This is a genomic window from Mycobacterium sp. (assembly GCF_032159765.1).
In the GTDB taxonomy this organism is placed as follows: domain Bacteria; phylum Actinomycetota; class Actinomycetes; order Mycobacteriales; family Mycobacteriaceae; genus Mycobacterium.
Window position 1 is genome coordinate 1 of the sequence record NZ_JAVHWM010000023.1, and the last position, 56731, is coordinate 56731.

Here is a 56731-nt window from a genome sequence, read left to right on the forward strand (position 1 = left end):
TGGGCCCAGTCCGTTCGGACTGGGCCCACTGGCGTGCGAAAGATCTACTCGTGCGCCTCTTGGCGCTTCTCGGCCGTCTTGGCGGCGGCACGCGCGGCGTCTGCTTGCGCTTCCTTCTTCGCGGCGTCGCGCTGCGCCTCAGCTTTGTCCTGCTGGGCCTCGCCCTCGTTGATGAGGTCGCCACGACCGGTCACGGTGCCGATTGCTTCCTTCGCCTTGCCCTTGACGTCTTCGACGACGCCACGGACGGCTTCTGCTGGTCCGCTGTTCTCCGCCATGATTTCCTTCCTATGGCCCTGTCTTACCTGACGGATGTTGTCCGCCTTCGCACTGAATGCCCTTGATTGCGAGGCAGTAAACCTCCAAGTGACGCAGCTCTCGCTACAGTGCTGCTAACGATGACGGCTGCCCATAAAGTGGAAAGCGCTTGGCTGGACACGGTTTCGGCCTCGTTGCGCAACGAGCTGTGGTCAGCGATCGACCTCGAGATCCCAGTCGCCGGACGCCGTGGTTTGCTGTTCCTGCCAATCCGCCGGATCGACATCGACGGGTGCTCCCGTCGACGCGAATTCGTTGGCCTCAGTGGGTTCGAATGTCTCCGGAAGGTCGGCAGTATCGCCGACTTCGAGGCGCTGTTCCATGGCGTCGGCGACAGGAACCTCATCGCCGATGGGCTCGTCGGGGTTCGATTCAAACACCACGTGATCCAACATACGCCTGCTTCGCGGCGGCAACAAATTCAGTGAAAGTGCTAGCGCCGCTTGGCAATGCGGTTGATCAGCCGCGCGGTCGCCTGTTCGATCACGCCCTGCCGCATGGCGAGCGAGCGGTGTCGCTGAGCCCGTCGGATCGCGGGCGCGATCGTGACACCCTCTTCATAGGCCTGCACCACGCGCGGGTCGACGTAGGACCCCCGTGTCACCGCCGGCGTGTTTCCCAGCTCGGCGGCAACGGCCTTCATCACCGTCGACTGAGCGCGCTTGAGCGCCGTCTTCGACGTCGGCTCGGGTATCTTCGCGAACGCCTCGGCGGCGAGCACAGTGCCGTGCCAGGTGCGCAGATCCTTGATGGAAAAACCGTCACCGACCAGCTCCCGGAACCGGGCATTCACGTCATCGGAATGCACCTCGACCCAGTCGCCCTCGGCTGTTCTGTACACCAGCAGCCGCTTGAGCCTGGTCTCTGCGCGCATCAACGCGCGCACCGCGCGGACCACGGCCGCGTCCTCGAGTTCGATCGTCCTGCGGACCCCACTCTTGGCGGGATAGTCGAACTCGACGCTGTCGCGGTGCAGTCGGACGTGTTCGCGCAGCAGGGTCGCAAGGCCGAAGCTGCCGTTCTCTTGCGCGTACTCCTCACCGCCCGCGCGGAAGTAGCCGCGGTCGAGCATCTGGTGCGCGACCGCGAGCACCCGGTTTCGGCGCAGCCCGCGTTCTTTGAGATCTACGGTCACCTGCGTTCGCCAGTCCGGCAGCACCTTGGCCAGAGACAGCGTGCGGTCGAACTTCTCTTCGGCCCGCTCTTCCTGCCACCGCTGGTGATAGAGGTATTGCTTGCGGCCTGCCGCGTCCGTGCCGACCGCCTGGATGTGGCCGTTGGGATAGGGGCAGATCCAGACGTTCTTCCACGCCGGAGGAATCACGAGTTCGTCGATGCGGTCAAGTGTCTTGGCGTCGTCAACAGCCCTGCCGTCGGCGTCGACATAGGAAAATCCGCGGCCCCGTCGCACACGGCGTACTCCCGGGCCGCCGACGTTGCTTCGCCGCAGTCTCACGCGCCTGTCGATTCCACCAAGACGCGCACTTCAAACATCCCGTTAGCCCCGTGTGGATTTCGGGTATCACGCCAACCAATGAACATCACGAAAGAATCGCTGACGGCAAGGTCATCGCATCTGAGGCATCAGGTCCATGGAGACCACCGCGTAGACGCCAAGTGCCAGCAGCGCCAGTACGATCACCACGACGCCGATCACCGAGGCCGCGGTTCGCAGCGCCTGCGCTGCCGTCGGGGCCCCGTCGATGAGTGGCTGACGATGCATGGCCTGTCAATACCCGTTTTCGTGGGGTTTCATTCCTCGCGAGTGGCGCGTCGAGCAGCACGGTTATGACAGGGGGGCCAGAAGTGAAGGGTATTCTCATGCCGATGCCAGGAGGCCAGATGTCCGAGGTCGACGACCACGCCATGCCGGCTCGGTATGGACAACCGGTGGAGATCCGCGTCGCCGCGCAACTCGAGAGCCTGGCCGTCGTTCGTGCGCTTGTGACGGCGCTCGGCACGCTGGAGGATCTCGATCTCGATGCGATCGCCGATCTGCGGCTCGCGCTCGACGAGGCGTGTACGGCCCTGATCCGGTGTGCTGTGCCCCAGTCTCAGCTGACCATCAACGTGCGCCCGCGCGAGCACGATCTGTGGATCTCGGTGTCCACGATGTGCGTCGATGACAATGTGCTGCGGCCGGGGACGTTCAGCTGGCATGTGATCAGTTCGCTTGCCGACGATGTCGAGACGTTCAACGACGGCGCCGACCTCGCTGAGCGCGGCCGCGTGTTCGGGATCACCATGACTGCCAGACGGTTGGACACCACCAGGTGACCGAGAGTTCGTCACCGCGAACCCGTTCTGAATACGCCGACGTGCCGGACATGTTCCGGAAACTGAACACCCTCACGGCGAAATCGGCGGAATGGGACCGGGCCCGGGCGGAAATCGTCGCGCGGTGCATGCCGCTCGCCGAACACATCGCGCGCCGGTTCGACGGTCGCGGCGAGTCGCGCGATGACATCGCGCAGGTGGCGCGTCTCGGGTTGGTGAACGCGATCAATCGGTTTGACGTCGAGTGCGGCAGCGACTTCGTCTCGTTTGCGGTACCCACGATCATGGGCGAGGTCCGCAGGCATTTCCGCGACAACAGCTGGTCGGTCAAGGTGCCGCGCCGGCTCAAGGAATTGCATCTGCAGCTGGGCAGCGCCACAGCCGACATGTCACAGCGTCTGGGGCGCGCGCCGACCCCGTCCGAGCTGGCCGAGGAACTCGATCTCGAACGCGAGGAGGTAGTCGAGGCGTTGATCGCCGGCAGCGGTTACAACACGCTGTCGATCGACAGCGGCGGGGGCGGTGACGATGACACGCCTGCGCTGGCCGAGACGCTCGGCAGCGACGACGCCAACCTGGATCGCATCGAGAACCACGAATCGCTGCGGCCACTGCTGGACGCACTGCCCGAACGCGAACGCACGGTGATCGTTCTGCGGTTCTTCGAGTCGCTGACCCAGAGTCAGATCGCCGAGCGCATCGGGATCTCCCAGATGCATGTGTCGCGCCTGCTGGCGCGCACGCTAGCTCGACTTCGAGACGAGCTGCAGTGACACCGGTGAAAAGCGTTGCAGAGCTTGGCTAATCGACGGGCTCGATGGCAGGTAACTGTCCCTGTCACAGACCTGCAGCAACCGCGCCGTTGAGTGCCCCGCCACCACAGCCCAATCGAGGCCGTGTCGATGGCATTCGGAATCGAAATCCAGAAGCATTCGAAAGCCTTGCGCGGCAAGGAAATCGAGCTTGCTGAGGTCGAGTACGATCGGATGGCCGCCGTCGAGAGCACGGCGCGCGTAGTCCGTGAACTGGTCAAGGTTGGCGGCATCGAGCTCACCGGCGACTCTGATTACGGCCACGCCTGCTTGCACTTCCGAATTCCAAAACGCGCCATGCGACGTGCGGAGTCTATGACGTCCCGGCGAACCATTCATGTTGTGAGCAACAGTCATTGACGACCCACCAATTCTGAGAGTGTCGCTATAAGGCGGACGCGATTGCGTGGCAAAGCCCATAACTTCGGGAGTTCTCTGTCCTGCTACCCGGGCGTCCGCATGCCAGGCTGTGAACTCAACCTAGTTGCGACACTACCGCCGTGCGTGCGCACACACAACTCTCATTGACGACGAGCTGCGGCCTTGATTCCGACCGGCTGGCTACTTGATCTCGGCGATCACGGTGCCCTGGGTGATCGCCGCGCCGGCATCGACCGCAAGCCCGCTGATCGTCCCGTCTTTGTGCGCGGTGACCGGGTTTTCCATCTTCATCGCTTCGAGGACCACGACGAGGTCGCCCGCGCTGACCTCCTGGCCCTCCTCGACGGCGACCTTGACGACGGTGCCCTGCATCGGGGCCGTTACGGAGTCACCCGAGGCCGCCGACGCACCGGAGTGCGCTCCGCGCTTGCGCGGCTTGGGCTTCTTGCGAATGGCGCCCGTGGACGTCGTACCGGCGCCGCCACCGAGCGCGAGGTCGCCCGGCAAGGACACCTCGAGCCGGCGGCCACCGACCTCGACGACCACCTTCTGGCGGGGCAGTGCGTCGTCCTCGTCGATCGGGTCGCCGCCGGTGAACGGCTCAACCGTGTTGTCCCACTCGGTTTCGATCCAGCGGGTGTGCACCGTGAAGCTGTCACCGTCGCCGATGAACGCGGGATCCGACACCACGGCGCGGTGGAACGGAATCACCGTGGCGAGGCCTTCGACCGTGAACTCGTCAAGGGCGCGACGGGACCGCTCTAGCGCCTCCTGGCGGGTGGCGCCGGTGACGATCAGCTTGGCCAGCATCGAGTCGAACTGACCGCCGATCACCGAGCCGCTCTGCACGCCCGAGTCGAGCCGCACACCGGGGCCGCTCGGCGGGTCGAACTTGGTCACCGGGCCCGGCGCGGGCAAGAAGCCGCGGCCGGCGTCTTCGCCGTTGATCCGGAACTCGATCGAGTGACCGCGCGGTGTCGGGTCCTCCGTGATATCGAGGGCATCGCCGTTGGCGATGCGGAACTGCTGGCGGACCAGGTCGAGGCCAGAGGTCTCCTCGGTGACCGGGTGCTCAACCTGCAGACGCGTGTTGACCTCGAGGAACGAGATCAGGCCGTCCTGGCCGACCAGGTACTCGACGGTGCCGGCGCCGTAGTAGTGGGCCTCTTTGCAGATCCGCTTGGCGGACTCGTGGATCTCCTTGCGCTGCGCGTCGGTGAGGAACGGCGCGGGCGCCTCTTCCACCAGCTTCTGGAAGCGGCGCTGCAGCGAGCAGTCGCGGGTACCCGCGACCACGACGTTGCCGTGCTGGTCTGCGATCACCTGCGCCTCAACGTGCCGCGGCTTGTCCAGGTAGCGCTCGACGAAGCACTCGCCGCGTCCGAACGCCGCGACGGCTTCGCGGGTGGCCGAGTCGAACAGCTCGGGGATCTCCTCGATCGTGCGGGCCACCTTCATGCCGCGGCCGCCACCGCCGAACGCGGCCTTGATCGCCACCGGGACGCCGTATTCCTTGGCGAACGCGACCACTTCGTCGGCGTTCTTGACCGGATCCGGGGTGCCGGGCACCAGGGGAGCCTGCGCGCGCGCAGCGATGTGACGGGCGGTGACCTTGTCGCCGAGGTCGCGGATCGACTGCGGGCTGGGTCCGATCCAGATCAAGTCGGCGTCGATCACCGCTTGTGCGAAATCGGCGTTCTCCGAAAGGAATCCGTAGCCCGGGTGGATCGCGTTGGCCCCAGACTTGGCGGCGGCGTCGAGAAGCTTGGCAAAATCGAGATAGGACTCGGCCGACGTCTGCCCGCCCAGCGCGAACGCCTCGTCCGCCAACCGCACGTGCGGCGCGTCAGCGTCGGGCTCGGCGTAGACCGCCACGCTAGCCAACCCGGCGTCGCGGGCCGCCCGGATCACGCGGACCGCGATCTCGCCACGGTTGGCCACAAGAACCTTGGAGATCCGTGAACTCGCGTGATTCGGCACTGCGCCTCCCTGCGGCAACATCTCTAAGAATCGTCTTTAAGAATAGGTCCGCAGGCAGTTTAAGGGGCGTCGCTGGCGACGCACGACGCGGTGCCCGCGCAGCGGCTTGACCACACCCCGCCTTGACCATGAAATAACCCGGCGCCTACTTTTCGTTGCGTGACCACCGGCCTGCTCGACGGACGGGTCGCGATCGTCACCGGGGGAGCAGGCAACCTCGGGGCGCACATCTCCCGTCTGTTCGTCGCGCAGGGCGCGAGTGTCGTCGTCAACGACGTCAACGCGGCAAAGGGAAAGGCGTTGGCCGACGAGCTAGCGGCGGGTTGATGCGTGCCCTGACGATCGAACTCGACGGGTTCGGCATCTGTGCGAACACGGTCTGCCCTGCCGGCGTCGAGGGTGTGCACGGTCCGATCGCCGACCGGCTGGTGGGCGAGTCTGTGAATGTGGCGCCGCTGGTCGCCTACCTCGCGAGCGAGCACGCGGGCTGGATCAACGGCCATGTCTTCGACATCTCGGGCTCGGGCAGGCTGGGCCTCTATGGCCGGCGATCCCGGAGCGGCTGATCGAGCAACCGGGCGGCTTCGGCATCGACGAGATCGGCGACGCGGTGGCCCGGCTGTTCGAACCGATGTACACGAGCGAACCCCGCCAGCGGCCGCGACTGCTGCCGCCTGCCGGTGAGCAACTGGACCGGCTGCCCGAGGGCATCTCGCCGGTCTTGTACGAAATGCTTTCCACCGCAGGGCTTTTCCCGCGGCCAGAGTCACCGCCGCGCACTCCCTGGCGCTGACTGCGCGCTAGCGCAGGTGCCGCTTGATGCGGGCCAGCATCGCCGACATCCCGCGCAGCCGCAGCGGGCTGATCAGCGCCGCAAGGCCGAGGTCGGTATAGAAGTCGTCAGGCACGCCGAGGATGTCGTCGGCGTGCTGATGATCCAGCCCGGCAGCCAGAATGGACGCGAAGCCGCGCGTCGTGGGCGCCTCGGCCGGCGCGCTGAAAAATAACCGGACGTCGTCCCGGTTTGCGGCGTCGACATGTAGAAACAATGGCGACTGGCACTCGGGCACCGGCTCCATCGCGGCTTCCGTCAGATCGGCCGGAAGGGCTGGCAGTTCATTGGCGAACTCCAGCAGCAGCGTGAGCTTGTCCTGGCCATCGACGTCCTGGAAGTCGGAGACGACCTCGGCCAGGGGGGCCGGCATTGTCACGGCGAGCCGGGCGCGGGCCCCGGATCGCTGCCCGCGACGATCGGGACGCGCACGGTGTTGCCCCATTCCGTCCAGGACCCGTCGTAGTTGCGCACGCCTGGCAAGCCGAGCAGATGGGTCAGCACGAACCAGGTGTGGCTGGAGCGCTCGCCGATACGGCAGTAGACGATCGTTTTGTCGTCCGCCCCCAGGAAGCCGTACAGCTCGTCGAGCTCCTCACGCCCGCGGAAGCGCCCGGCATCGTCAGCAGCCTTGGCCCAGGGGATGGACACCGCGGTGGGGATGTGGCCGCCCCGCAACGCGCCTTCCTCCGGGTAGTCGGGCATGTGGGTGCGCTCGCCGGTGTATTCCTGCGGGGAGCGGACGTCGATCAGTGGTTGTGCGCCAAGCGTTGAAAGAACGTCGTCCTTGAACGCCCGGATCGCGCTATCGTCGCGCGTGACCACCGGATATCCGCTCGTCGGCCGCTCGGGGACCTCGAGTGTGGTCTCGCGCCCGCTGGACACCCAGAGGTCGCGCCCGCCATTGAGCAGACGCACGTCGGGGTGGCCGAACAACGTGAAAACCCACAGCGCGTACGCAGCCCACCAGTTGCTCTTGTCGCCGTAGATCACGACGGTGTCGTCGCGGCCTATCCCTTTGCTATCCATCAGCGCGGCGAACTGCGCGCCGTCGATGTAGTCGCGCACGGTGGGATCGTTGAGGTCGGTATGCCAGTCGATCTTCACTGCACCGGGAATGTGGCCGATGTCGTAGAGCAGCACGTCTTCGTCCGACTCGACGACCGCCAGACCCTCTGCGCCGAGGTGAGATGCCAGCCAGTCGGCCGTGACCAACCGCTCGGGATGGGCGTAGGACTGGAGTTCAGGGCTGGGATCGGCAGGCAGGGGCACACCGCCAGACTAGTTGCTCTGGTCTTAGCGCAAGCCCGTTGGGCGTCGTTGTGACCCCTGTAGCATAACGTCCACCGGATGCGTAAGAGTTAGCTGGAAGGCTCGATATGCTTGGAATTCTCCACATTCTCGTATGGCTTCTTCCCCCGGTGGCGCTGAAGAACAAATTGCTGCGGCGTTTCGGTCACAACGTCTCGCCGACAGCCAGCATCGGGCCGGTGCTCGTTTCCGGCGCCGGCCGATTCGAGATCGGTGACGGCGCCCGCATCAATCCGTTTAACGTCTTCAAATCCATGGGCCTGGTGCGGCTCGACGAACAAGCGTTGATCGCGTCGTGGAATTGGATTTCGGCTGCAGCCGAATTTCAGGAGCTAGACCCGCAGGCCGGCACCCTTCACATGCAGCGCGCAAGCAAAATCGGCAGCCGCAACTATCTGGACTGCTCCGGAACAATCATTATCCGGCAGTACGCCTGGGTGGGCGGGAACCGCACATTTCTGCAAACCCACGAGCCCGATCTGGTTAACGAACGGCAGACTGCAGGCAGGATCATCGTCGGTCATCACTCGCTGGTACACAGTTGCTGCGTGCTAATGAAAGGGGCCTATCTGCCCGACCAATCCGTGCTCGAGACGAATTCCACGTTGCTCGCGGGCGAGGACCGGCGGCGAGGGGTCTACGCGGGCACACCCGCAAAGTGGAAAGCCGATACCGAGGGTAAGTGGTTCGACCGCACGACCGTCGTGATCGGCGATACCATTATCGACGGTCCGATGGGTCCGCAAACCGAAACGTCGTCGCTCACCGGCTGACGTCGAGCGCGCGGCGACCATACGATGGCTGGCACGTCGACGAGGGAGGATTCATGTCGCGTCGGATATCACTGCCCATGAAGCTGGTGTCGATCGTCGACATTTTCAATCAGAAGCTGTACATGAAGATCTACCGCCGAGTGCTGATCCGCAATGGCGTGATCGTGCGCGGGATGCCCATCTACGTCCATCACTCGGTGTTCTTCGACAACAGGCCGGCGGGCGCAATCACACTCGGTGACGGATGCGCGATCAGCGGCGACGTCAAGTTTCTTACCCACGATTTCAGCATGAACGTGATCCATCAGATGAAGGCGGGACCCGACAGCAACGACGACATCGTGCTTCAGGCGCCGATCGTCGTTGGCGACAACGTCGGCATCGGGATCGGCGCGATCATCATGCCGGGTGTGACCATCGGACGCGGCGCGATCGTCGGCGGCGGAGCAGTGGTGACCAAGGACGTACCCGAGGGCGTTGTGGTCGGCGGCAATCCCGCCAAGGTCATCTGCACTGTCGACGACTGGTGGAACAAGAGTCGCGACAAGTTCCATTCAATCCCGCGTCGGCGTTAAGAGAACTGGCGTGGCAAAGCGAATTCCGACCGTGACGGCAGTTGGCGGCTAGGGCCGCAACGGAAGGTGGTCTTCGGGTCCATCTTGCCGGCGGGCCGCCATACAACCCACGCCGCCCGTCGAGTGACGACGCGGCCCCGAATGTCGAGTTGGCGCCAGCCGTGACTGCTGAGGGAAATGGCGCCCTTCACAATCACCGAGCACCTGGAGATGACCGCGCGGCTGCCGATCTCTATTCGTCACGCTGTTTGACTTCCTTTCGAGATCGAGCTCTGAGTCTGCAAATGCACTCGATGGCCTCCCGCGTTGGCTAACTGCCCGACAGTATGGTCCCCGAACAATCAATGAAACCGCGGGCTCCGATTGTGGCATACCGTTCGACGAACAAAGTGCCTGCCTGCGAATGGATCGCCTGAAATTGCGGTGCGGCAAAGGTCGAACACCAGGACCTAAAGGCCACACCGTCACGTAGACAAACCAGGCGAAGTCCACGGAACGCACTGAATGGGAATATCCGGACCCTTTCGCCGATCTCGAACCGGTGGACCCGTGAAACCAATATCGGGCCGATCTGAGCGGACGCCGCGACAGAGTGTCCGAATTTGTTGAGGAGCGCATTTTTCGTGCGTGAAGGCTGGAGCAGCCAACACACTATTTGTAGTAATTGGCTCTTTTTTCGCCCTTTCTGTGACGTCGCGAGTCATGGTACCGAGTTGGAAATACGGTTTGCCCTCCAGAGTTGGGTGAGCGACAGGCCTGCGGCGGCCAGCAGCCGTCCGACGGTGGGCAGTCCGATGCCGATGACGGCCGACGGGTCGCCCTGGACACTGTCGATGAACCAGCCCCCCAGTCCGTCGAGAGTGAAGGCACCCGCGACCCGCATCGGCTCGCCGCTCTCGATGTATGCCTTCAGGTCCGACTCAGACGGTCTTCCGAATTGCACCGAAGTCACAGTGGCGTCGGCGCCCCGATGGGTGATCGCGTTGTCTTGCAAACGGATTAGGCAGTGACCCGTGAAGAGCTGGCCGGAACTGCCGGACATCTGCTGCCAATCTCGCAGCGCGGCGTCCGCCGTTCCGGGCTTGCCCCGCAGCCGACCGTGGGCATAAAGCATCGAATCACAGCCGATCACAACGCAATCCGCGGCCAGCGAGGGCGCCAGATGGTACGTAACGGCTTCGGCCTTAGCCGACGCCAGGGCCAACGTGATCTCTGCCGGAGAGACATCGGGCGGCAGGTTGGCGGCGATGGCGTCTTCGTCGACACCAGAGACTATGACAAGTGGATCGATTCCCGCCTGCTGCAACACTTTACGTCGTCCGGGCGACGCGGACCCGAGCACTACCCGGGTCATCGGCGCACGTGGGTCCGTTCGAAGAGGGTGACGTGCTGCCAGGAGAAAGCCGGATAGCGCAGCTTGTCTACGGGATGACCCCAAAGGTTGCGTTCGGTGATCGTCGGCTCGCCTGCGCCGCCTCCCGCGCTGGAAAGCACCGCGACCAGCGCGGCTACCTCCTCGTCGGTGGGATTGCCGCGCTCGATGCGGACGTCGACGTGCACCGGCGATGGCACGTCCGAATCACCAGGCGTTCCAGGCTGATCCGTCATAGATTGCTCACAGTGCCCATTTTGGTCGCTGCCTCGCTGCGTTCGCTCCGCGAACTCCGCTCGTCGCTCACAGTGGTATGTTCCCGTGCTTCTTCGGCGGTATCTGAACGATCTTGCGCTCCAGCAGCCTCAGCGCGGTGGCCACGTATCCGCGGGTGTGCGATGGCGGGATCACGGCATCGACGTAACCGCGCTCGGCGGCAATGTACGGGTTCACGAGTGTGTCCTCGTAATCCTGCTGCAGCTTGACGCGTAGCGCGTCGACGTCCTCGCCGTTGCGTTCCGCCTCGGCCAGTTGCTGGCGGTAGACGAACCCGACGGCGCCGGAGGCGCCCATCACCGCGATCTGCGCAGTCGGCCATGCCACGTTCACGTCGGCACCCATGTGTTTGGAGCCCATGACGTCGTAGGCGCCGCCATACGCCTTGCGGGTGATCACGGTGATCTTGGCGACGGTTGCCTCGCCGTAGGCGTACAGCAGCTTGGCGCCCCTGCGGATGATGCCGTTGTACTCCTGGTCGGTGCCGGGCAGGAAGCCGGGAACGTCGACGAGGGTGATGATCGGGATGTTGAAGCAGTCGCAGGTGCGGACGAACCTGGCGGCTTTCTCCGACGCGTCGATGTCGAGGCAGCCGGCGAAGTGCGTGGGCTGATTGGCGACGATCCCGACGCTGCGGCCTTCGATCCGCCCGAAGCCGATGACAATGTTCTGCGCGTAGCCGGCTTGCACCTCGAGGAACTCATCGTCGTCGAGAATGCGACAGATCACCTCATGCATGTCATACGGCTGGTTGGGCGAGTCAGGAATCAGCGTGTCCAGCTCGATGTCCTCGTCGTTGAGGTTGTCCTCGATGGCGCCGGTCGGGACCGGTGCCGGATACCGCGGCGGGTCCGCGTAGTTGTTCGCCGGCAGGTAACTCAGCAGCTCGCGGACGTAATCGAAGGCGTCCTGCTCGCCGCTGGCGGCGTAGTGCGCGGTGCCGGACTTGGCCATGTGCGTGTGCGCACCGCCGAGCTCCTCCATCGTGACGTCCTCGCCGGTGACGGTCTTGATCACGTCGGGACCGGTGATGAACATCTGGCTGGTCTGATCGACCATGACGACGAAGTCGGTGAGCGCGGGGGAGTAGACATGGCCTCCGGCGGCGGCGCCCATGATCAGCGAGATCTGCGGGATGACGCCCGACGCCAAGATGTTGCGGTGGAAGATCTCGCCGTAAAGGCCCAGCGAAACCACGCCCTCCTGAATACGGGCGCCCGCGCCGTCGTTGATCCCGATCAGCGGGCGCCCGGTCTTGATTGCGAGTTCCTGGACCTTGACGATCTTCTCGCCGTAGACCTCGCCGAGGCTGCCGCCGAACACCGTGGCGTCCTGGCTGAAGATGCACACGTCACGGCCGTCGATCGTGCCGTAGCCGGTCACCACGCCGTCACCCAGCGGCCGCTTGGCCTCCAGCCCGAACGTGGTGCTGCGGTGGCGCGCCAACGCGTCCAGCTCGACGAACGAACCCTCGTCCAGCAGCGCGTAGATGCGCTCGCGAGCGGTCAGCTTGCCCTTGGCGTGCACTTTATCCACTGCGGCCTCGCCCACCGGGTGCAGCGTCTCCTCCGTGCGCTTGCGCAGCTCCGCCAGCTTGCCCGCCGTGGTGTGAATATCGATCTCGTGCTCCGCGGCGGGCTCTGCTCCGCCTGTATTGCTCCTCGCGTCCGCGGTGTCTTCGGCGGAGTTCTCCGTGGTGCTCGTCATGGCCACCGATGCTATCTACACCGCGCAACGGCGCCACGCCCGCCCGCGCCCGAACGTCACCCTAAGATCGGACGGTGCTTCGCCGCGTCGCCTCGCTGGCCGCGGCCGCCATCGTTGTGGTGCTGCTAGCGGTCGGCGTTAGCGGGTACTTCTTGTTCACCCGCGCGCAGGATGACGAGATCCGGCAGGCCGACGCGATCGTGGTGCTCGGCGGTGAACATGACGGCCGTGAGCGCTACGGCTTGGATCTGGCCCAACAAGTCGGCGCGCGGACAGTGCTGCTGTCGAATTCGTATGCGGCGAGCGACTCGGTGATGGCGTCGCTGTGCAACTCAACGGTGAAGGGAGTTCGAGTCCTGTGCCGCATCCCTGTTCCCCCGACCACGCGTGGTGAGGCGCTGATGGCGCGTCAGGCGGCCCGCGAATACGGGTGGCGGCAGATCGCGGTCGTCACCTGGCGTTTCCACCTTCCGCGAGCTCGCAAAATATTCGCGCAATGCTATTCGGGCGAACCCGGGCGAGTCTTGATGCGCGCCGTTCCGAGGAGTTACGAGCTGCCGATGGGTGTGTGGGAATTCCTTTACATCTACCAATACGCCGGATTGGTGAAAACGGTGATTCAGGGTCCCTGCGATTAGCGAGAGTTTGCTGCGAATTCCGCCTTTTGATCCCTAAACGGAAATCACCATGAATCCGCGGGCGGTGGAGCACCATCACCTAATGATCTTGCGCAGCGCCGCGTTGGTATAGTGACCACGAAAGCACGGCTGTGTGATGGCAATTTACTTTTGTGCACTTAAGGCGGACGGCTTGACGCGAACGCGCCCGCGACAGCGGCGAGAAGCATTCTGCGCGCTTGTCTTGGCGGTCGTCGTGCTGATGGTCGCTGCCTGTACCACCCCCCGTGTCGGCGACGACAACCTGAGGGGAAATCCCGTGCCGCCGGCCGGGTCCACGCCGTTCCTCCCGTTCGATATGCCGATCGGCCCGAGCGATCGGAAAGTATTCGCGCACTATGTGCCATGGATCCCGATTTCGGTGGACAATTTGCCCGCTGAAAAGGATTATTACACGACACAATTGATGAATCCTGACGGAGAAAACGGAATTCATCGAGCGTACGGGGGACTATTTCGTGACCGCCCGGCGCCGCGGCCGCCCGTAAAAAGCCCGAATTTCAAGGATGTCGACGTCGCGACGGATATCAGTCAGGCCAAAAGCGTCAGCGTCGACGGTTTCGCAGTCGACGTCCTGTCGCCCGCCACCCAGGACGCCGACATCAATCGGGTGTTGACGGCCGCGGACGCCGCCGGGGATTTCAACATCCAGATCACGGCCGACATGACGGGACGGCTCGCAGCGGCGACGCCGGCGGAGTTCGCCAGCCAAATCGCCCCGTATCTGAAGGCGGCCAGCATCCAGCGGCTGACGGACGGGCGTGTCGTGTTGGGCGCGTTCTTTGCCGAACGCCAGCCCGTCGCGTGGTGGTCAGACGTGTTGAACGAATTCCGCACCGGGCACGGGCTCGACGTCGCCTTCGTCCCCACCTTCCTCGACGCCGACGCCTACATCGACGCGTTCGCGCCTATCTCCTACGGGCTCAGCAATTGGGGGTTTCGGAATCCTAGCCTGGTAGATCCGCCGAACACACAGGTCGGCATGCCGACGGATCTGGTCCGGCGCGCCCACCACCTAGGCAAGATCTGGATGCAGCCCGTGGCGTTCCAAGACAACCGGCCGCAGGCAGGGACGTACGAAGAATCGCTCAACGGTGTGACAAATCGGAACGCGTGGCTGATCGCCACCAAAGAGGGTGCCGAGTGGGCGAATCTGATTACCTGGAACGACTACGCCGAAACGACCGCCATAGCGCCGTCGAGCAAGCACGGCTGGCGGATTCTCGACATGGACGCGTACCGAATCGCGATCTACAAGTACGGCGCCGCGCCGCCCGTGGTGCGTGAAGCCCTGTTCGTCAGCCACCGGACACAGCCGTTCGCGGCGATGCCGACGACTCCGGAAGGGTTGTTGATGCGAAACATCGGCGATACGCCGTCGCGCGACAGTGTCGAGGTGGAGTCATTCGCCACCGCGCGCTCCGTGGTCGTCGGCACCATCGGAGACAAGAGATCGCAATGCGAGGTTCCGGCCGGTTTCGGCCTGTGCACGTTCCCGTTGTCACCCGGCATCGTCACCGTCGGCTTGTACCGTGACGGCGCCGCGAAAGTCACCGTCACCTCGCCCTTCCCGGTGACCAACACGCCGAGCGTCCAGGACATGCAATACGTCGTGGTTGGCGGACTCAGATAGCGCTGAACCCGATCACCGCCGCGGTGGCGACGAGGAACCCGAGCGCGGCAAAGCAGACGCCGAACACGAGGTGCAGGGTTACCGTGCCCGTGACGCGCCACAGGTAGCGGGCGATGTCGGAGGCTGTTCTCACGTCGGTGGCCGGCCTCAGCGCAAGGCTGATCGGCGCGGACGCCGCGACTATTCCTGCCGCGATAAGCGCTAAGACGCCAGGCGCCCGCAGGCTTACCGCCGCGCCGATACCCGCGCAGGTGCAGGCGATGACGTTGAGCGCGGCGAGCGCGAACCCGGATGGTCTGGCTTGTCGGATCGCGAGGACGACAACCGCGCCGACTAACGCGCCTGCTCCGATTCCTAGGACGCCGCCGAGGTCAGGCGTTGTCAACAACCGCCTGAGCCTTTGGTCTCAATGTGACACCGGCGATCAGACCGGCGCCGATCCCGATCAGTGCGGTCACCGGAGTAAGAAGCAGGTAGCCAGCGCACACGGCCGGGCTCGCGGACACGGCCAGCAACGAGACGACGCTGATGCTGGCGGCCGATCCCGCGAACCCCGTGGCCAGCGGCGCCAGGCGGCCGGAATTCTTCGTCGCCGCGAAACCCAACACGGCGCAGCTCACGCTGACCGTGACCAGCGTGGTCCAGAACGTCTCCAGCTGGTCGGGCCAGATTCCGTACATCAGATAGCGGACGAGTACGCCCATCACGGCCCCGGCGGCCATGCCGGCCGATGCGGCCGGACGCGCATGCGGGCCGAGCACCGGCCTAGGCTAGCCGACGAATCATAAGTAGGATTACGGGGCCACCCGGCCCCGGGCCGGTTTTTGGACGGGCTCGGGTCGTTGGCGCGATGCTGAAGCAAAGCGTTCAGTCGACCTCACGTCGACCCTCGCAGGGTCCGCCGCGATTGCTCGCCTTGGTGAGGTTTTCCGTTTCGCGCTGGTGGACTTCGAGGCGGTCTTGCACAGATTTCATTCGTCTTAAGTTCTCTTACGATTTAATCCTCCCGCGAACCCGTATCTGATGATATTCACGCTGGGGAAAATTCCTGGTCGGCGAAGTGAGTGCAGCCGCAGCAAACTGACGCGCGAGGAGAGCGACCGCGTCGACACGGGCATGTCCTCGGCGCGTCGACGGGGCCACGGCCGAGGCGGTGGGCGGCTTCACGGCATGCCGGTTTGAGGTCAACTGGCGTGCCGAAAACCGGTCGTTCGCGTTGCGGTGACGGTTGCGGGCAGCATGGAGCGGTTTGCGCGAGCCCGTCTACCCCCGAGCGGCTGGGCTGCGAAGAATCAGTCCCAGCAAGATAAAGTTACCCGTTAATGGTGAAGTTCCGCGTTATCTGTCGTACGATAGCGAACGTGACTCGGACGGTTCCAGCAAAGATTTGCTGGACTGTGCGCCTGCCTCGTGAATTCCTAATATTGTCAACATATTTCGCTGGCTATGAGCCTACCGCCGCATCGCTGGAACTCTCCTCTCCCCGACCGGAGACGGGCGCAGTGGAGGTGCCGGACGAGCATGGGGTGCCACGCTGAAATGACGGCCGGTCGCGATCGTGTCACCCACTCTTCCCCTTCGGCCCGCTGCAGTTTGCAGAGGGCTCGCGGTCCCGTTCGCTGCCGTCCCGGCGCACCGAGTCTGAGGCGGTCGTCGGATGCGCGAACCCGAGTGCCGCCGCCGGCGGTGGATAGGTACTTCCACACATGCGCTCGCGCACCAGGAAGTAATTTCACGGGGAAGTTCCCCGTTAACTGCGGGGGCCACAGGCACCTGGCAGTGAACTCTGCGGATATCGCAATACGTGTATTAGTTATGTGCCGCTATCACCGAAATCGGGTTCGGTCCCGGGAGGGCATGCAGGTACCCCCCAGAGGATTTGTTTTGTCCCACGCGCAAGACTCTGGTTACATTGCGCCACGGGCTCGGGTCGCGAAGGGGACATCGTGTTTGCAGTGAGAGGCAGCACCTCTGCCCGGCAAACTCGCGTCAACGCCCCGACAGCGGCGGCCGGGCAGACGCTGCGGGCGCGCTGGGAGCGCACGTACGCGAGGTGGCTGTTGATCACCGACACTCTCGTCATCTGCGGTGCGGTCACAGTGGCCCAGTACGTCCGATTTGCGGGCAACCTGACGGAAGAGACGACCCCGGCAGTCACCGGTTTCTCGGTGCTTTTCGCTGTTCTGTGGCTGGCGATGATGGCCATTTTTCGCACCAGGTCGCCTCGTGCCATCGGGGTCGGTGTCGAGGAATACCGCCAAATCATCAGCGCTGCGTTCTGGACCTTTGGCGCGGTGGCCATCGCCACGCTGGTCTTCAAGCTCGTCGTCGCACGTGGCTATTTTGCTATCGCGTTCCCGGTCGGCCTGATTTTCCTGTTGTTGTCGCGGTACTTGTGGCGGCTCTACATCACTCGGCAGCGGGTGCGTGGGAAATTCCAGACCGCGGTGCTCGCAGTCGGCGACAAGCGAGCGGTGTCCACTCTTGCCGCTGAGTTGATGCGCAACGGCGACTACGGATACAACGTCGTCGCTGTCGGTATCCCGGGCTACGGCGATTGCCGCGGCGAAACCCTGACCGTGGCAGGCCATGAGATCCCAATTCTGGGCGACGAGGTGTGCGCACTGGAGGCGATCGAACAGTCTGGCGCCGACACCGTTGCCGTCACGGGTACCGAGTACTTCGGCGCTCAAGGCCTGCGTCAATTGACCTGGCAGCTGGAGGCTCTCAATGTCGACCTCGTAGTGACGCCGGGTGTGATGGATGTGGCGGGTGCGCGACTGACGTTGCGTCCCATCGCCGGGTTCCCGCTCGTTCATGTCGAGCGGCCGCAATACCACGGTGCCAAGCGGTTCCAGAAGCGTCTCTTTGATTTCTGCTTCGCGTTGGCCGCCCTCATCGGGACATCGCCGCTGATGCTTCTCGTCGCGATCGCGATCAAACTCAATAGCCGGGGCCCTGTGTTCTACACCGCGGAACGCATTGGGCTGGACGGCAAGCCGTTCACGATGTTGAAATTCAGAAGTATGGTGGCTGACGCCGACAAGCAATTACCCGATCTCAGAGAATTGAACGACGTCGCTGGCGGTGTGCTGTTCAAGATTCGCCATGATCCGAGAGTGACGTGGGTGGGTCGCATCATCAGGCGGTTCAGTATCGATGAATTGCCGCAGTTCTTCAATGTGCTCAAGCAGGACATGAGCGTGGTGGGGCCGCGTCCTCCGCTACGCCAGGAGGTGAAGAGCTACGACGTCGAGGTGATGCGCCGTCTGCTCGTCAAACCCGGTGTCACCGGCCTGTGGCAAATAAGCGGGCGATCGGATCTCTCGTGGGAAGACTCGGTACGGCTAGATCTGTCCTACATCGAGAACTGGTCGATGTTCGGGGATCTGCTGATTATCGTCAAGACCCTGAAGGCAGTTCTCGGAAGCGAGGGGGCATATTAAGGGCGACGCCCGGTGCTCAACCCCGCGAGTAGCATGTGCCGCCATGTGTGAAAGCGATTCTGTAACTGGCGATCCGGGCTGCTGGGAGGTAGGCCGGTCCCGTTCGAAGAATGCGGAGAGCTAACCGCGTGCGAGCCTTCCGGGTACTGCGTGTTACATGGCGCCTGATCGTCCTGACGGCTGTACTCGCCTGCGCGAGTGCCGTTTTGGTTGCCGGCTGTAGTTCAACGGGGCCGGACGTATCGAATGGGCCACAGATGGCCCCCGCATTGAATCCGATCCCTGTGCCCATGCCGACCATCGCTGCGCCGGTATGGGATGCGCGCGGAGAGCTTGTCACCAATGAGCCTTTGACCAACCTAGATTCATCGGTGCGCGATCTCGCAGGTGATGCTCGGCGCGCGACGTATCGATCCACCTCCGGTACCACCGGCGCGGGGACCGAGGTCTCGGGCATTTTCTTCATCCCCAAGGGAGATCCGCCGCAAGACGGCTGGCCAGTTATCTCCGTGGCGCACGGAGTCACGGGGTTGATGGAAGACTGCGGCCCGTCGACACACCCGGATCTGCTTGGGCTCTCGACAATCGTGGCCGGGGCTCTGTCGCTGAGAACAGCTGTAGCCGCCACAGATTACGAGGGGTTGGGCACCCCCGGTCGGCATCCGTTCCTGGAGCCCAGAACCGCAGGCTTCAACGTCATCGATGCTGTGAGGGCCCTCCGCAACGTTTTCCCCGGGATCTCGACGCGGTGGCTGGCGTACGGACAGTCGCAGGGCGGGCAGGCCTCCTGGGCGGCCAATGAACTCAGCGGGCCTTACGGTGGGGGTCTGGATCTGCTCGGTGCTGTCGCGCTGGCGCCGGCGGCGAACGTTAGCGGATTGGCCGAGAACGCGTTCAGCGGGCGCCTGTCGGCGTTGCAGGTGCAGCTGATGCCCATCGTCGTCACCGCAATCCAGCGGTCGTTCCCTGGGGTACCGGTCGACCATCTGTTGCACGGGATCGCGTTGCAGTCGGCCGATGAGATGATCGGTTGTGGGCCCGCCGCGGACGAGGCGCGTGCGAAGCTCTCGCCCGCCGACGTGAAACCGTCGACGCAGGCCGACGCCGACTCGCTGGCGGACTCCCTGCGGAAGATGGCGCTGCCGCAGGGGCCCGTTTCCGCACCGATGATCGTGGTCAGCGGTGCGCGCGATGACGTCATTCCACCGGCGTGGATCAGTTTCGCCGTTGGCCAAAGCTGCCGGTCGGGCGGAACGATTGAGTACTCGGAGCAAGAAGGTGCCGACCACGGGCAAGTCGGCCCAGATCCGCGCGTACTCACCTGGATCACCGACCGGTTGGCGAACAAGCCCGCGACGTCGAATTGCACGGCGCGATGAGGACGGGTCTGATCGCGCGGTGTGCGCTGGCCATTGTCGCCACCTGCTTGGTGGCGGCCGCTCTGTATTGGAGCGTCACTCGTCACCGCGATCCCGACAGCGGCGGCGGCGGCCGTGTCGAACTCAATGTCAGCCGGCTCGGGAACAGCCCGGCGCCCACGAATTTCGACACGGGCCAGCAGGCGACTGTCTCGTCGGATCCGGGTGACCCGGGAGCTACGCCCACTGTGCGCGACGGTACGTTGACTTTCGCGCCGACCAAAAGCACTGCGGCGGCGGCGTTTTACGCCTCACCCGACATGGACGGTTCGATCAACGGCATCGGCGCACAGTTCGTGTTCGAGAGCCGTGCCGGCACGCCCGGCGGAACGATCTCGCTCGTCGTCTGTCACGGCACTCAGGCCTTCCCGCCTGCGATCACACCGCCGGCCCCGGTGCAGCTCGTCGTCACGCCCGTTAGCTGGAGCCTCAGTCTCAAGAAGGACAACTCGAAGGAGCCCGAACCGATCGCCGTCGGCAATTTCAGCCCGCCGCTGACCACGGACGGCTCGACCACATATGACGTGAGCGTGCAGATCGACGGGAGTGTGGTGACCACCAAGCTGCCCGACGGAAGCCAGAAGGTGGTCAACGATGCGCGCATTGACCAGTGGAAAGGCAGTTACGCGCTGTTCGGACTATATTCATTGAATCCGCAAACGGATTCGCTCGGCGGGTTCAAGAAGCTGTGGGCGACCTCGCGCAAGGGCGACAGATGAGCACGCTGACCAATAACGCGAAATTCCGCGGGCTGTCCGGGGCGGCGGATCAAATCCTGTCGAGCCTTAGCAACGGCATGATTCTGTACGCCGTCGCGGTGGTCTCGACCGCCCAGTATTTCGGCCTCGTCGCCGTGCAGCTGACCATGCTGGCAGCGGGGCTGGGTGCACTGCGCGGCGCTTTAGGCACCAAGTTGCTGTTGAAGGCCGGAGAAGGGACTTCCTCGATCCGGCGGGAGGGCGCATACGCGGTGACCGCCGCGCTGCTCCTCAGCCCGGTACTGGCCGCCGCGATGTTCCTCGTTCGAGCGCCGGGGCTGCTGCAACCGACGATCGTTCTCGCCGTCGCCACCCCAATCGTCCTTGTCCAGGACGTGCTGCGGTATGTCGCGATCACCGAGGGCCGGCCCCACGTCGCCGCGATCTGGGACGGTGTGTGGTTGGTCGGGTCGCTCGGGCTCCTCGTCTGCACGTGGCTGAACTGGGAGTTCGTCACGGTCAGCTTCCTCATCGCCGGGTGGGGTGTGCTGGGTCTGGCTGCCCTTGTGGGGCTCGCGCTCAGCACCCGCCTGTTGCCGCGCGTGTCCGGCTTCGTGGGCTGGTTGCGGACCGATTGGCAGAACCGCCTCCGATACGGTGTCGACACCGCGCTCGAACAGTTGGGGATTCTTCTCATGCTGGTCTTGGTCGCGCTGCTGGTCAGTCCGGTGGTGGTGGCCGCTCTGCGCGGAGCGACCGCATTGCTGACACCGGTGTCCATCCTGATCGGTTCGCTGCCGCTGATCGTGATTCCCGAAACTGTGCGACGGTCGGCATCACCACAAGAGGTGTGGCGCAAGCTGCAGATCGTCTACGTGCCCGGGATCTGCGCCGTTCTGCTGGTCTCCCTGGTGGTGCGGGTGCTACCGGACAACATCGGCACGCTCATATTGGGCAACTCGTTCGGAATTACGCAGCAGATCATCGTCTGGATGGGGCTCCAGTACATTGCGGCGTGGTTCGCCCTGGCGATGATGCTGTGGCTGAAGACGTTCAACCGCAGCGCGGATCTGCTCAAGCTGAAAACTGTCTTCGTGCTCTTGATGATCGGGTTCGCCGTCGCGACCGCGCTGATCTTCAAGACGGCCACCGGTGTCGCCGTCGGACTGGTGTTGGCGTCGACGGTGATTTCGGCGTTCTCCATGGCCTGGTTCGCGCCATGGCGCGCAAGCAATCCGTCGCATGACCCGAAATCCACCACCGAAGGGATTTCCACAGGCGACAGTCGGTCGGCGGCACTTCCACCAGCTTGGCACCACAAAGTGATCCGACGCAGCCGATCCAAGCCGAAGCCGCTGCCGGATTTCGTGCGACTCGACGCGCACCGCGGGTCGGCGTCTGGCGTCACGTCGGTGCTCCTGTCGATGTGGGTGTTCGCGATCATGGGGGTGCTTGGGCCGATCCTTGTCATCGGTTTGACCGGCCCTGCGCCCAACCTGAGCTGGCTGGGCCCGCTCGCGGTCACGGTGCTCGCCGCCGCCAGGTTCGCGTGGATCATCGGCTCGGGTGAGCGGCGCCTGTTCGAAATCATGTTCTGGGCGTTCACCTACCCGTTCATGGGATTGGCGCCAATCACCGAGATTCGCCAACAGAAGTGGCCGATCATCGTGCCGCGCAGCGACTTCACGCTGGTATGGCCGGCGGTCGCCATTGTGCTGTGCGGCACCAGTGCATTCCTGTTGGGCGTGCTGACGAACAGGTTCGTGGAGTCGCGGTCGAGGCGACGAGGTGCTGCAGTGACAACGGCGCCGACTTCAGCGGTCGACAAGCAGCCCGCGGACCGCAACCAGCTGATCGACTTCTCGGTCCGGAACAAGAGGGTCGTGATCCTCGCCGCGTTCGCGATCGCGTTGAATCTGTACTACTCGTACAAAGTGGGATTCATTCAGTTCGCTCAGCGGCGCGAGGACCTCAAAGCAAAGATCACGATTGTCTGGCCAGCGACCGCGCTCGCGATCTTCGTCGTCGCGGGAACCTACATGACCCTGGTCACCGCGTGGGTGTCGCTGATGCGATTCCGCAGGGAGGCAAAGGTGGCCGCCCGGTGGGGCCGCCCCGAGTCGTCGGGAACGATGCGGCTGAACCTGGTGCTGCTGTGGATCCTCGGCATCATGATGGCCAACACCATGAACCCGATATCGAATGCTCGATATCTCTCCGGCACAGCGATGCTGGCGGTGGCGGCCGGTTTCGGCCTTTTCGCCACCGCCTGGCGGTTCCGGCTGAGCATTCTTGGCTTCACGGCGGCGCTGATCATGGTGTTCCCGGTCATGGACTACTTCCGGTATACGACCACGCAGAATCTGGACAAAGCCAACCCGCTCAACGCGTTCGTGTCACCGGACTACGACTCATTTTCCAACGTGGTCAACGGATATTTGATCGCCCAGCGCGAGGGTATCGAGGTCGGTCGCCAGTTCCTCGGCGTGATGCTGTTCTGGGTCCCGCGCGCACTGTGGACCGACAAGCCCGTCGACACCGGGATGTACCTTGCCCAAAGTCGCGGCTACCCGGTTGTCAACCTGTCGGCGCCGCTGTGGATCGAGCTCTACTTCAACGGCGGATTCATCTTCCTGGTCATCGCGATGTTCGCGCTCGGCTACGTTTTGCACGCGTGGGATACCCGCGTCGACAGGCAGCTCGCGGTGTTCAAGATGCCGAGCGTGCTCGGCAGCATCCTGCCGTTCTACATGTTCATCCTGCTCCGCGGGTCGCTGCTGCAAGCCATGCCATATCTGGTGGTTACCGTAGTGTGCTGGCTGTTCGTCCGGCAAAGGAACAAAGCCGGCCCCCGAAGGCTCGCGGCCGCGCCGCGGGCACCCGCCAAACCCGGAGTCGTCAAAGCTCCCGAGAGGGTCAGATCTCCCGAAAGGGAAGTGGCAGATGTCTAGACATCGCAGCTCAAACCGCACCGTCCTGCGCGGCGTCATTCGGGTGCTTGTTGTGCTCGTGCTCGCGGGCGCGGTCACCGTCCTGGTCGTGCGTGCGTACGACCGGACACGCTCCGCGCCGGAGGCGCCGACTGCCGCGCCCCACGGGTCACCCGCAGCGCAAGATGGGCTGTACCAACCGAATCCGACACTTCTGGTAGTCGTCGACTCGATGGGCGCTCCGCCGGATCTGACGATCACCAAGGCATATCCCGAGATCATTGGCGAGAAGATGGGATGGAATGTCGTCGTGGACTCGGTGGGCGGGCGCGGCTTCATGGCGAACGACCTGTCGAATGTCGGTGTCAACAAGGTCGTTCCGCCGGTGATGGAAACCCTGAAGGACGACGCCGACCACTACAAGGCCGACTACATCCTGGTCGACACCGGCCGAAACGACTTGGGCGGCAAGGAATACACCGCCGTCGCAGCGGCGGCCGACGACTACCTGACCGCACTGCGGGCGGCGTATCCGAACGCGAAGGTCATCGTGATGCTGCCCTCCTACATCTCGCCGGTGAAAGCTGATCTTTATCCTCTGATCGCCGAACCGATCCGTCAATCGGCCGAGCGGATCGGCGCGGTGGTTCTCGACCCGGTCGGCGAAAAGTGGTACGAGGGTGTCGACCTCGCGCCGTTTCTGTTCACGGACATGTTCCATCTTAACGACGCCGGCGCGCAGTTCTACGCGCAGAAGATCCTCGACGATCTGCGCAAACTGGGCATCACGCCGTATTCCGGATCGACCGAGGGGGCGCCGTGAAATCCCAGCATTTCCGGACGTTGTTCGTTATGGTGCGGGCGCACTGGTTCGCGACCGTGTTGTGCTGCTTGGTCGGCGCGCTCGGCGCGGGGGCGCTGAGCATGGCGATCCCCGTCCGGTACGAAGCGTCCGCGCGGCTGTTCGTGGCCACCCCGAACTGGAATGACAACACTGCGTCGGGCCACCCGGACGCGAACGGACGGGTCCAGACGTACGCGTTCGGTGACGAGTTCAGTCAGCACCGCGCCATGACCTATGCGCAGCTCGCAAACACCGAGCGCGTTGCCGCAGCTGTGATAAATCGGCTCGGCCTGCAAACCACCCCGCGCGAACTCGCGGGGCGGATCTCCGCGCGGGTGGTTCCGGACACGGTGATGCTTGACGTCGGGGCTACCGACTCGTCGCCCGAGCAGGCGGCCCGCATCGCCAACGCGACGGCCGAGGAGTTGACCAAGGTCATCCTCGAGCTGGAGACGCCATTCAAGCTGACGACATCGCCCGTGCTGCCGCTGCTGATCAAACCCGCCGAGCCGCCGCCCAGGCCCGCAGCGCCCCGGGTGGATCTGAATGTCATCGCCGGACTGGTACTCGGTCTGCTCGTCGGCGTGACCTACGCCGCCGCGCGAGAATCGTTGCGAACTGCCAACTTCCCCGAGGAGCTCGTGGCCAGCGAAACGACCCTGGGCGTGCTGCGCTCGCCAGAGGTGCCCGCGTTCGTGACGCTCGACGACCTCCCGCATGAACTCGCGGAGGACGTCCGATTTCTGTGTTTACGGTTGAGTTCCGCCCTGGGGCACGACGCGGCAGACGACACCGGACGGACGATTCTGTTCGCGTCGCCGCGCGCCGGCAGTGCGACTGGCACCGCCGCCGTTCTGGTAGCGGCCGGATTTGCGGAGCTGGACCGTCGGGTGGCGATCGTGATGAGCAACTTCGCAAGTGCCAGATCCTCGAACGCCGAACACGGACTGGGCGAGGTGCTCGACGGCCGCGCTTCGTTGAACAAGGTCTTGCGGTACGACGACACCGGACGGGTCGGTGTCATCGCCGCCGGGTCGACCCAGACACCGTCAGTCACCGCGCTGGCCGGCGCAGCCATGGATGCGGTCGTCGAACAGCTCGAGAGCGCCTTCGACTACGTGATCGTCATCGGGTCCGCGGTGCTGGAGTCAGCTGATTCGCTGGCGCTGGCGAGTAAGTTGCGTGCCGCCGTCGTGATCTGTCCGGTGCCGCCTTCGACGGCCGCCGCGACGGCGGAAAGTGAACGGCTGCTGGGTCTCACGCCGACCGCCGTGCTGGGACGGGTCGTGATGTCGTCCCGGAAAGGCGAAGTGCAAGACAGCAATGACAGAGATGCTCGATTGGTCCGCAGATCGTCACAGGCATAGAACGGGAAAACGATGGATTTGGTGAAGCGAGGTTGGCTGGTCTTCCAGCGGCGATGGGTGCTGATCATGGCACCGATCGTGATAGCGCTGCTCGCCGTGACGTTGTTCGACTCATTGATGCCCCAGAAGTACACGGCCACAGCGTCGTTGTTTCTGCGGGCACCGGACGTCAAGACGTCAGCTAGCGCATACCAGGGCAACTTGTTCACGATGCAGCGGGCCAACACGTACGTCGAAATGATCAAGAGCGACGAGCTGGCTCAGCTGGTCGTGGACCGGCTCGGCCTCAGTGTCAGCGCGCACGAGCTTGCGACACAGGTGAGTGCGGACCCGGTTCGTGACACGGTCATCATCCAAGTTTCGGTCAAGGACCCCGATCGACAGCAGGCCGCCAACCTGGCCAATACGTACGGCACCGAGTTCGCAACGTACGTCGCCAAAGTGGAAGCGGCGAATCTGACCCCCGACATGCCGCCCCTGGTGACGATCGTGCGGCCGGCGTCGGCAGACGACGCAACATCGAGCCTGTTGACGCGACGGTTCGCCTATTGGGTCACTCTCCTGCTCGCTGCGGTCGTCGGCCTGGTGATCGGGCTGCTGCTCACCTGGCTGGCTGAGCGACACGACACCAAGATCAGGTCGCGCCGCCAGATCGAAGACGTGACGCACTCCCGGGTGCTCGGAAACTTGACACCGGAATCATCGCTGGGCCGTGGCCGCTCGGTGGACGACGCGTTCGAGCGGTCAGCGACATTCGCCGACCAGGTTCGCGTGCTCAGCATCAACACCGAGCACGCGCTGCGCGAGGTCGCCAAAGCCAACGGCGCTGCCGTGCTCGCCGTGACCAGCCCGGACGACGGGGACGGCAAGTCGGTGGTGGCGCAGTCGATGGCGAGGGCGCTGGACGAACGCGGGGTGCGCGTCGGACTGGTGCAGCTGCTGCCCGGCGGGGCAGCAGCTGTCCGATCCAACGGCGAGCCCACCGATGTGATCGGCACGGTTTCGGCTGACAACGGCTTCGCCGTCACCTCAGTCCGGGCCAACGGTGCGCCGTCGGAGCATGAAATCGATGCGGCGATCGAAAAACTCTCGGCCGACCGTGATTTCATCATCGTCGACCCGCAGGGGGCCGGCGTCTCGTCGCAGGCCCAGATCGCCGCGTCGATCAGTGACGCCGCTGTCATCGTCGTGCGGCCGGGGTACACGCAGGAAGGCGACCTGGCGGATCTCATCAGCGCGATCACCCTGCTAGAGACGCCGGTGATCGGCATCGTGACGAACCGCGCGAAGGAGACCCACACCTCGGGTCGGGTGTACGCCTAGCTCGAGTCGCCCGTGGTGAAGATCGAAGGTCAGCGCAGCAGTGAGCGCGCCATCACCATGCGCTGAATCTGGTTGGTGCCCTCATAGATCTGGGTGATCTTGGCGTCGCGCATCATGCGCTCGACCGGGAAGTCGGTGGTGTAGCCGGCGCCACCGAACAACTGGACCGCGTCGGTGGTGACCTCCATCGCGACGTCGGAAGCGAAGCACTTGGACGCCGACGAGATGAAACCCAGTGCGGGCTCGCCGCGTTCGGCCCGCGCCGCTGCCGAGTAGACCATCAGGCGAGCCGCCTCGACCTTCATCGCCATGTCGGCGAGCATGAATTGCACGCCCTGGAAATCGCTGATGCGCTCACCAAACTGCTTGCGCTCCTTGGTGTATGCGATCGCGGCGTCGAGTGCGCCCTGCGCGACGCCCACCGCCTGCGCCCCGATTGTCGGGCGGGTGTGATCCAGTGTCGCCAGCGCGGTCTTGAAGCCGGTGCCGGGCTCGCCGATGATCCGGTCGCCGGGGATGCGGCAATTCTCGAAGTACAGCTCGGTGGTGGGTGATCCCTTGATCCCGAGCTTCTTCTCTTTCGGGCCGACCGTGAATCCCTCGTCGTCCTTGTGCACCATGAAGGCCGAGATCCCGCTGGCGCCCTTGTCGGGGTCCGTCACCGCCATCACCGTGTACCACGTGGACTTGCCGCCGTTGGTGATCCAGCACTTGGCGCCGTTCAGAATCCACTCGTCACCGTCGGCCTTGGCCCGGGTGCGCATCGCGGCCGCGTCGCTGCCGGCCTCGCGTTCCGACAGCGCATACGACGCCATCGCCTCACCCGATGCCAGCGTGGGCAGCACCTGCTTCTTCAGGTCGTCGGACCCGCGCAGGATCAACCCCATCGTGCCGAGTTTGTTGACCGCGGGGATCAGCGACGCCGAGCAGTCGACGCGGGCGACTTCCTCGATGACGATGCACGTGGCCACCGAGTCGGCGCCTTGGCCGCCGTACTCGTCGGGAACGTGCACGGCAGAGAACCCGCTGTCGTTGAGTGCTTTCAGCGCTTCCTCGGGGAAGCGCGCCTTCTCATCGACGTCCGCGGCGTGCGGCGCGATCTCCTTCTCACACAGGTCGCGCAGCACCGCACGCAACTCGTTGTGCTCGTCGGGAAGTTTGAACACGTCGAACGACGGATCTCCGGCCCAGGCACCCATGTCGAAACTCCTTGCTACTCGCCGGTAACTTTACTTGGCGGCGTCGGTGTTCCCAGCAGTCGGTCCCGCAGCGCGGCGTCCTTTTCGAGCACCGCCGCCTCGAGTTGCTGCTGGAACAACTCGACCCGCGCGCGAAGCCCGGGATCCGACGATCCGAGGATCCGCACTGCCAGCAGGCCCGCGTTGCGTGCGCCGCCGATCGAGACGGCGGCCACCGGGACGCCGGCGGGCATCTGCACGATCGACAGCAACGAGTCGAGACCGTCGAGGCGCTCCAGCGGCACCGGGACGCCGATCACGGGCAGGGGAGTCGCCGCGGCGACCATGCCGGGCAGGTGCGCAGCCCCGCCTGCGCCGGCGATGATCACCTCGATGCCCCGGCCGGCGGCGCCACGTGCGTAGTCGAGCATCCGGACGGGCGTGCGGTGCGCGGAGACGACGCCGACCTCGAACGGGACGTCGAACTCGGCCAAGGCGTGCACAGCGGCCTCCATCACGCGCCAATCGCTGTCGCTGCCCATGATCACGCCGACGCGCGGCCCTTTTGGCATGCTCATCTCCACTCCGCCTGCGACAACCAGTGTGCCGCCCGTTGCGCGCGTTCGCGGACATCTGACACATACTCGCCGTCGTCGAGCGAACCATCATCTGCGCCAACGACATTCACGTGGCCGATCTTGCGGCCCGGCCGCTCGGCCTTGCCGTAGAGATGCACTTTCGCCTCCGGCATCCGGGCGAACAGGTGGTGCAGCCGCTCGTCCATCGTCATCTCCACTGGCGCAGGGCCGCCCAGCACGTTGGCCATCACGGTCACCGGGGCGATGGCGCCGGTGTCGCCGAGCGGATAGTCCAGCACCGCCCGAAGATGCTGCTCGAACTGGCTTGTGCGGGCGCCGTCGATGGTCCAATGCCCAGAATTGTGCGGGCGCATCGCGAGCTCGTTGACCATGAGCGCGCCATCGACGGTCTCGAACAGTTCGACGGCGAGCACGCCCACCACCCCCAGCTCGGAGGCCAGGCGCAGCCCCAGCGACTCGGCAGCCGCGCCGAGCTCGGGCGCCAGCGACGGCGCGGGGGCGAGGACCTCGACACAAATCCCGTCGCGCTGCACGGTGTGCACCACCGGCCAGGCGGCGCCCTGCCCGAACGGCGATCTCGCGACCAGCGCGGCAAGCTCGCGGCGCATCGCCACGCGTTCCTCCACCAGCACCGGCACCCCCGCGGCCAGGTAGCGGGCCGCGGACTGCCGCGCGTCGGCGAGGTCACGCGCCATATCCACGCCACGACCGTCGTAGCCGCCCCGGGCGGCCTTGACCACGACGGGACCGCCGACGCGGCCCGCGAACGCGTCGACGTCATGGAGGTCGGTGACCTCCGAGTAGCGCGGCACCGGGGCGCCCAGGGCCTCCAGGCGGCGACGCATCACCAGCTTGTCCTGCGCGTGGATGAGCGCCTCCGGGGGCGGGGCAACGGTCACCCCGTCGGCGACGAGCTTTTCCAGCAGCTCGGTGGGCACGTGCTCGTGATCGAAGGTGAGCGCGTCGGCGCCGTCAGCGGCGCGCCGCAGAGCGTCGAGATCGGTGTGCGCGCCGATCACGACATCCGGAGTGACCTGCGCGGCCGGTTCGTCCGGTGCGTTGGCAAGCACGCGCAGGTGCTGGCCAAGCGCGATCGCCGCCTGGTGTGTCATCCGGGCCAATTGCCCGGCGCCGATCATCGCAACCAGTGGCGGTTGGCCTGCGGTTCTGGGCACAGCAATCATGGTGTCATGGCCCGCGCCGCCGTCGGCCAGTAGCGCACCGTTCGGCCGGTTTCCGTACACTCGCGTCTTGTGTCCTTCACCGATGCGACGATCAGACGCCTGCCGCGCCCGATCCGTCCCTATTTCGAGCGCCACCACGAGCTGATCAAGTTCGCGATCGTGGGCGCGACGACGTTCGTCATCGACTCGGTGCTGTTCTACACCCTCAAGCTCACGATCTTGGAGCCCAAGCCTGTCACCGCCAAGATCATCTCCGGAATCGTCGCGGTCATCGCGAGCTACATCCTCAACAGGGAATGGAGCTTCCAGAACCGTGGCGGCCGCGAACGCCATCACGAGGCGTTGTTGTTCTTCGCGTTCAGCAGCGTCGGGGTGCTGCTCTCGATGGCGCCGCTGTGGGTGTCCAGCTATGTCTTCGACCTGCGGGTGCCGCACGTCAGCCTCACCGTCGAGAACATCTCCGACTTCGTCGCCGCCTACCTCCTGGGCAACCTGCTTCAGATGGCGTTCCGGTTCTGGGCGTTCCGCCGGTGGGTGTTCCCCGACGAGTTCGGTGGCGAACCCGATGTCGTCGAGTCGACGCTTACCGCAGGTGGCATCGCCGAGGCGATGGAGGAAGCCCACGAGGCGGGTTCGAACGTCACGCCGCTGCGTGGGCGGGGCCAGCGTGGCGGGAACAGGCGCGCCCGCCGGGATCGGTTCGTCAGCTAACTCTGCTGCGGCGGAATCTCTCTCGCCGACGACTGGCTGTCGGCCTCATCGGTGTTCAGCGTGTCGAAGACCTCGTGATACAGCAGCGAATGCACCTGCTCGACCCGCGGAATGTCGTGGAATTCCAGCGGGTCATCGGATGCCGACTCGATGACCAGCGTCCCGGTCCGCAGCATGCGATTGATGAGGTTGTGCCTGAACTCCACGCTGTTGATGCGTGCGATCGGGATGTCGATGCCGCTGCGGGTGAACACTCCGTGGCGGAACATCACCCGCCGGTCGGTGATGACGAAATGCGTTGTCCACCAATTGATGAACGGCCACAAGACCAGCCACAAGATGGCAATCAGCCAGACGACGCCGACAGCGATGTACACGATGTTCTTGACCGTCGGGTTGCTTTGCGCCCAACCAGCCCGGTTGACGACGGCGATGACGAACACCGCGAGCGCGGTACCGAACACCAGCACCACCACAGGCCAGAACAGCCGCTTCCAATGCGGGTGGCGATTGATGACCACCCGTTCACCCTTGGCCAGAACGCTTTCCGGATATCCCACACTGCGACTCTAGAGGGCGCCGCCTCAATTGGGGCGCAGATGCACTGTGTCAATTGGGGCGCAGGTGCACCACGTCGCCGGCCGACACTGCGACGGTATCGCCGTCCACCTCGTCGACCATCAGGCGTCCGCGCTCGTCGACCGATCGCGCCAAGCCCGTGAGTTCGCGCCCGCCGGGAAGCAGAACCCGAACCTGTGAGCCGATAGTGAGGCTGTGATCGGCGTAGTCGCGCATCAGGCCGTCATCGGCGCCGCCGGCGGCCCGCCACGACGACACCCGATCGCCGAGCTCGTGCAGCAGGCTGCCGATCAGCCGCTCCCGGTCAGGCGATGCGACGCCCAGTTGGGTGAGCGAGGTCGCGGCGGGGTCCGGCAGGTCGTCGTCCCGCAGTGCGATGTTGAGGCCGACGCCGACGACGATCAGCGACGGGGGGTAAACCTCCGACAAAATGCCGGCCAGCTTACCGCCGCCCGCGAGAACGTCGTTGGGCCACTTCAAGGCCGCGGCGACATGAGTCTGTGCCATCACGGCGTCGACCACGGCCACGCCCGTCGCCAACGTCAGCCAGCCCCACGCATCGGTGGGCACGTCGCCGGCGGCGATCCCCACCGACATCGTGATCTGCGTACGCGGGGTCGCCGTCCAGGTGCGTCCGTGGCGGCCACGGCCCGCGGTCTGGTGTTCGGCGATCAGCACCGCGCCGTCGACGTCCTCGCCGTCGGCTGCGCGCGAAAGCAGGTCGGCGTTGGTGGATCCCGTTTCTGCGACGACGTCGAGCCGGCGCCACGGCGGGGGCAGACCCACGCGGAGCGCATCGGCATCCAGGGGCCGCAGTTCAGACACGTCGCCCTTTGCTCTTCACGCAAGCGTTCATCGTCCAAGAGCGTAGTGCGTCATGTGTAGTAGAAAAACGTGCCCATGCCGGATTCCAGATGATAGGTGTTGTGGCAGTGGGTGATCCATCGGCCGGGATTGTTCGCGTCGAAATCCACGTCAACGGTCGCCAACGGTGGCACAAGCACAGTGTCCTTGCGGGCCGCCGGCGCGCCATTTCGCATCACCTGAGCGGTGTGGCCGTGAAAGTGCATGGGGTGAAACATCTTCGACTCGTTGATGAGACTGAGGCGCACCCGCTCGCCGTTCTTCACCTCGAGCCCGTCGCTCGGGGGGTTGTACAGTTTGCCGTTGATCGTCCAGTGGTAGCCGTCGGATGGCCCCGCCAGCCGCATCTCGAGCGTCTGGTCGGGTTTGCGTGTCGGCAGGTTCACTTCCCGTGCCGCGGGGAGCTGCGCGGTGTTCACCGGCGTTGAATTGCGCAGTGCCGCAACAAATTCGTCAACCTTGACATCGGACGGTGCATTGTTGACCCGCAGGTTCAACTGGGCGTACCCATCCTTACGTTCTGCTGCGGCGATCACCGGCATCGACCCGGTGACGGTGACGATGGCGTCGACGCGCTCGCCCATGCCGAGGATGACGGTATTCGCGTCGATCGGAACCACCGGGAAGCCGTCGGTGTGCGTGATGGTGAGCATGGTGTTGGGCAGCCCCACGCGGAAGGCGGTGTCAGCGCCGGCGTTGATGATCCGCAGCCGGATACGTTGCCCTGCACGGTAATCGACGGTCAGCGGGTTCTTGGTGTAGCGCCCGTTGATGAGGTATGTCGGGTAGACGACGTCGCCGCCGTCGTCGCCGAGCGGGTTGGTGGGCGAGACGCCGGCATCCGGTGCCATCGGCCCCATGTCCGGCATGCCGTGCTTCTGCAGGTCGGCCAGGATGACGTCGGGCGTGACATGGATGCCGTCGGTCCAGTCGTCGAGTACCAGTACGAGTTCGTCGTCGTAGTCTCGGCCGTCATTCGGATCTTCGATGATCAGCGGCCCGTACAGTCCGCGGTCGTTCTGTGTGCCGACGTGCGAATGGAACCAATAAGTGCCGCTGTCCGGGACGACGAACTCGTAATCGAATTTCTGACCAGGTGTGGTCGCCGGCTGCGTGAGTACGGGCACCCCATCCATCGGGTTCGGGATCGCCAGACCGTGCCAGTGCACGGTGGTGTCTGCTCCCGGCAGGTTGTTGGTGAGCGTGGCGTGCAGCTTTTCGCCTTTGTGAAGCCGAATCTCCCTGCCGGGCAAGGCGCCGTCGTACGCCCAGGTACGCACCCTCAGACCGCCGAGGTCGATTTCAGCCTCGGCCGGTGTCATCGCGACGGTGGTGACTTTCGGTCCGGACGCGCCGGGTGGGCCCGGCTTCGAACATGCGGCGGCGACGCCGACTGCGGACAACATCAGGAAGCCCCGCCGATCGATCACCCACATAGCTTGGCACCCGCGTGGACACGCTGGTCACGGATTCAAAACCGTCGGCCAGGAAAGAGTGGGTAGCGAGGCGACGCGCAACCAACCCGAAGCTCCGCCTCGTGCTGTCCCGAAATAGACGACATCTGCGACTCGCGGAAGTTTGTGTCAGAAACTGATGGTCTGCGCGGATGCCAGGGGCCCGATATACCCCGAGCGATACCTGGCGTACGGGCTCACCCGGCACTTCGACCGCGGTGTGGTTGAACGCGGGATGCGTGGCTGTGACTTTGCCGGAGTTCACGTGCCACCGTGGGGGGTCTCCTATCCTGCGAGCTACCCGTACTGGGTTCTTCATTGCAGGGAGCAATGCCAGATGAAGGTCTTCATCAGCTACTCGCGCGGTGATGAGGCCGCGGTCCGATCGCTGGCCGAGGACTTGCGACAGCGCGCACGTGTGCACGTCTGGGTGGATCGGCACCTCGGTGACGGTGATGCGTGGTGGTCCACGATCCTCAAGGAAATCCGCGAATGCACGGTCTTCGTGTTCGCGTTGTCGGACAAGTTTCTGGACTGCAAGCTATGCCAGGCAGAACTGGACTACGCGAAGGCGCTGAATGTGCCGATCCTGCCGGTACAGATCGGGGACGTGACGAGTTTCCGGGCCGATCTCATCTTCACCCTCCAACTCGTTGACTACCGCGACCCGGCAAGCGACAGGGCATTCGATCTGGTCCCGTGGCTGCATTCTCGTGCAGCACAGCACACCGGCGTACCCGATCCGCTGCCTGAAGCGCCCCCGAATCCATACGAGTATCTGCAAGGGCTCGGCGGACCGATCCACGACACCACAACCGTGTTGGCACCTTCGGCCCAGGCGCAGCTGCTCATTGAGCTGCGCAGCGCACTGAGCGGAGAGGATGAAGAGGCTGTCCTCGATTACATCCGCAACCTGCTGGGTGCATTGCGCCGACGCGCCGACGTCACCTATGCCGTTGCCAGCGATCTCGACACCATCCTCGGCAAAGCTGGCCCCGTCACAACGGGGGGCGCACTACCAATGAGCGGAACGCTGAGTGTGGAGAAGATTCGCGAAATCTCGTTGCCAGGTGGCGGCCGTATCGAGCTGTGCGTCGGCGATATCGCTGCGATGACCGCGCGTGACGGATGCGACTTGCTCGTCGTATCGGCGTTCCCTGGGGATTATTCCTCCACGAGGAGGTCTGTCATTGAGGCGTTGGGGAGTCGCGGTCTTTCCGTAGCGGCGCTCGCCGCAAACCCTGAGATCGATCTGCGGGCCACCTCATCCTGCTGGCTTTCACGCGCGATGCCACCAGGACGAAACTTCGGATTTGATCGTCTGCTTTGCTTCGAGCCTGCGATCCCCCACACGGCGGCATCGACCGTCGGAGACATCTTCCGAACCTTGGTGCCGTTCGTAGGTCCGGAGATCGGGATCCGCGATGTCGCTATGCCAATCGTCGCTTCCGGCAATCAGGGTGTGCCACGCGAAGAAATGCTTACGGCCATCTTGGCGGCTGCCGGACGATGGATGGAGTTCGGCCTCCCGTTGAATCGGCTGCGAATCGTCATGTACCACCGCGGCTCGCGTGATCCCGCTATTGCCGCTTTTGATGACTTCGCCCACGCAGTTCAAGGAAACGGTTCTACTGCCGGTTCTGCCGCGACGACGGAGGCAAAAGAAGCGGAAACGGAGAACGAGGCCGAGTCGACGGTATTCGTCAGCTACGCACATGCTGATGGTCGGCCAGCCGTGGACGAAATCCGTTCGCACATTTCCGCCGTTGCGCCGAGTGTCCACACGCTGGTTGACATCGCAGACATTGACGTCGGCGCGTACTGGCAGACGCGTATCGCCGAACTGATTCAGAGCAGCAACGTGGTCGTACTGGTCGTGACCGAGGGCTTCTGGCGGTCGAAGGTCTGCCTCGAGGAATACAACATGGCGCGGGTGCTCGACAGTGATCGCGGTGGCGGAGTGCTTTTTCCGATCTGCGCGCTCTCGTGTGACCTGCCTCTGCATTTCCGCATACTTAATTTTGAGGACTGCCGAGAGGCCGACCAGACACGGCTTCGAGAGGCATGCGATCGATTGGTTGCGACATTGGGGACCACGTAAGAACAGCGGAAGTCGCGCGTGCGATGGCGACGAAGCGCCGGTGTCCGATGGCCTTCCCTTCTTCCCGACAGCCGTTAACCAGGCCGAGTAGAACGAACGCTGCCTCGAAATACACGACATACGAGACGTGCAGTTGTTGGCTCTGGATGTCCGCAAGCTTCCAGGTGGCGGGTGTCGCAAAAGCCGGTCGCGAAATTCATTTCGCGTATTTGACACACCGGCGAGTGCGTAGACGTTTCGCATCACCCGCGCGGCGTCGAGGCGCCGCGGCGATCGAGCATCGTCAGTTGACGCACTTGGGATCGTCGGACCCGGCCGTGATGACCGGCGACGGGCCCGGCGCCGAGTTGACCGGCGTGTCGACCACCGGGTCCACCGTCTCCGCCGCGGGGTTGCTGCTGTCCAGCCCCGACCCCGGCCCGGTGTAGTCGGCGGCGAGCACCACCCGGACCCGGCCCGGCGACAGGCTGGAATCAGCAATGACGGGCAGTCCGCGGAGTTCTTTTGCCACCGCCTGCGCTCCGAGGTCGTCGCTCTTGGCCGCCAGAATCTGGCTTCCGCTGACGTGGCCGGCGTCGTTGTTGCCGATCTGCCCCGTGGTGAATCCGGAGTTCGCCAGCACGTCGGACACCGCTGCCGCCAACCCGTTGATGTTGCTGTCATTGACCACGTCGACTGTGGTCTTGTCCGGGCTATAGGCCAACTTCTCGGTCTTGCCCTGCGCCTGGTCGTCGAGCAATCCCTTCACCCAGTCGGCAACCTGGGTCGGATTCACCCGCACCACGCTCTGCATGCCGTCGTCGCTCCAGCCGGCCTCGTCCAGCACGGGGATCGTGGCGAACGCGACGTTGCCGGCCGCCAGCTTCTCGAGCTGCTTGATGAAATCCATGATCTCCCAACCGGATGACAGCACGACGGAGCGCTGGATAGCGTCCTGCAGGCGGCCCAGCGCTGTCGGGCTGGACAGCGTCTTACCCGAAATCACTTGGTGTGCAAGGGATGCCATCACAACTTGCTGGCGCACCACGCGATCGAGATCGCCGCGCGGCAGGTCGTGGCGCTGCCGCACGAAGCTCAGCGCCTGCGGGCCGGCCAGCCGCTGCCAGCCGGCGGGAAAGTCTGCTCCCGAAAGGGGTTCGTAGACCGCGTCTTTCAAACACACATCGACGCCTCCGATGGCGTCGGTGATCAACGCGAACCCGAGCAGCCCGATCTCGGCGTAGTGGTCGACCGTCACGCCCGTCAGGTCGGCAACGGTCTTGATCAGCGCCTCGCGGCCCGCCTCCGTCGACTGCGAGTCGGCCTCGGCATCGGCGACGCCCGATTCCACGAGCTGCGTACGCTTTTGCTCCTTGGTCTGGCCGTAGACGCCGTTGATCTTCGTCTTCCCCAGACTGGGCGCGGCCACATACGAGTCGCGCGGGATCGAGATCGCCGTGGCGGACTTGCCGTTGTTGGGGATACGGACCAGGACGATGGTGTCGGTGTTGGTCGAGACATCGTCGCCCGCGTGCAGCTCGGCGAGCTCCTCCTCGCTCAGCGGATTGCCGTGCGCGTCGGTACGGCTATCCATTCCGACCAGCAGGATGTCGATCGCGCCGTCCTCGCCCCCGCCGCCGAGAAGCGCCGAGGTGATGTGGGCGATGCCGTCCTCGAACGAGCGGATCTTGCTCCACGCCAGGCCTGTGGCCATGACGATGGCAGCTGCCACCACCGTGCACAGCACGCGGACACTGCGGCGCGCAGCAACGGCCGGCCCGGCGGTAGGCACAGCAGGCACGACAAAACCCCGTTCGGTCGAATGGCTGCACCCAGGCTACTTGCGAAAACGCCGGTTAAGGCGTAGCGCGTCCGGCGTGCCAGACTCGTGAACCGTGAGGAACCGAATTGTTATCTGCGGGGCGCGCGGACAGGTCGGCCAGTTCCTCACCGATGAGGCGCAGCGCCTCGGCCACGACGTGCTGGCGCTGAACTCCTCGCAGTGGGACATTTCCGACCCGGATGCGGGCCACGGTCTGGTGGAGCCCGGTGATGTGGTGGTCAACTGCGCGGCCTACACGGCGGTCGACGCGGCGCAGACCGATGCGGACAAAGCGCACGCGGTCAACGCCGCGGGCCCGGGCAACGTTGCCCGCGTGTGCGCGAACGCGGGCGCGCGGTTGATCCACATATCCACCGACTACGTGTTCAGCGGAGAGTTCGACGGGGCGCCGCGACCGTATGACATCGGCGACGAGCCGGCTCCGCTTTCCGTCTACGGCGCCAGCAAGCTGGCCGGCGAAAGCGCCGTGCACGCGGTGCTGCCGAACGCACACGTGGTGCGCACCGCATGGGTCTACACCGGAGTCGGCGGCGATTTCGTCGGCGCTATCGCGCGTAAAGCCGACGAGGCCGAATCGATCGAGGTGGTGGCGGATCAGGTCGGGTCGCCCACCTACGTCGGCGATCTGGTGTCAGCGTTGCTCGAGCTCATCGGCGGCACGATCACCGCGCCGCTGCTGCACGCCGCGAACGCCGGGGCGGCCAGCCGCTACGACCAAGCCAGGGCAGTGTTCGAGGAGATCGGCGCCGACCCGGGCCGGGTACGGCCCGTGCCCAGCGACCGCCATCCGCGGCCAGCGCCGCGGCCTGCGTACTCCGCGTTGTCGTCGCGACAGTCGGCCGCTGCCGGGCTGACACCGTTGCGGCCGTGGCGGGAAGCCCTGGCGGCGGCGCTGAGTGGCCTTGGCCGATGATCTGGCTGCTGCTGCACGGCACGCCGCTCAGCCCGCAGGTGTGGGACGGCGTGAGGGAGCATTTGCGTGACGATGTGCGCGTGCCGGACCTGAACGCGCTGATCGAGCGGGTTCCGTCGGGGCAGTTGCACACCGAGTTGGCGGCCGCAGTGCTGTCCGAGCTGCGTGCCCCAACTGCTCCTCACGTCCGCACCGCCCCGCTCGTCGTCGTCGGGCATTCGTTCGGCGGCCAGGTCGCCCTCGAGGTTGCGTTGATGGCGCCGGCGCGCGTCGCACGGCTCGTCGTCGTCTGCAGCAGGCACACGCCGTTCCCGGCCTTCGCCGACGGTGCCCGCACCGTGCGCGAGGGCAGGCCGGTCGACATCGACGATGGCCTGCGACGCTGGTTCACCGCCGACGACCTGACGAACCACAGTCCCGTCGTCGACTACGTCCGCGACCAGCTGCAAACCGCCGCCCGGGGCCCGTGGGCGGCGTCCCTCGACGCGATCGCCACTTACGACCGGTCGGCGGACGTCGGCCGCATCGGCACGCCGACTGCACTGTTCGCGGCCGCCCACGACGAGGTGGCGACCCCTGCGGTCAATACCGAGCTGGCCTCGGCACTCCCGCACGCCCGGCTCTCGGTCATCGCGGAATGGGCGCACATGTCGCCGTTCGTCGACCCCGCCGCGTTCGCGGCCCGGCTGAGCACCGCCGTGCAACCGCTACCCTCGACGCCGTGAATGACGATGGCGGCCTTCGGTGAGTGACGAACTCGTTGTGGTGACGGTGACGTACTCGCCGGGACCTCACCTGCAGCGTTTCCTGGCGACGCTGTCTCATGCCACCGACCGGCCGGTCAAGGTCATCATGGCTGACAACGGCTCCACCGACGGCAGTCCGGAAGACGCCCAGCAGGAGTTCCCCAACGCGCGACTGCTGCGTACCGGCGGGAATCTCGGATACGGCGGCGCCATCAACCGCGCCGTCGCCGAAGCATCCAAGGAGAACGACAACCTGGATCTGTTCGTCGTGGCCAACCCCGACGTGGCGTGGGGCCCCGCCAGCATCGACGAGCTGATCGAGGCCGCGGGGCGCTGGCCCCGGGCTGGCACGCTCGGACCGCTGATCCGCGACCCGGACGGGTCGGTGTACCCGTCGGCGCGGCACCTGCCCAGCCTCATCCGCGGGGGCATGCATGCTGTCGTGGGTCCGCTGTGGCGCAGGAACCCGTGGACCGCGGCCTACCGCCAGGAGCGGCTCGAGCCAAGCGAGCGACCCGTCGGCTGGTTGTCGGGCTCCTGTCTGCTGGTGCGCAAGGCCGCGTTCGACGAAATCAACGGCTTCGACGACCGGTACTTCATGTATATGGAAGACGTCGACCTCGGCGACCGGATGGGGAAGGCCGGCTGGCAGAACGTCTACGTGCCGTCTGCCGAGATCCTGCACGACAAAGGGCACGCGACCGGGCGTGATCCTGCCCGTAACCTCGCGGCCCACCACACCAGCACCTACATTTACCTTGCCGACAGGCACCCGCGGTGGTGGCAGGCGCCGCTGCGGGGGGCAATGCGGGCAGCGCTCGTGGTGCGCTCGCGGCTGGCGGTGAGGAGATCTCGGCGCGAACGCAAGAAAGGGATGCGATGACCGATGAGCGCTTGCGCGAAGAGCAGACGGCGCCCGATGAGCGCTTGCGCGAAGAGCAGACGGCGCCCGATGAGCGCTCAGGCGAAGAGCAGATAACCCGGGCCGTCGACGCTGTCGTCCTGGTCGGCGGGCAGGGCACCCGGCTGCGTCCCCTGACCCTGTCGGCGCCCAAGCCAATGCTGCCGACTGCGGGGCTGCCGTTCCTGACGCATCTGCTGTCGCGAATCGCGGCGGCGGGCATCGAACATGTGGTGCTCGGTACGAGCTATAAACCGCACGTATTCGAGGCGGAATTCGGCGACGGCAGCAAACTCGGGCTGGAAATCGAATACGTCACTGAATCCGAACCGCTGGGCACCGGCGGCGCGATCGCCAATGTGGCAAAAAAGTTGCGCCACGACACCGTGATGGTGTTCAACGGCGACGTGCTGTCCGGGGCGGACCTCGCCGCGCTTCTGGACTCGCACGCCAGCCTCGACTCCGACGTCACCCTGCATTTGGTGAGGGTCGGCGACCCGCGCGCGTTCGGCTGCGTACCCACCGACAACGACGGGCTCGTGACGGCTTTCCTGGAGAAGACCCAGGACCCGCCCACCGATCAGATCAACGCAGGCTGCTACGTGTTCCGTCGGTCGGTGATCGACCGCATTCCGGTCGGCCGGCCGGTGTCGGTAGAGCGCGAGGTGTTTCCCGCGCTGCTGTCCGAGGGTCTGCGAGTGTGCGGCTACGTGGACTCCTCGTATTGGCGTGACATGGGCACGCCCGAGGACTTCGTGCGCGGATCGGCCGACTTGGTCAGAGGCATCGCACCCTCACCGGCACTCGGCGGTCAGCGCGGCGAGAAGCTGGTGCACGACGGCGCCGCGGTGTCGCCCGGGGCGCTGCTGATCGGCGGCACGGTCGTCGGCCGCGGCGCCGAGATCGGGCCGGGCGTTCGACTCGACGGCGCGGTGATCTTCGACGGCGTGCGGGTTGAGGCGGGGTCGGTGATCGAGCGATCGATCATCGGGTTCGGCGCCCGGATTGGTCCGCGAGCGCTGATCCGCGACGGGGTGATTGGCGACGGCGCCGAGATCGGCGCGCGCTGCGAGCTGCTCCGGGGCGCGCGGGTGTGGCCTGGGGTGAAGATTCCTGACGGCGGTATTCGCTATTCGACCGACGTGTAGATCGCCCGCGATGTCAACGCGTCGCGGCCGCAAGTCAGGGCGTCAGGCCGTGAGGCCGCCGTCTGCGACGAATGTCTGACCGGTGATGTAAGTGTTGTCCTCGCTCGCCAGGAACATCACGAGGCGTGCGATGTCCTCGGGTTCCCCCAGTCGTCCGGCCGGGGTGCGGCGGACGATCTGCTCCAGTTGCTCCTCATCGAGCCCGTGCGACATTTCGGTGCGCAGATACCCGGGCGCGACTGAGTTGACGAAGATGCGTCGAGATCCGAGCTCCCGAGCGAGCGCACGCGTCAACCCGTCGATCGCGGCCTTCGTCGCGCTGTACACCGCGAGACCCCGGTAGCCGGACAAGCCCACAATGGAGGAGATCGAGACGATGTGACCACCGCCTTGGGCGAGCATGCGTCGGCTCACCAGGCGGGTGATCTCCAGGGTCCCCTTCAGGTTCAGGTCGATGACAGCGTCGACATCGCCTTGATGAGCGGTGGCCAGGACACCGTCACGAGCGACCCCGGCGTTGTTGACCAGGACATCGATGCGCCCCCACCGCTCGACAACGGCGCGGACGAAGGCGGCGTCGTCGCCGCGGTCGCTGACGTCGGTCTCACAAAAGAGCAGCCGATCTGCGACCTCGCCGTCAGAGAGCCAACGGTCGATCTGCTCGGTGCGGGTGCGCGCGCAGGTCGCGACTCGATTACCCGCGTTCAGGTAGGCCCGGACGATTCCGGCGCCCAGACCGCGGCTCCCGCCGGTGACGACGACCACGCGATCATCGGTGATCGTCATCGCGCACCTCTGGCGATCTTGTTCCCGCTGGTCAGCAGATCGTCGACGACCTTAATGCTGCGCGGTCGCCAACTGGGGGGTAGGTCCTCACACGCGGTTCGGATCCCTGCAGTAACCGTCTCGGGGTCATACCCGGGCGCGACAACCACTTCTGCGGCGACGACCGCACCGACTACCGGGTTGGGGCGTCCACTGACGCGCACCACGACGACACCGTCGACTGAAGCGATGCGTTCCTCGATTGGCACCGGGTGCACCTTGACACCGCCCACGTTGATGACCTCCGACGTTCGTCCGCGGAACTGAACTCGACCGTCGATGATCTCCACGGTGTCACCCGTCGGGCGCCAGTCTTCCCAATCCAAATCTTCCTCGGCGGGATCCGAACCGGCATCACGATAGCCCAGCATCGACGACATCGACCTGACCCACAGCTCGCCGTTTCGCACTTCGAACTGGATGTGATCGCGGGCGGTGAGGAGCTCCTCGGGAATGCCTGGAAGGCCGTCCTTCACCGTGATCGCCGCGCCGAATTCAGTCGCGGCGTAGACCTGAGAGATATGGGCGGTGGGAAAGCGGTTCTTTAGATCTGCAAGCACCGATGCCGGGACGGCTTCGCCGCTCAGCGTGATCTGGGTAAGTGGCGGCAAGGTGGCGCCGACAAGCTCGAGGAGCGCGAACCTCCAGAAGGTGGGTGTACCGCTGGCATGCGTGATGGACCACTGCGTGAGCAGGGGGCTGGCGTGGCGCGGCTGGAACGAGTCGGGGATGTAAAGGGTCGCCGCGGCGGCGAAAACGTGGAGAACGACCTGAAGACCGCCGAACTGGTTCAGCCCGTAGCTAAGCAACCATCGCTGCTCGGGTGTCGGACGAGTCGCTGCTACCGGCGCGATCAGGCGGCTCCACAGATGACGGGCAGCCCGGGGAGCGCCGCGGGTAGTACCCGACGTTAGGACCAGGACGGACCCGTCCGCTGCGGGATCGCCGAGTGCATCGTCGGCGGTGGTCGCAACAACCGCGGACGTTGCTAGCACGCGCGGCCCCTCGAGCTCCCGCGACGTCACGATCGTCGCGCTTCCCAGCCGCTCAGCGGTCGACAACACTGTCTCGTCCGTCGCCGCCCGCGGCAAAACACACACTTCGATTCCCGCATACGCACAACCGACCAGCACGATGAGGCTCGTGACCGGATCGTCCTCCGCCACGGCAACAAGTCCGGCGTTCGAGGAGCGCAGTTGTATCGCCACATCGCGCGCCTCCGCCAACAGCTGTCCATAGGTCAGCGAGCGTGATTCACCGACTACCGCGAGGTGATCAGGGGCTCGCTCAGCCGATCGCTGGACGAGACCAATCATGCAGAGGCTGCGTAGAAGTCGAGCACCTGGCCGACCACGGTGATGTCGTGATCGGCGCTGAACGGATCGCTGCCAAGGGTGTCCTCGAGCAGCACCGACAGCTCGGCGACCTCGAGCGAGTCGAGTCCGAGTCCCTCTCCATAGAGCGACGTCGAGGCGTCGAACTCGGCCTCCTTCTTGATTCGCACGAGGAAACGGCGGATGGTCTCGTCGGCCAGACTGCGGGCATCGCGCATTGAGGCTCCAGTGATGTCATGGGCAGGACCGGGTCGCAAGTGACTATAGCGAGGCGGCACGGGGTTGGGGCGCCGCTGCCGAGAGCAACGCGTACCCGAGGGTCTGCTCCTGCCACAAACCTTCCAGCACATGCAGCGACCGGGCGAACTCATCGACGCCCTGCTCGCCCAGCGCCGCCGTGACTGCGTCGACGTGCAGTTCGAGGTTCTCGCGCCACCGCGCGAATGTCGGGTAGGTGGCTTCGGAGAGGTCGAGCACGTGGTCGACCTCCAGCCCGTGGGCGCGGGCCGCCGACGTGTAGGAGTCAATCGAGTCCATCCGCGCCGAGCCGTAAACCGCGCGGAGCAAGGCGAACTCGTCACGTCGACGGCGCAGCTCGGAGAATCCGATCTCGCGCAGCCGCACGATGTCGCACATGACGAACCGCCCACCAGGGCGCAGCACCCGCGACGCCTCGGACACGAACGCAGCGCGGTCGGGCATCAGGTGGGAGGATTCGAGCGCCCAGACACGATCGAACGTGTCGTCGGGCAGGCCGTTGGCCATGGCGTCGCGGAGCTCGAACGTCGCGGTGCTGATTCCCCTGGACCGCGCGCGGGCCCTGGACTCGTCGATGCCGACCTGGCTCGTCGTGATGCCGAGCACGTCGACGCCGTAGTCCTCGGCGAGGCGGCACGCCTGGGTGCCCGAGCCACAACCAACGTCGAGCAGCCGCAGGCCCGGCTCGAGGTCGGCCTGCTCAATCATCAGATCAGTCAGCCTCGCGGTCGCAGGCTCCAGCGAAGTGTCGACGCTGTCGAAGACGCCGTAGTGCAGCTCGGCACCCAGGAGGAGTCCCCACGCCCGGGTGACGCGGTCGTAGTGGGTCGCCGGATCGTAAGCGAGATCGGCGTCGTCAGTGGACACGTGCGGCGCTCCTGATCAGTTCATTCGACGTGCGGAGAGGTGCGAACAAAGTAGCCGAGGTTCTCTGGCAGGTCCCGGACCGCCTCAGCGGGATTGCCGCTGTAGAAGGTGAACTCCTTGGTCAACGGCGTGTTAACCACCGAACCGGCCGCGACAATGGACCGCGGAGCAACCGACGTGCCCGCCAAGATCAGAACGTTGCTCAAGACTGCGCTTCGTTCACCGATCGTCACCGGGGCGCAACGCTGTCGATTGCGTACGAGATCGACACTGTGAGTGACGATCACCGACCGGTAACCGCCCATCGTGGCGAACTCACCAAACGTCACGGTGTCCGAGCAGTCGATGATGTGTCGGCCACTGATCCCCGCACCCCGACCCATCACGAGCGCCGGACGGCGCTTCGGTGAGTGCTTGAAGGCTCCGCTGCCAACCGGCGGCCCAGAGATCCAATTGAGATAGCTGATGATCGATTCATCACCCATGGTCAGTTCGTCGAGGCCCTTGATCATGTTGCCCGTGCCGATAGCGGCGCCGGCACCGATCGTGACGCGACGGGCCGCGATAATGCTGTGACCCAGATGAGCCGTCGGATGGACCTTCCAGCCGAGCAGCACGGTCCCCCCGAGCCGGTGCAGCCGACTGGGGAGCAGGGCAAGCACCACTGCGACAAGCAAACGGACCTTCATGCGACGGCATCGTACAGATGGCGATGCTTAGCGGTACCGGCCGAGCGCTCGGTGTAGGCGTATCGAAGAACGGCGAGCAAAGCCAAAACGGGAAGGCACGCCAATCGCTGCTAGCGGTGCGGCAACGGCTGATGGAAAACGCCGACCCGGCAGCAAGTCTCATAACCAGCCATGTGCCGTGGTTTCAGAATGACGTGGCGGGAACCCATGCGGCGGAGCGCTGGGCAGTTGACGCGGCAAAGCTACGATGACCTACGTTGCCTGCCACGCGTTGCTCAGGAGGCTTTCCCGCAGCAACTCCGGACGACAGGCGCATGTCAGTGGAAGCATTCACAGGCGGCCGATTGAGCTGTCGAGTGGCGCGAATCGAACCGCTTGTGAGGGAGGCGCAATGAGCGACGACTGCCATACAGTCCTACAAGTTCCGCGCAGCATCACAACGCTCACCGCCGGTGGCAATATCGGAACTTTCGCCTAGTGAAGCGACTCGGCGGCGAACTCGTTCAGCCAGTTGGCGAATTGGATGTGCACTTCGCCGGGGAACCTCTTTGGTTCGTCATCGGACCGGTGCCGTCGGTCGCCGACGACGACTTGGCGGCGATCGTGGACGAGATAGCTAGCGGCGGCCCGAACTACCGGCTCGGTTTGATTCCATCGCGTAGTACGCGGTTCTGGCCCGTCGTAAGCAAACCCGGCCAAGCCGCGGTGCTGCCGCCATGTTCGCTCGGGTGTCGCGATTTCGAAGAAGTCGTGGCCAACGCCGAAAAAATTCACCCCGACATCCCATTCGCCGTCTGGCGTTGTGGTGAATTCCTGTGCGTCTATGGTGATCACGGGCTCGGTGACGGTCGGCTATTCCTCCGCCTCCTTCAAGCTCTGACCAGGTCGGGTGCGCTCGCTGATTCTGTATCTCGCCAAGCGCGAGTCACTCGGCATCCATTTGCCCTAGCGCTGTGGACGGGGATACGACATCGACCGGCTGCGCTATCGCGGGGTGGCTGGGAGCTGGCCAAGTCGCTCGCGGTCCGAGCCCGCAGGCGAGCGCCAGGTGCTTCGCCGCAGCGGAGTGCGCCGGAATCGATCGACATCAGCACCGTCAGCTCGGCAAGTGACAAGCCTTCGACAATATGGTTGTCCAGCAGCTCGGATTTCATGAGGGATCTTCGGACATACCGTGACGAATTTTATCCAGGGGTGTCCACGACAGTAATGGTGATGTTCTTCATCTGCGCGTCGCTGGAGTCGGCCGGAATTAATCTATCGGCAGACGTAGGAATTCTTACCGACCTTCGGCGTTTCCTGCCAGCCGAATCGACTACATGGGCCAATTTTGTGTCGGTTGTCGATGTGCCGTTCTCAAAGGGGACGAGTCCGGACGATTTCTCGATGCTAATGAGACGTGAGATTCTGTCGTACCGGTCGGTGCTCAAACTTGCAGCGCCGCTGATGGTGTCGAAAGCTCGCTACGCGTGGTTCGGCCAACGAGCCAGGCCGCGCCGTGCCGAGGTGCAGGAGAGCACGGACGAGCGTCGGGCAACGCTCACGTTGACCGAGTTCACAAAACCGGGAGTCGACTCGGAGATAGGGTGGGCGGATGCTCGCCAATCGCGGTTGGCCGTGATCACTGACCCCGCGACGCGACAGCACCTCGTGGTTATTCTGCACCCACCCGCGGCAGACCGCTTGCAGGTGACCGCCAGATTCTTCGCATCCCACATCGATCCGGAAACGATTCGAAGAGCGCTGAAGAATGCGTTAAATACGCCGTGGGAAGGTCGTACCACCGCGGCAAACTAATGACGGGTGCAATAGTCTTCAAGCTACTGACTAACCGGAATGGTGAAGGGCTTCGATTTATCAGTGAGGTATTACTGGGGTCTTGTCCTGATGGGAGGCGAGAGCCCAGAGTGACCGGCTTGCCGGGTAGCCGAGGTCGTGCAGGCAATGAAACGATCTTTCCCCAGCGCCGCCCCACCTCCGAGAATGCCGCCGCGGCGAATCCTACGAGGCCGAGTTATTCGAGGCGGAATTCGGCGACGGCAGCAAACTCGGGGCTGGAAATCGAATACGTCACCGAAGCCGAACCGCTGGGTGGCGCCCAAGCTGCGCCACGATACCGTGATGGTGGTCAACGGCGACGTGCTGTCCGGGGCGGACCTCGCCGCGCTTCTGGACTCGCACGCCAGCCTCGACGCCAACGTCACGCTGCATCTCGTGAGGGTCGGCGACCCGCGCGCGTTTGGCTGCGTACCGACCGACTTGGGCAGGGGCATCGCGCCGCCACCGGCGCTCGGCCACGTGCGCGGGAGAAACTGGTGCACGACGGTGCCGCGGTGTCGCCCGGGGCGTTGCTGATCGGCGGCACGGTCGTCGGCCGCGGTGCAGAGATCGGGTCGGGCGTTCGACTCGACGGCGCGCGCTGCGAGTTGCTCCGGGGTGCGCGGGTGTGGCCTAGGGTGAAGATTCCTGACGGCGGAATTCGCTATTCACCGACGTTTAGCCGCGAGCCTGTTCGCGTCGTTACGGTGAATTTTCGGCCGTGTTGCAGGGATGTTGGGCAAAGTTAAAATCCGACGGCATAATGAGGTCTACAGTTAACTTCCCGCGGTTTGCGGGAATCGGGTGGGCGAGAGGGCGGCAATGGCAATTTGTGATGAGGGCGGCCAAGGACTGCCAAGCTCGCCGCCTCCGCGGCGCCGCCGCAACAGGCTGGCCGGTGCACTGGCCGCGGGTGCCGGATTGCTCGCCGTCGCCGTCACGGCCGTCGTGCTGGCGGGCAGCGCGCAGTTGGTGAGTTCGCCGATGGCCACGGCCGGCACCACCAGGGCAACGCCCTGGGTTCCCCGCCCGGCATTCCTGGGCAGACCGGCGCCGCACCCGTCGACGTCGGTGTCCGCGCAGGGGCCGAAGGCCGATGCGGAGGCCAAAGCTATCGGCGGTTGGGTGAACAAGGCCGGGGTCCCGTTCGGCGCCATTTCGGATGCGATGACGAACCTGGGCAAAGCGCTCGACAATGGTGACCCCGCGACGGTGCGGCGGGCCTGCATCCAGCTGGGCAATACCGGTGAGAAATTCGCCAAGACCCTGCCCACGCCCAACGAGGAGATGACGGCCGCGAGCCAAACCGCTGTGAGCGAGATCGCCGCCGCCACCTCCGCGTGCCTGGCCGATCCTCCCGACTTCGACGGACTGACAAACCACGCGACCGAGGCCAACAAGCAGCTGGCGACTGTCGCTAAGATCGCCTCGGGAGGCTGATCGCCTCAGGCGGTCCGGACACGCGCTCGCGCGACGAGTCCGTTGAGCGCGTAATCGGTGCCCTCGGGCAGTGCGTCGACGTGCCACCATCGCAGGTCCAGTGACTCGCTGCTGCACGCGATCTGGGCGCCCGCGGGCGCGTGCGCGATGAACTGCAGGTCGAGGTGCCGCGTGGGTATCCCCAACGAGCACGTCACCGGGTGGACGTGAACGGCGGCCAGTTCGGGTTCGACCGCGAGTTCTCCGATGCCTGACTCCTCGACGGCCTCGCGGCGCGCGGCCGCGACGATGTCCGCGTCCCCATCCTCGCAGTGCCCGCCGAGCTGCGCCCAGCGGCCGAGCCTCGGGTGCAGCGTCAAGAGCACCTGTGCGCCGGTGTGGTCCAGCACCAGCGTCGACGCCGTGATGTGGCCAGGCACGCACTCGCGTCGGCATGCGTCCTCGCGCCCAAGCACGAATGACAGCACCGCATAGCGGAGCGCGTCCTGAGCCGCATCGGGCGCATTCCAGCCGCTGAGCATCGCAACGACCGAATCGCGCAGGCTCACTTCTCGACCAGCAGGTCGGTCGCGTCGGCCGGACCGCGCGGTGTCACCGGCTCGTACGGATAGCCGATTGCAATGGCGCCCATGGGTTCCCAATGCTGTGCCAATCCGAGCACCGATCGCACTTCCTCGGGGGCAAAGATCGTCGATCCCACCCAGCAGCTGCCGATGCCCCGCACGGCCAGCGCGACGAGCAGTCCCTGCACTGCCGCGCCGACCGCGACGGTGAACATCGTGTGCTCGGCCGCGGTGCGGGCGGCGTCGGGATAGTCGTGTGCGCCGTCAGGAACCAGGAACGGGATCATCAACTCCGGTGCGTCGTAGAGGATTTGACCCCGCGCCACCCGCCCGTCGGCCGCGGCGGTGGACTTTCCGTCGCGCCCAAGATCCTCACGCCAGCGCGCGCCCATCTGGTCGAGCAGCATGGCGCGCACGGCGCGATCACGAAGCCAGACAAACCGCACGGGCCTTGTGTGGTGGGGTGCGGGTGCGGTCAGCGCGTCGGCGATGGCGTCCTCGATGTCGCGCCCCGGCACGGGATCAGACGCGAACCGCCGCACGGACCGCCGCAGCAGCAGGGCCTGCTGTCTGCCCTCGGCGAGCGCCTCCTCGGCGCCGAGGCGGAACAGATCCTCCTCGCCGGGCCTGACCAGCCGGGCCGCGGTCGAGCCGTCATCGGCAATTGCCAGCCCGCGCACCACCGCGACCGGGATGCCCGTCAGCTTGCCCTTGACGAGATCGGCGGCAGAGGCGATTTCATCGGCCACGGCAATCTCGGTGACGACGAGCTCGTTGCCGTGCGCATCGCGGGCACCCGCGTACCCGTGTAAGACCTCGAAGCCGGCGGCACCGATCGCCACGTCTGTCTGGCCATTACGCCAAGCGCGGCCCATCGTGTCCGTGATCACCACGGCCACAGCGACATTGAGCCGCTCTTGCAGCGCACGTCGCAATGCTGCCGCGCTGGCATCCGGATCGACCGGCAACAGCGCGAGTTCGGTGGACCCGACGTTCGACCCGTCGACACCGGCTGCTGCTTGCACAAGCCCGAGGGCATTCTCGGTGATCAACGTCTTGCCCTTGCGGGCGAGCACCCGCACAGCCTCGGCATCGATCAGCTTGCGGCGCAGATCGTCTCGTGCCTGCGGATCCGACGGTGCCGGAACGATCCGGCCCTCGCACTTGCTGAGCACCTTGCTGGTGACCACCACAACGTCGCCGTCGCGCAACCACGGAGCCGCCGTGGCCAACGCCGCCGAAAGATCGTCGCCGGGCCGGAATTCGGGCAGTCCGGGCACCGGCAGCACCTCGACGCGCGCGGCAGATCCGTGCTCGGTCATGAGCGCGGTCCAGAGGTGATGCCGGCCACCTGCAGTCCGTTGCGGACCATCTCCGCGGTCGTCGGCGGGTCGGTCATGAGGAGCGGAACCGAGCGGACCGCGATGCCGTCGATCTGTGCGGAGTCACCCTCGTGGATGAGCCACCCATCCAAGATGCCGACCTTCGCGCGGGCGCCGTAGTAGGCGCCCACCGCCTCCGAAGTGCTCGCCACGCCGATTACCCTGAGGCATTCATCGGCCATGCCGCGCAACGGTTTTCCGCTGACGATGGGCGAGTAGCCGATGACCGCCGCTGAGGTGGCGCGCAATGCGGCACGCACACCGGGGACGGTCAGAATTGCGCCGATGCTCACCACCGGGTTGGACGGCGCGATGAACACCACGTCTGCGCCCTCGATCGCCTCGACGACGCCAGGTCCAGCGGTCGCCTTGTCGGCGCCGACGAACGCGAAGCTGTGGGTCTGCACCTGCGCCCGGTAACGAACCCACCACTCCTGGAAATGGATCGCTTTGCGTGCGCCGTCGTCCGGATCTGTGATGACGACATGTGTTTCGCAGCGGTCATCGCTGGCGGGCAACAGCGTCGCGCCGGGCGACCAGCGCCGGCACAGTGCCTCGGTGACTTGCGAGAGCGGATAGCCCGCGCGCAGCATCTGACTGCGGACGAGATGGGTGGCAAGATCGCGGTCGCCGAGCCCGAACCAGTCGGGCTGCACGCCGTAGCGTGCCAATTCCTCCATCGCGTGCCAGGTTTCGTCCCGATGCCCCCAGCCTCGTTCCGGGTCTATGCCACCTCCCAAGGTGTACATGCAGGTGTCGAGGTCGGGACAAATCCGGACGCCGTGCATCCACGCGTCGTCGCCGATGTTGACGATCGCGGTCAGCTCGCCGGTTCCGCCATCGCCGGTGGCGAACTGGCCCAGCCCGAGCAGATGCTGGACGCCGAGCAGGAAGCGCGCCCCGCCGACGCCGCCCACGAGAACGGTGACCTTCACGCCATCCGACACTAGGTCCTGAGGCGGTGGTGGCCCACCTCGGGCGACACGCCGAGGTAACGGCGCGCCGATTTTCGATCACAAGATGATATGAAATCTGGTTCTAACGCTTGACCGGACAAGATCGCAAGTGTGTAATCACACCAGTGTCATTCCCGGTTGGCTCCTCGTTTCTGGTGTCGCAGACCGAGATTCGATCACTTGTTCGAATGTGAATTGAATAGTGGACGACATTCCACACCTACTGCGATCATCAGGTTAGGAGGCGAAATGCCTTACGACTACGCGGATTTCCCGCAGCCACTCCGGCTGGGAGACCCGGGATTGAGCACATGGGGCAGCACGCCGCAAATCCCCTCCAGCGCAGAAACAACGGGCACCCCCAGACGTGCCCACCTGACTTTGGTGTCAGAGGACTTCGGCCCGGCACCGTTGACCCCCGATGACCCGCTGTGGCAGGACCGGGCGCTGTGCGCTCAGACCGATCCCGAGGCGTTCTTCCCCGAAAAGGGTGGGTCGACGCGGGAAGCCAAGCGCATCTGCATGGGCTGCGAGGTGCGCGACGCGTGCCTGGATTACGCGTTGGCCCACGACGAGCGCTTTGGTATCTGGGGCGGGCTCTCCGAACGCGAGCGCCGGCGCCTCAAGCGCGGCATCATCTAGTTCGCGGAGAAGGCAAGCGCTATTCGTCATCGAGCATGGGGTCGATGACCGACGGCTCGACGCCCAGATACGTGGCCACCTGAGCCACCAGCAGCTCGTGCAGAAGTTCGGCCAGCTCGTCGCCGTCCTTGGCTCGGCGCTCGATTGGCTTGCGGAACAACACGATTCGCGCTCGCGTCGGGTTCCCGCGAACGTCAACGCCCGCCGGGATGAGGCGGGCCAGCGCGATCGGGCCGTCGGCAACGACCTCCGGGGGCCACTGCACACTGTCGGGATCCTTCGGTGCCAGGCGCGGGATCTCGTCGACTGCGACGTCCAGCGCCGACACTCGCTCCTGCCAACGGTGCTCAATCGGTTCGTAGGCTTCCAGTACCGCCATGTCGAATCGTTCCGCGCGGCTGCGCCACCCGGGCACCGTGGGCGGCAGCAGCGGGCCCCGCATTTCCCGCCGCCTAGTCATGTCGCGTGCCCGCCACGCGGGTGATCGTAACGGTTGGAGATCTTGCCGCTCACCCGTGCGCGTGTCCGGCACTCGCAGGCGACCGCGCGCGATAGCCTCTCGATCGTGAACGTTCCCCGGCGTTGCTGTCGGCCCGGGTGCCCTCACTATGCGGTCGCGACGCTGACGTTCGTCTACTCCGACTCGACCGCGGTAGTCGGGCCACTGGCCACTGCGGCGGAGCCCCATTCGTGGGACCTCTGCGTCGCCCACGCCGGGCGGATCACCGCGCCGCGCGGATGGGATCTGGTTCGCCACGCCGGCCCGCTGCCCACGAGCCCCGATGACGACGATCTGGTAGCCCTAGCCGACGCGGTTCGGGAGGGTCGCGACGGCGTGCTGCTGGTTAGCCGCGGCGGGGCCGCACTCGACAACCTCGCTGATGGCGCCCCGCTGGCCACCAATCCCGCCGCGATGGCGCCGCCCGCACATCCGGTGACTTCGGGGCGCAGGCGCGGCCATTTGCGGGTGCTGCCTGATCCGCCGCAGTGACGGCGGCTTAGCTCACCGCGCGAGGACCATCATCGACGCGCCGCCCATCAGGCGTACCCCGAGGTCCTCGTTCATCCGGCGAAGCAGCCGGCGCGGGCCGTTGACGATTCGGGTGCGCAAGGCCCGGTTCGGCAGCGTCTCAGCGCCGTGGGTGTAATTCCAGTCGACGACTTCATAGCCGGAATCAGCCAGTACGGCCAGGGCCGTGTCTTTGAAGAAGTAATGCAAATGCCCTATCGCCTGCCTGGCCTGCAGAATCGGCTTTCCGCGAAGCACGCCCTGCACTGAAAGATCAAGAGGTATATGAAACAGCTTCAAAGGTGCCCGCGGTTTCATCGCCCGCAGAAATCCCATGTAGTCGTCGACATGCTCAAAAACGTCAATCGCCATCACGAGGTCGGGTGTTTTGCCGTCGACCTCGAAATAATCGGCATGGTAAAAGCTCAGACCGTCGGCCGCCTTGGGTGCGGCGATCGCGAAAGCCTGTGGGGATACGTCATACCCGTCGATCTGTGAATCGGGGAAGACCTTCTTCAGGCATACCAAGATTTCGCCCGACCCGGTGCCGATTTCGACAATGTGCTTGGGCCTTACACGATTGCGGTCGAGAATGTCGGCGATCCATTTCGCCTTCGTCGGGGAGTCCCCGGCGTGCCAGTCCGGATTATGTTCGAGATATTCGCCGCTTTCGTAAATATTGTCGTCCATGCTTCGTCGTTCTTCCTTGCGTTCTTGCGTTCGAATTACCGAATCTGGACTGCGGGATTCCGCAGCGTACCACGCCAGGAGTTGCCCGAATCCTTCGGTTTGTTGCTCTTCGCGCAAGCGCTCATCGGCGGCTTGTGCTCTTCGCGCAAGCGCTCATCGGCGGCTTGTGCTCTTCGCGCAAGCGCTCATCGGCGGTTTGTTGCTCTTCGCGCAAGCGCTCATCGGCGCGCAAGCCGTTCCGGCTAGGCTTGCCAACGACACTCGTCCATCGATCAGGAGCCCGTCGTCGTCATGTCCCGGCCCGCTGCGGTGGTCCACCGCGTGATCAAGGCCTACGACGTACGCGGCTTGGTGGGCGAGGAGATCGACGAGTCATTCGTGTTCGATGTCGGAGCGGCGTTCGCGCGGTTGCTCAGGGCCGAACAAGCCGATACGGAAGCAATAGTCATCGGGTACGACATGCGCGAGAGTTCGCCCGCGCTGGCCGCTGCCTTCGCGTCCGGAGTGCGGGCGCAGGGACTCGACACCGTGGACATCGGGCTGGCCTCCACCGATCAGCTCTACTTCGCCTCTGGCTCGCTCGACTGTCCCGGCGCGATGTTCACCGCGAGCCACAATCCCGCCGCGTACAACGGAATCAAGCTCTGCCGCGCAGGCGCCAAGCCCGTTGGCCGAGACACCGGGCTGGCCACCATCTCCGATGACGTGATCGCCGGGGTGCCCGCGTACGCCGGGCAGCACGGGCTGGCGTCCCGCCGGGACGTGCTCGCCGACTACGGCGAATTCCTGCGGTCACTGGTGGACCTCACAGGCACCCAACCGCTGCGCGTCGCCGTCGACGCCGGCAACGGGATGGCCGGACTCACCACTCCCGCGGTGCTGGGCCCGATCCCGTCGATCAGCGTGGAGCCGTTGTTCTTCGAGCTCGACGGGGCGTTTCCCAACCACGAGGCCAATCCGCTGGATCCGGCCAATCTCGTGGACCTGCAGGCGCACGTTCTCGCCACTCGGGCCGACATCGGGCTGGCGTTCGACGGCGACGCCGACCGCTGCTTCGTGGTCGACGAGCGCGGCGAGCCGGTGTCTCCGTCAGCGGTCACCGCGCTGGTGGCCGCACGCGAACTCGGGCGCGAGATCGGCGCGACCATCATCCACAACCTGATCACGTCTCGTGCCGTGCCCGAACTGGTGACTGAGCGGGGCGGAACTCCGGTGCGCTCATGCGTCGGGCACTCCTATATCAAGGGCCTGATGGCCGAGACCGGCGCGATCTTCGGCGGTGAGCACTCCGCGCATTACTATTTCCGCGACTTCTGGGGTGCCGATTCGGGGATGCTTGCGGCCCTGCACGTGCTCGCGGCACTGGGCGGTCAGGACCGGCCGCTGTCCGATCTGATGGCCGACTATCAGCGCTACGAGCCGTCCGGCGAGATCAATTTCACCGTCGACGACGCGCAGGCCTGCATCGATGCGGTGCTGCGATCGTTCGGCACGAGGATCGTGTCGATCGACCACCTCGACGGTGTCACCGTCGACTTGGGCGAAGGCACGTGGTTCAACTTGCGGACGTCGAACACCGAACCGCTGCTGCGGCTCAACGTCGAGGCCCGCACCAAGGCCACCGTCGATGAGATCGTCGGCCACATTGGCGACGAAATCACTTCTCACACAGGCGTTTCCCGATGAACGCCACTCGCTCGGTGATCGACCTCGACGACGCCGACGGCCTCGCGGGCGCCGACCGCGACGGCCTACTGCGCGCTGTGTCGACGGCGGGTGCGCACGTGCGCGCGGTGGCGGCCGCGGTCGAGGAAGGGGAGCTCGAGTCGCTGACGGGCCCGCTGCCGCGCACCGTGATCTGGGTCGCGGGCCGAGGCACGGCCGCAACGGCGGGACGCGTGGTGTCGGCAATCGTCGGAGACGTCGCGGGTGTGCCGATCCTGCAGTCCAGCGGTGCACCGCCGTGGCTCGGACCGCTCGACACGGTGATCGTGGCCGGTGATGATCCTGGTGATCCGGCTCTGGCCGCCGCCGCATCGCTCGCTGCGCGGCGCGGGGCACGCCTTCTCGTGGTGGCGCCATTCGAGGGGCCGCTGCGCGATGCCGCCGCCGGGCGGGCAGCCGTGCTGGCGCCGCGGCTTCCACTCAACGACGCGTTCGGCCTGTGCCGCTACCTGGCGGCCGGGTTGGCAGCGGTCGCTGCCGTCGACACGTCAGTGCGTGCCGATATCGCCGCGCTCGCCGACCAGCTCGACGCTGAAGTCCTGCGCAGCAGCGCGGCCCGTGAGGTGTTCACCAACCCCGCCAAGGCACTGGCCGGGCGGATGCAGTCGCATCGCGTTGTGCTCACCGCCGACTCCCCTGGCCCGCTCGCGGTGGCGCACCACGGCAGCTCGGTACTGCTGCGGGTAGCCGGTGAGATTGCCGCCGCGACAAGCCTTTCGGATGCGGTCATCGCGTTGCGCTCGGGCCTGTCGGGCGTAGTGCACGATTCGGTCGACGAACTGTTCCACGACGAACAGATCGACGGACCGCTGCCCGATCGGCCGCGGGTTCTTGCATTGGTGCTCAACGACGAACGCCGCGTGGTCGCGGCGCGGATCGCCGGGCTGGGCGACATCGACGTCGTCGGCGCCGATGACGTCGCCGACCCGAGCGCGGTGGGGATCGGCGGCGCCGATGCGCAACTGGGGGTGCTGGCCGTGCGGATGGAGATGGCGGCCGTTTATCTGCGATTGATACGGGGTTAGGGACGTGCATTTGTTACGCGGCGCAGTGCGCACGTACGCGTGGGGGTCACGCACAGCGATTGCGGCCTTCACCGGAAGGCCGACGCCCACACCGCATCCGGAAGCGGAGCTGTGGTTCGGGGCGCATCCGGGCGACCCTGCGTGGCTGGAGACCGACGGTGGTGAGCAGTCGCTGCTCGACGCGCTGAGGGCCGACCCGGAAGGCCAACTCGGCGACGCGGTGCTGAACCGGTTCGGAGACTGCCTTCCGTTCCTCGTCAAGGTACTCGCCGCCGACGAGCCGCTCTCGCTTCAAGCACATCCGAGCGCTGCGCAGGCCGCCGACGGGTTCGAGCGCGAGGAGAAGCGCGGGATACCG

58 protein-coding genes and 2 pseudogenes (1 of these 60 cut by a window edge) are annotated in these 56731 nt (G+C 65.2%); 29 read left to right on the top strand and 31 right to left on the bottom strand.

The genetic code is table 11. The features are described from left to right. Positions 1-44: 44 nt before the first annotated feature. From mbp1 to QOH60_RS02440, 4 genes are all read right to left on the bottom strand, one after another. Complete coding sequence (gene mbp1 / locus QOH60_RS02425; protein ID WP_526416842.1) at positions 45-281, bottom strand: microaggregate-binding protein 1; 237 nt, start codon at positions 279-281, stop codon at positions 45-47. 189 nt (positions 282-470) lie between these two features. Beyond that, complete coding sequence (locus QOH60_RS02430; RefSeq protein ID WP_526416719.1) at positions 471-701, bottom strand: hypothetical protein; 231 nt, start codon at positions 699-701, stop codon at positions 471-473. Positions 702-751: 50 nt separating this feature from the next. Continuing rightward, positions 752-1774, bottom strand: a complete 1023-nt coding sequence (locus QOH60_RS02435) for a DNA topoisomerase IB (RefSeq protein ID WP_526416721.1) — start codon at positions 1772-1774, stop codon at positions 752-754. Between the two features lie 111 nt (positions 1775-1885). Next, complete coding sequence (locus tag QOH60_RS02440) at positions 1886-2041, bottom strand: hypothetical protein (RefSeq protein ID WP_526416723.1); 156 nt, start codon at positions 2039-2041, stop codon at positions 1886-1888. A gap of 119 nt (positions 2042-2160) precedes the next feature. On the opposite strand from QOH60_RS02440, the gene QOH60_RS02445 reads away from it, so the two are divergent. After that, positions 2161-2595: an ATP-binding protein gene (locus tag QOH60_RS02445; RefSeq protein ID WP_526416844.1), complete on the top strand. Its 435-nt coding sequence runs from the start codon at positions 2161-2163 to the stop codon at positions 2593-2595. Between the two features lie 50 nt (positions 2596-2645). Then, positions 2646-3368 carry an RNA polymerase sigma factor SigF gene (locus QOH60_RS02450; RefSeq protein ID WP_526416725.1) on the top strand — a complete coding sequence of 241 codons (723 nt, stop codon included), beginning with the start codon at positions 2646-2648 and terminating at the stop codon, positions 3366-3368. On the opposite strand, the gene QOH60_RS02455 is transcribed toward QOH60_RS02450, so the two are convergent. Both QOH60_RS02455 and QOH60_RS02460 read right to left on the bottom strand, forming a co-directional pair. Then, positions 3339-3827 (bottom strand): STAS domain-containing protein, encoded by a 489-nt coding sequence (locus tag QOH60_RS02455; RefSeq protein WP_526416727.1) that lies wholly within the window; start codon positions 3825-3827, stop codon positions 3339-3341. The two genes, QOH60_RS02450 and QOH60_RS02455, sit on opposite strands and share 30 nt — an antisense overlap. A 141-nt stretch (positions 3828-3968) precedes the next feature. Beyond that, entirely contained in the window at positions 3969-5768 is a 1800-nt protein-coding gene (locus tag QOH60_RS02460) for an acetyl/propionyl/methylcrotonyl-CoA carboxylase subunit alpha (RefSeq protein WP_526416729.1), read from the bottom strand. Positions 5769-5927: 159 nt separating this feature from the next. Between QOH60_RS02460 and QOH60_RS02465 the strand changes: the two genes are divergently transcribed. Further along, positions 5928-6095 carry an SDR family NAD(P)-dependent oxidoreductase gene (locus QOH60_RS02465; protein WP_526416731.1) on the top strand — a complete coding sequence of 56 codons (168 nt, stop codon included), beginning with the start codon at positions 5928-5930 and terminating at the stop codon, positions 6093-6095. Beyond that, positions 6095-6334, top strand: a complete 240-nt coding sequence (locus QOH60_RS02470) for a hypothetical protein (protein WP_526416733.1) — start codon at positions 6095-6097, stop codon at positions 6332-6334. Before QOH60_RS02465 ends, QOH60_RS02470 begins: the two co-directional genes overlap by 1 nt. A gap of 234 nt (positions 6335-6568) precedes the next feature. Here the strand turns inward: QOH60_RS02470 and QOH60_RS02475 are convergent, their stop codons facing one another. Beyond that, on the bottom strand, positions 6569-6973 hold the full coding sequence (locus QOH60_RS02475; RefSeq protein WP_526416735.1) for a SufE family protein: 405 nt from the start codon (positions 6971-6973) through the stop codon (positions 6569-6571). Between the two features lie 2 nt (positions 6974-6975). Beyond that, a complete protein-coding gene (locus QOH60_RS02480; protein ID WP_526416737.1) occupies positions 6976-7872 on the bottom strand; it encodes a sulfurtransferase in 897 nt (298 codons plus the stop codon). Positions 7873-8021: 149 nt separating this feature from the next. Here QOH60_RS02480 and QOH60_RS02485 point away from each other — a divergent pair, with 149 nt between their 5' ends. Further along, the gene (locus tag QOH60_RS02485) at positions 8022-8684 is read left to right on the top strand and encodes a hypothetical protein (protein WP_526416739.1); all 663 of its coding nucleotides are present in this window, start codon (positions 8022-8024) and stop codon (positions 8682-8684) included. 359 nt (positions 8685-9043) lie between these two features. Beyond that, positions 9044-9193, top strand: a pseudogene (locus QOH60_RS02490) (hypothetical protein); the annotation flags it as partial. Between the two features lie 766 nt (positions 9194-9959). Here the strand turns inward: QOH60_RS02490 and QOH60_RS02495 are convergent. The 3 genes from QOH60_RS02495 to QOH60_RS02505 all read right to left on the bottom strand — a co-directional run bounded on the left by QOH60_RS02495 (position 9960) and on the right by QOH60_RS02505 (position 12614). Then, positions 9960-10613 (bottom strand): Maf family protein, encoded by a 654-nt coding sequence (locus tag QOH60_RS02495; protein ID WP_526416741.1) that lies wholly within the window; start codon positions 10611-10613, stop codon positions 9960-9962. Beyond that, the gene (locus QOH60_RS02500; protein ID WP_526416743.1) at positions 10610-10867 is read right to left on the bottom strand and encodes an acyl-CoA carboxylase epsilon subunit; all 258 of its coding nucleotides are present in this window, start codon (positions 10865-10867) and stop codon (positions 10610-10612) included. Before QOH60_RS02500 ends, QOH60_RS02495 begins: the two co-directional genes overlap by 4 nt. Positions 10868-10934: 67 nt before the next feature. After that, a complete protein-coding gene (locus QOH60_RS02505) occupies positions 10935-12614 on the bottom strand; it encodes an acyl-CoA carboxylase subunit beta (RefSeq protein WP_526416745.1) in 1680 nt (559 codons plus the stop codon). 74 nt (positions 12615-12688) lie between these two features. Between QOH60_RS02505 and QOH60_RS02510 the strand changes: the two genes are divergently transcribed. Both QOH60_RS02510 and QOH60_RS02515 read left to right on the top strand, forming a co-directional pair. After that, positions 12689-13252: a YdcF family protein gene (locus QOH60_RS02510; protein ID WP_526416747.1), complete on the top strand. Its 564-nt coding sequence runs from the start codon at positions 12689-12691 to the stop codon at positions 13250-13252. Between the two features lie 172 nt (positions 13253-13424). Continuing rightward, on the top strand, positions 13425-14924 hold the full coding sequence (locus tag QOH60_RS02515; RefSeq protein ID WP_526416749.1) for a glycoside hydrolase family 71 protein: 1500 nt from the start codon (positions 13425-13427) through the stop codon (positions 14922-14924). Here the strand turns inward: QOH60_RS02515 and QOH60_RS02520 are convergent. After that, complete coding sequence (locus QOH60_RS02520; RefSeq protein WP_526416751.1) at positions 14917-15309, bottom strand: hypothetical protein; 393 nt, start codon at positions 15307-15309, stop codon at positions 14917-14919. The two genes, QOH60_RS02515 and QOH60_RS02520, sit on opposite strands and share 8 nt — an antisense overlap. Beyond that, on the bottom strand, positions 15296-15685 hold the full coding sequence (locus QOH60_RS02525) for a hypothetical protein (protein WP_526416753.1): 390 nt from the start codon (positions 15683-15685) through the stop codon (positions 15296-15298). Before QOH60_RS02525 ends, QOH60_RS02520 begins: the two co-directional genes overlap by 14 nt. A 1185-nt stretch (positions 15686-16870) precedes the next feature. On the opposite strand from QOH60_RS02525, the gene QOH60_RS02530 reads away from it, so the two are divergent. The 7 genes from QOH60_RS02530 (at position 16871) to QOH60_RS02560 (ending at position 26950) form a co-directional block, all read left to right on the top strand. Further along, a complete protein-coding gene (locus QOH60_RS02530; protein ID WP_526416755.1) occupies positions 16871-18370 on the top strand; it encodes a sugar transferase in 1500 nt (499 codons plus the stop codon). 257 nt (positions 18371-18627) lie between these two features. After that, positions 18628-19749, top strand: coding sequence for a lipase family protein (locus QOH60_RS02535; protein ID WP_526416757.1), 1122 nt, complete (start codon positions 18628-18630; stop codon positions 19747-19749). 227 nt (positions 19750-19976) lie between these two features. Beyond that, positions 19977-20507, top strand: a complete 531-nt coding sequence (locus QOH60_RS02540) for a hypothetical protein (protein WP_526416759.1) — start codon at positions 19977-19979, stop codon at positions 20505-20507. After that, the gene (locus QOH60_RS02545) at positions 20504-23437 is read left to right on the top strand and encodes an MATE family efflux transporter (RefSeq protein ID WP_526416761.1); all 2934 of its coding nucleotides are present in this window, start codon (positions 20504-20506) and stop codon (positions 23435-23437) included. Before QOH60_RS02540 ends, QOH60_RS02545 begins: the two co-directional genes overlap by 4 nt. Beyond that, complete coding sequence (locus tag QOH60_RS02550; protein ID WP_526416763.1) at positions 23430-24239, top strand: SGNH/GDSL hydrolase family protein; 810 nt, start codon at positions 23430-23432, stop codon at positions 24237-24239. Before QOH60_RS02545 ends, QOH60_RS02550 begins: the two co-directional genes overlap by 8 nt. Further along, on the top strand, positions 24236-25627 hold the full coding sequence (locus QOH60_RS02555; protein WP_526416765.1) for a Wzz/FepE/Etk N-terminal domain-containing protein: 1392 nt from the start codon (positions 24236-24238) through the stop codon (positions 25625-25627). Before QOH60_RS02550 ends, QOH60_RS02555 begins: the two co-directional genes overlap by 4 nt. A gap of 12 nt (positions 25628-25639) precedes the next feature. Then, positions 25640-26950 carry a Wzz/FepE/Etk N-terminal domain-containing protein gene (locus QOH60_RS02560; RefSeq protein WP_526416767.1) on the top strand — a complete coding sequence of 437 codons (1311 nt, stop codon included), beginning with the start codon at positions 25640-25642 and terminating at the stop codon, positions 26948-26950. Positions 26951-26979: 29 nt separating this feature from the next. Here QOH60_RS02560 and QOH60_RS02565 read toward each other — a convergent pair whose 3' ends face one another. From QOH60_RS02565 to QOH60_RS02575, 3 genes are read right to left on the bottom strand one after another with little or no spacing between them, the layout of a single operon-like run. Continuing rightward, on the bottom strand, positions 26980-28149 hold the full coding sequence (locus QOH60_RS02565; RefSeq protein WP_526416769.1) for an acyl-CoA dehydrogenase: 1170 nt from the start codon (positions 28147-28149) through the stop codon (positions 26980-26982). 14 nt (positions 28150-28163) lie between these two features. Next, positions 28164-28706, bottom strand: a complete 543-nt coding sequence (purE, locus tag QOH60_RS02570; protein ID WP_526416771.1) for a 5-(carboxyamino)imidazole ribonucleotide mutase — start codon at positions 28704-28706, stop codon at positions 28164-28166. Then, on the bottom strand, positions 28703-29911 hold the full coding sequence (locus QOH60_RS02575) for a 5-(carboxyamino)imidazole ribonucleotide synthase (RefSeq protein WP_526416846.1): 1209 nt from the start codon (positions 29909-29911) through the stop codon (positions 28703-28705). Before QOH60_RS02575 ends, purE begins: the two co-directional genes overlap by 4 nt. Before the next feature lie 69 nt (positions 29912-29980). Between QOH60_RS02575 and QOH60_RS02580 the strand changes: the two genes are divergently transcribed. Beyond that, positions 29981-30622: a GtrA family protein gene (locus tag QOH60_RS02580; RefSeq protein ID WP_526416774.1), complete on the top strand. Its 642-nt coding sequence runs from the start codon at positions 29981-29983 to the stop codon at positions 30620-30622. Here the strand turns inward: QOH60_RS02580 and QOH60_RS02585 are convergent. Genes QOH60_RS02585 through QOH60_RS02595 form a run of 3 tightly spaced genes read right to left on the bottom strand, consistent with a single transcriptional unit; the run spans position 30619 to position 33471 of the window. After that, entirely contained in the window at positions 30619-31182 is a 564-nt protein-coding gene (locus QOH60_RS02585; protein WP_526416776.1) for a PH domain-containing protein, read from the bottom strand. The two genes, QOH60_RS02580 and QOH60_RS02585, sit on opposite strands and share 4 nt — an antisense overlap. Positions 31183-31231: 49 nt before the next feature. Continuing rightward, positions 31232-32026, bottom strand: a complete 795-nt coding sequence (locus QOH60_RS02590; protein WP_526416778.1) for a biotin--[acetyl-CoA-carboxylase] ligase — start codon at positions 32024-32026, stop codon at positions 31232-31234. A 50-nt stretch (positions 32027-32076) separates the two neighbouring features. Further along, complete coding sequence (locus QOH60_RS02595; RefSeq protein WP_526416848.1) at positions 32077-33471, bottom strand: multicopper oxidase family protein; 1395 nt, start codon at positions 33469-33471, stop codon at positions 32077-32079. A gap of 385 nt (positions 33472-33856) precedes the next feature. Between QOH60_RS02595 and QOH60_RS02600 the strand changes: the two genes are divergently transcribed. Further along, the gene (locus QOH60_RS02600) at positions 33857-35620 is read left to right on the top strand and encodes a TIR domain-containing protein (protein WP_526416780.1); all 1764 of its coding nucleotides are present in this window, start codon (positions 33857-33859) and stop codon (positions 35618-35620) included. A gap of 283 nt (positions 35621-35903) precedes the next feature. Here QOH60_RS02600 and QOH60_RS02605 read toward each other — a convergent pair whose 3' ends face one another. Beyond that, positions 35904-37313 carry an LCP family protein gene (locus QOH60_RS02605; RefSeq protein ID WP_526416850.1) on the bottom strand — a complete coding sequence of 470 codons (1410 nt, stop codon included), beginning with the start codon at positions 37311-37313 and terminating at the stop codon, positions 35904-35906. A 181-nt stretch (positions 37314-37494) separates the two neighbouring features. Here QOH60_RS02605 and rfbD point away from each other — a divergent pair, with 181 nt between their 5' ends. The 4 genes from rfbD to manB are packed head-to-tail and all read left to right on the top strand — an operon-like array spanning position 37495 to position 41150. After that, complete coding sequence (gene rfbD, locus QOH60_RS02610) at positions 37495-38355, top strand: dTDP-4-dehydrorhamnose reductase (RefSeq protein WP_526416782.1); 861 nt, start codon at positions 37495-37497, stop codon at positions 38353-38355. Then, positions 38352-39080 carry an alpha/beta fold hydrolase gene (locus tag QOH60_RS02615; protein WP_526416784.1) on the top strand — a complete coding sequence of 243 codons (729 nt, stop codon included), beginning with the start codon at positions 38352-38354 and terminating at the stop codon, positions 39078-39080. The genes rfbD and QOH60_RS02615 overlap by 4 nt, the downstream gene beginning before the upstream one ends. Before the next feature lie 19 nt (positions 39081-39099). Next, positions 39100-39984, top strand: a complete 885-nt coding sequence (locus QOH60_RS02620) for a glycosyltransferase family 2 protein (protein ID WP_526416786.1) — start codon at positions 39100-39102, stop codon at positions 39982-39984. Further along, positions 39981-41150: a mannose-1-phosphate guanylyltransferase ManB gene (gene manB, locus QOH60_RS02625; protein WP_526416788.1), complete on the top strand. Its 1170-nt coding sequence runs from the start codon at positions 39981-39983 to the stop codon at positions 41148-41150. Before QOH60_RS02620 ends, manB begins: the two co-directional genes overlap by 4 nt. 42 nt (positions 41151-41192) lie before the next feature. On the opposite strand, the gene QOH60_RS02630 is transcribed toward manB, so the two are convergent. The 6 genes from QOH60_RS02630 to QOH60_RS02655 all read right to left on the bottom strand — a co-directional run bounded on the left by QOH60_RS02630 (position 41193) and on the right by QOH60_RS02655 (position 45957). Continuing rightward, positions 41193-41936: an SDR family NAD(P)-dependent oxidoreductase gene (locus tag QOH60_RS02630; RefSeq protein WP_526416790.1), complete on the bottom strand. Its 744-nt coding sequence runs from the start codon at positions 41934-41936 to the stop codon at positions 41193-41195. Further along, the gene (locus QOH60_RS02635) at positions 41933-43291 is read right to left on the bottom strand and encodes a class I adenylate-forming enzyme family protein (protein ID WP_526416792.1); all 1359 of its coding nucleotides are present in this window, start codon (positions 43289-43291) and stop codon (positions 41933-41935) included. The genes QOH60_RS02630 and QOH60_RS02635 overlap by 4 nt, the downstream gene beginning before the upstream one ends. Further along, complete coding sequence (locus tag QOH60_RS02640) at positions 43288-43527, bottom strand: phosphopantetheine-binding protein (protein WP_526416794.1); 240 nt, start codon at positions 43525-43527, stop codon at positions 43288-43290. The genes QOH60_RS02635 and QOH60_RS02640 overlap by 4 nt, the downstream gene beginning before the upstream one ends. Before the next feature lie 43 nt (positions 43528-43570). Continuing rightward, the gene (locus QOH60_RS02645; protein WP_526416796.1) at positions 43571-44434 is read right to left on the bottom strand and encodes an SAM-dependent methyltransferase; all 864 of its coding nucleotides are present in this window, start codon (positions 44432-44434) and stop codon (positions 43571-43573) included. Positions 44435-44454: 20 nt separating this feature from the next. Then, a complete protein-coding gene (locus QOH60_RS02650) occupies positions 44455-45123 on the bottom strand; it encodes an acyltransferase (RefSeq protein WP_526416798.1) in 669 nt (222 codons plus the stop codon). A 474-nt stretch (positions 45124-45597) separates the two neighbouring features. Then, positions 45598-45957, bottom strand: a complete 360-nt coding sequence (locus tag QOH60_RS02655) for a hypothetical protein (protein ID WP_526416800.1) — start codon at positions 45955-45957, stop codon at positions 45598-45600. 375 nt (positions 45958-46332) lie between these two features. Here QOH60_RS02655 and QOH60_RS02660 point away from each other — a divergent pair, with 375 nt between their 5' ends. From QOH60_RS02660 to QOH60_RS02670, 3 genes and pseudogenes are all read left to right on the top strand, one after another. Further along, positions 46333-46920, top strand: a complete 588-nt coding sequence (locus tag QOH60_RS02660) for a hypothetical protein (RefSeq protein WP_526416802.1) — start codon at positions 46333-46335, stop codon at positions 46918-46920. Between the two features lie 196 nt (positions 46921-47116). Beyond that, positions 47117-47621 (top strand): annotated as a pseudogene (locus QOH60_RS02665) (nucleotidyltransferase family protein); the annotation flags it as partial. A 142-nt stretch (positions 47622-47763) separates the two neighbouring features. Further along, positions 47764-48381 (top strand): hypothetical protein, encoded by a 618-nt coding sequence (locus QOH60_RS02670; RefSeq protein ID WP_526416804.1) that lies wholly within the window; start codon positions 47764-47766, stop codon positions 48379-48381. A 5-nt stretch (positions 48382-48386) separates the two neighbouring features. Here QOH60_RS02670 and QOH60_RS02675 read toward each other — a convergent pair whose 3' ends face one another. Genes QOH60_RS02675 through cofD form a run of 3 tightly spaced genes read right to left on the bottom strand, consistent with a single transcriptional unit; the run spans position 48387 to position 51261 of the window. Beyond that, complete coding sequence (locus QOH60_RS02675) at positions 48387-48929, bottom strand: NUDIX hydrolase (RefSeq protein WP_526416806.1); 543 nt, start codon at positions 48927-48929, stop codon at positions 48387-48389. Next, entirely contained in the window at positions 48926-50266 is a 1341-nt protein-coding gene (locus QOH60_RS02680) for a coenzyme F420-0:L-glutamate ligase (RefSeq protein WP_526416808.1), read from the bottom strand. Before QOH60_RS02680 ends, QOH60_RS02675 begins: the two co-directional genes overlap by 4 nt. Next, a complete protein-coding gene (gene cofD / locus QOH60_RS02685) occupies positions 50263-51261 on the bottom strand; it encodes a 2-phospho-L-lactate transferase (protein ID WP_526416810.1) in 999 nt (332 codons plus the stop codon). The genes QOH60_RS02680 and cofD overlap by 4 nt, the downstream gene beginning before the upstream one ends. A 396-nt stretch (positions 51262-51657) precedes the next feature. Between cofD and QOH60_RS02690 the strand changes: the two genes are divergently transcribed. Beyond that, positions 51658-51924 (top strand): WhiB family transcriptional regulator, encoded by a 267-nt coding sequence (locus QOH60_RS02690; protein ID WP_526416852.1) that lies wholly within the window; start codon positions 51658-51660, stop codon positions 51922-51924. Between the two features lie 19 nt (positions 51925-51943). Here QOH60_RS02690 and QOH60_RS02695 read toward each other — a convergent pair whose 3' ends face one another. Further along, positions 51944-52366 carry a metallopeptidase family protein gene (locus QOH60_RS02695; protein ID WP_526416812.1) on the bottom strand — a complete coding sequence of 141 codons (423 nt, stop codon included), beginning with the start codon at positions 52364-52366 and terminating at the stop codon, positions 51944-51946. 123 nt (positions 52367-52489) lie between these two features. On the opposite strand from QOH60_RS02695, the gene QOH60_RS02700 reads away from it, so the two are divergent. Continuing rightward, a complete protein-coding gene (locus QOH60_RS02700; protein WP_526416814.1) occupies positions 52490-52915 on the top strand; it encodes a DUF3499 family protein in 426 nt (141 codons plus the stop codon). Positions 52916-52927: 12 nt separating this feature from the next. Here QOH60_RS02700 and QOH60_RS02705 read toward each other — a convergent pair whose 3' ends face one another. Continuing rightward, positions 52928-53740 carry a class I SAM-dependent methyltransferase gene (locus QOH60_RS02705; RefSeq protein ID WP_526416816.1) on the bottom strand — a complete coding sequence of 271 codons (813 nt, stop codon included), beginning with the start codon at positions 53738-53740 and terminating at the stop codon, positions 52928-52930. A gap of 174 nt (positions 53741-53914) precedes the next feature. On the opposite strand from QOH60_RS02705, the gene QOH60_RS02710 reads away from it, so the two are divergent. The 3 genes in view from QOH60_RS02710 to manA are tightly spaced (at most 4 nt apart) and all read left to right on the top strand, a layout consistent with a single transcriptional unit that may run on beyond the window. Next, entirely contained in the window at positions 53915-55309 is a 1395-nt protein-coding gene (locus QOH60_RS02710; RefSeq protein WP_526416818.1) for a phosphomannomutase/phosphoglucomutase, read from the top strand. Next, positions 55306-56373, top strand: a complete 1068-nt coding sequence (locus QOH60_RS02715) for a TobH protein (protein ID WP_526416820.1) — start codon at positions 55306-55308, stop codon at positions 56371-56373. The genes QOH60_RS02710 and QOH60_RS02715 overlap by 4 nt, the downstream gene beginning before the upstream one ends. A 4-nt stretch (positions 56374-56377) precedes the next feature. Continuing rightward, a protein-coding gene (manA, locus tag QOH60_RS02720; protein ID WP_526416822.1) for a mannose-6-phosphate isomerase, class I crosses the window boundary here: on the top strand, positions 56378-56731 show its start. It continues 873 nt past the right edge of the window; 354 of the gene's 1227 nt are visible here — the first part of the coding sequence; its start codon is at positions 56378-56380; its stop codon lies off the right edge, out of view.

What these genes read in the sequence shown, in the direction of transcription:
- QOH60_RS02440 (WP_526416723.1), bottom strand. Translation starts at nt 2,041, where the DNA reads ATGCATCGTCAGCCACTCATCGACGGGGCCCCGACGGCAGCGCAGGCG.
- QOH60_RS02445 (WP_526416844.1), top strand. Translation starts at nt 2,161, where the DNA reads ATGTCCGAGGTCGACGACCACGCCATGCCGGCTCGGTATGGACAACCG.
- QOH60_RS02450 (WP_526416725.1), top strand. Translation starts at nt 2,646, where the DNA reads ATGTTCCGGAAACTGAACACCCTCACGGCGAAATCGGCGGAATGGGAC.
- QOH60_RS02455 (WP_526416727.1), bottom strand. Translation starts at nt 3,827, where the DNA reads ATGGGCTTTGCCACGCAATCGCGTCCGCCTTATAGCGACACTCTCAGA.
- QOH60_RS02470 (WP_526416733.1), top strand. Translation starts at nt 6,095, where the DNA reads ATGCGTGCCCTGACGATCGAACTCGACGGGTTCGGCATCTGTGCGAAC.
- QOH60_RS02475 (WP_526416735.1), bottom strand. Translation starts at nt 6,973, where the DNA reads ATGCCGGCCCCCCTGGCCGAGGTCGTCTCCGACTTCCAGGACGTCGAT.
- QOH60_RS02495 (WP_526416741.1), bottom strand. Translation starts at nt 10,613, where the DNA reads ATGACCCGGGTAGTGCTCGGGTCCGCGTCGCCCGGACGACGTAAAGTG.
- QOH60_RS02500 (WP_526416743.1), bottom strand. Translation starts at nt 10,867, where the DNA reads ATGACGGATCAGCCTGGAACGCCTGGTGATTCGGACGTGCCATCGCCG.
- QOH60_RS02505 (WP_526416745.1), bottom strand. Translation starts at nt 12,614, where the DNA reads ATGACGAGCACCACGGAGAACTCCGCCGAAGACACCGCGGACGCGAGG.
- QOH60_RS02535 (WP_526416757.1), top strand. Translation starts at nt 18,628, where the DNA reads ATGGCCCCCGCATTGAATCCGATCCCTGTGCCCATGCCGACCATCGCT.
- QOH60_RS02545 (WP_526416761.1), top strand. Translation starts at nt 20,504, where the DNA reads ATGAGCACGCTGACCAATAACGCGAAATTCCGCGGGCTGTCCGGGGCG.
- QOH60_RS02550 (WP_526416763.1), top strand. Translation starts at nt 23,430, where the DNA reads ATGTCTAGACATCGCAGCTCAAACCGCACCGTCCTGCGCGGCGTCATT.
- QOH60_RS02560 (WP_526416767.1), top strand. Translation starts at nt 25,640, where the DNA reads ATGGATTTGGTGAAGCGAGGTTGGCTGGTCTTCCAGCGGCGATGGGTG.
- QOH60_RS02565 (WP_526416769.1), bottom strand. Translation starts at nt 28,149, where the DNA reads ATGGGTGCCTGGGCCGGAGATCCGTCGTTCGACGTGTTCAAACTTCCC.
- purE (WP_526416771.1), bottom strand. Translation starts at nt 28,706, where the DNA reads ATGAGCATGCCAAAAGGGCCGCGCGTCGGCGTGATCATGGGCAGCGAC.
- QOH60_RS02575 (WP_526416846.1), bottom strand. Translation starts at nt 29,911, where the DNA reads ATGATTGCTGTGCCCAGAACCGCAGGCCAACCGCCACTGGTTGCGATG.
- QOH60_RS02595 (WP_526416848.1), bottom strand. Translation starts at nt 33,471, where the DNA reads ATGTTGTCCGCAGTCGGCGTCGCCGCCGCATGTTCGAAGCCGGGCCCA.
- QOH60_RS02600 (WP_526416780.1), top strand. Translation starts at nt 33,857, where the DNA reads ATGAAGGTCTTCATCAGCTACTCGCGCGGTGATGAGGCCGCGGTCCGA.
- QOH60_RS02605 (WP_526416850.1), bottom strand. Translation starts at nt 37,313, where the DNA reads ATGGCCACAGGCCTGGCGTGGAGCAAGATCCGCTCGTTCGAGGACGGC.
- QOH60_RS02615 (WP_526416784.1), top strand. Translation starts at nt 38,352, where the DNA reads ATGATCTGGCTGCTGCTGCACGGCACGCCGCTCAGCCCGCAGGTGTGG.
- manB (WP_526416788.1), top strand. Translation starts at nt 39,981, where the DNA reads ATGACCGATGAGCGCTTGCGCGAAGAGCAGACGGCGCCCGATGAGCGC.
- QOH60_RS02630 (WP_526416790.1), bottom strand. Translation starts at nt 41,936, where the DNA reads ATGACGATCACCGATGATCGCGTGGTCGTCGTCACCGGCGGGAGCCGC.
- QOH60_RS02635 (WP_526416792.1), bottom strand. Translation starts at nt 43,291, where the DNA reads ATGATTGGTCTCGTCCAGCGATCGGCTGAGCGAGCCCCTGATCACCTC.
- QOH60_RS02640 (WP_526416794.1), bottom strand. Translation starts at nt 43,527, where the DNA reads ATGCGCGATGCCCGCAGTCTGGCCGACGAGACCATCCGCCGTTTCCTC.
- QOH60_RS02650 (WP_526416798.1), bottom strand. Translation starts at nt 45,123, where the DNA reads ATGAAGGTCCGTTTGCTTGTCGCAGTGGTGCTTGCCCTGCTCCCCAGT.
- QOH60_RS02660 (WP_526416802.1), top strand. Translation starts at nt 46,333, where the DNA reads ATGGTGATGTTCTTCATCTGCGCGTCGCTGGAGTCGGCCGGAATTAAT.
- QOH60_RS02670 (WP_526416804.1), top strand. Translation starts at nt 47,764, where the DNA reads ATGGCAATTTGTGATGAGGGCGGCCAAGGACTGCCAAGCTCGCCGCCT.
- QOH60_RS02680 (WP_526416808.1), bottom strand. Translation starts at nt 50,266, where the DNA reads ATGACCGAGCACGGATCTGCCGCGCGCGTCGAGGTGCTGCCGGTGCCC.
- QOH60_RS02695 (WP_526416812.1), bottom strand. Translation starts at nt 52,366, where the DNA reads ATGCGGGGCCCGCTGCTGCCGCCCACGGTGCCCGGGTGGCGCAGCCGC.
- QOH60_RS02710 (WP_526416818.1), top strand. Translation starts at nt 53,915, where the DNA reads ATGTCCCGGCCCGCTGCGGTGGTCCACCGCGTGATCAAGGCCTACGAC.
- QOH60_RS02715 (WP_526416820.1), top strand. Translation starts at nt 55,306, where the DNA reads ATGAACGCCACTCGCTCGGTGATCGACCTCGACGACGCCGACGGCCTC.